Consider the following 57671-nt stretch of genomic DNA (forward strand, 5'->3'; position numbering starts at 1 on the left):
GTATAGGATGCGTAATATGGACAAGCGGGAGAAATTTGAATACTGGCAGGACATTGCTCGCTATGATCTTGAAACTGCTAATGCTATGTTTTCAACCGGGCGTTGGCTTTATGTTGTTTTTATGTGCCAACAGGCGATTGAAAAATTGTGCAAAGGTTTGTATTTGCTTTTCATTGATGACAATGTTCCATGGATTCATGATATTAATTCATTAATTACAAAATTTGCAGACAAATTGCCTGAAGCCGTAGATGACAGTAAACGGCTGTTGTTTGCAAAACTAAGCGCGTTTTATCTTAATAACCGGTATCCTGAATATAAAGAACGGTTAAGTACTTCTCTGAATAGGGAAGACAGAGCATCTTAAATCAAGCGAAGGAGGCATTCGCATGGCTAGAGACATTGAAACCGTAACCGCGATTGTTCGGCAATACATTGCCGATGTACAAAAAGCAATGCCCATTGACAAGGTGTATTTGTATGGTTCATACGCCAAGGGGGCACAGAGAGAAAACAGCGATGTTGACATTTGTTTTTTTTCACAAGCCTTTGAGAGCAGGCGCACTCTGGATATTCTTACCGAGCTTTTCTATCTTAAAATAAAGTACGACAAAGATTTACTCATTGAACCAAACGCGTTTCCGCTGTCTGAACTTGATAATGACAATCCCTTTGTAAATGAAGTGCTGCGAACAGGCACAGAAATTTATTCACGCTGACAGGAGGCACCCCTCTTCCCCCCTTCGTGATCTTCGTGAGATATTCTTGCGAGTAAACCTTCATAGACAAAACCCGCCAAAAAGCGTAAAATAACTACAATGGGCTAAAATGCCGCTTATACAACTTTAAGTGGCGGGACAGTTTTATGAATAAACTTTTTAATTTATTTTATTTGAATCCGGCAAGACGCGGTTTTGCGCGGCTTGTAATTTTATCATTGTTGATATGCTTGTCCATTCCCTGTTGGGCGCAGTCACAGTATTTTACGGGGGACGGCGGAAAGGGAAAGAGCATTACTATCCTGCCGCCAAGGGGTTCCGGCCTTGCGAAAGATCAGGCGTACCTGCCCGACCTTGTGGCGAATGAGCTTGTGAGCAACTTCCGCAGTTTTTCAGCCATGACTTTATTTGACAGGGTAAGCAACCAGAAACAATACGATGAACTTTTGTCTGGCATCTATTCTGACAATGACAAAGCGGGGCTTGACCTCGGCCATCTTGCCTCCACCGAATATATGCTGGTGGGGAACATAACCAAAACCACCACCGGCTATGTGCTCCAGTTGACGGTGAACAAGAACAGCGATAAAACGACCGCCGCCGTGTATTCGGGAACAGTTTCCATTGCGGAACTGGACAACCTTGTCGGCGTGAGGCGGGCTTCGCTTGACCTGCTCCCCAAAATGTGCGTGTCGCTTACCGCGCAGGCGCGGACGGAACTGACCAAAGCGCCGTCAACCGATCAGGGAAACGCGCTTGTCAACATGGCGCAGGGGATTATCGCCCAGCGGCAGGGAACAGAAGTGACTGCGCTCAGCTACTATATGCAAGCCGCCAGCTTTGACCCCGCCCTGCTGGAAGCGGCAAGCAGATCTTCCGTGCTGACCGCCAATATTTCAAGCGGGAACATCGGCAACGACACCCGCAACGACATTCAGTGGTGCAAGGACTGGACGGCGCGGCTCGCGGAAACTGAAACATTTTTCGCCAATTACGTTAAGGAAGGCCAGCCGTACTACCTTGCCTATTCAACTGACATCCAGTGGGGGACGATAGATTATCAGAAGGAGACCCGTGCCGCGTCTTTGAAGATGGGCCTGTACCCTGACCCCGCGTGGATGAATCCTATTAATGAAATAATCAGAGCGGTAAAAACCGGCTTGCAAGCGACCAAACGGGCTGAGGCATGGGGGCTTAACTGGCCGGCGAAAGCGGTAAGCGTTTCTTCGCCTTTTACCAATAAGACCGCAAATTACAATGTTGTAGTAGAAATCATCAACGACATGGGGGCGAGCATAGGCAGGCAGACTGTTGCCATCCCTTACGGTTTTGAGATGAGGAATGACGCAATAACGTCATTAAAGCAATGGGAGGGAACCGTATCCTTCCCGGCGATAAACGCCAATTCGATTACCGACAAGCTCACCATAAAAATAACCAGCATTGACGGGCTTTCTGCGGAAAACGCGGCAAAGCAAAAGAAGATAAGCATAATGACGCTGGCGCAGTACAACAAAATGCTCAGCGACATAGCCGCCGCTCAAAAAGCGGAAGCGGTGCGTAAAGAGGCCGCGCAAAAGTTGGAAAACTCCTTCAAGGTTACAGGGAACGCCATAACCGGCTATACAGGGGATCAAAAAGTTATTGCGATACCCGCTGTTATTAAAGGGGTAACTATTACCTCCATCGGAGAAAAGGCGTTTGAGAAAAAAGGTTTGACAGGCGTTACCATTCCTAACAGCGTTACCTCCATCGGGGATTGGGCGTTTTACAGCAACCAACTGACCAGCGTTATCATCCCCGACAGCGTTACCTCAATCGGCGCTGGTGCGTTTTCTGACAACCCACTGACTAGCGTTACCATAAGTTCAAATGTTACGATTGGGAAAAATGCTTTTTCTACATATAATAAATCAAAAAAGAAGTCTGAAAGCACGGGGTTAGCAGAATTCTACGCGAAGAACGGCAAGAAGGCGGGAGTTTACACCCGCAAGAACGAGAGTAGCACCAACTGGAGTTATAAGGCGCAATAGGGGGATTAAAAATGATGCCTAATTCCCGCTTGTTTCATTATGCCATTGGCGACATGGCGGATGCGTATTTCCAAGCTACAATCGCTTGAGCTTCCATTCTGAAAAGCAGATGGATATTTGAGTGTGGTTTTCCGTTTAATTCAAGAAGTTCAGGAGTTGCCGTTTTGACTCGTTTAATAAGAGTATCAAGTGAATCGGATTCGAGGGCGATGGGTATATCGTCATTGAGGGCATACCATTTGGCAGCTTCATCATCCCAATCTAATGAAACGGTGTATTCGTTCATATTTACATTATATCTTATATTAGCAAAGGTGACAAGGCGGGAACTTGCTCTCTTACATTGCGAACGCCTGTTCCAGCGTTATATTCAGATCAGGAAAGATACCTACCGGAACCTTATCGGCGCTTTTGTAGGTATGAAAAATCGCGCCTTCCTGAAATCGGTACACAGTAACCCCGTTGTTTTCGGGGTCTACAATCCAGTATTCCCGAATCCCCGCGTCCTGGTATAATTTGAGTTTTCGTTCCATTTCGATTGCCGTATTTGAGGGGGATAAAATTTCAATGACAAGATCGGGGGCTCCCCGGCAGCCTTCGTACCCGCGTTTCTTTTCATCGCAGATAACGGTTATGTCCGGCTGTACAACGGTATCATCGCTTCCATCTTCCTTATAGAAAAGCCGCACGTCAAAAGGAGCGGGATACACCCTGCATGGTTTTCCCCTTAAATAAGCATGGAACTGGCTCGACAACTCCATAAGAATTTCCTGATGCCGCGTGTTCGGCGCGGCCATGGCGTAGGCATCGCCGTAGATAACCTCATAACGCTCACCCTCGGCAAGCTCCCATTCCTTGTAATCCGCGTAGGTAAAACTAGCTTTTTCTTTCGGTAACGCTCCCATGATTCCTCCAGCCCGGATCATAGTACCAGTTTTCTGGTAAAAAGAAAAGACGTAAGCAGGAACATACGCCTGCGGTGGTAAGAAGTTGACCTTTGCTTTTCAGGAGATATTTTATACAGAAGGACGGTTCTTTAGCTCGTATTCCTTCTTTTCTATCTGCTCTTTGATTTGGGCTAGTTCGTCCAAAATAGTTCTGTACTCTACGGCTTCGCGGTCGATTGTTGTTTGATTTTTGTCTGTAAACGCGATGTAGGCTTCGTTTCCCAGACGGCTTAACAGTTTTTGGGCCTGGTTTTCGAGCTGTTTAATATCCCACATCAATAAACCCCTTTCGCCCAAATCCTGCGCTTTTGCGCCGGCTTTAATGGCAAATTCCTTTGACGCGCTCCAACCTTGTTCCAGCAGGTCTTTCATTCTTTCGCTAAATGTCATTTTTGTCTCCTCGTTTTCGTTTAATTCCCAGAATCGTCAGGTCATCGTACTGTTCATCTTCCCTAATATGAGTATAATACATATACGCGGGATTTTCAGGGTATTCCCGCGTGTTTGCACAATAACGTCTATATTGAAGAAAATGTTTTTTTAGGAATTCATCCACTTTTTTATCTACCAATACGCGGGAATCTTCCTCGGCATCGGCAGGTTTATAGCACCTGAACATTTTTTCTACCGAAACCATCGCCATTATTACATCTTCTACCCTGCCTTCACAAGCGGTAAAATCAAATTGCAAATCGCCCGGATCTTCGGGGTTGTGGTACTTATGCAGCGTATAAATTTGCCGCGCCATTACCGCGTTGATAATCGCCTCTACGCGCTCAGGGGACAATTCTTCATCAGCTTGACCGCAAAGATGATTCTCGTGAGGCGTATTGACAGGACCTTCCGCGCATACTATTTCCTTAAATCCGCTGTTTCGGAATTTTCTTTTTGACTCTTCAATACCGTCGGTGTATAGCAGCAGTATGTCGCCTTTTTCTATTTGAATAGTTTGAACTTTGTAACCGCCTGAAGATTCAATCATAGAGTTGGGCAATACGCCTGTGGCGGGAGATTGCGGAAGGGTAATAATTTTCATTTTACCTTCCCTCGCGCTATAAAGATGTATGATGTTGTCGCCCGCATTGCAAAAACGGACTGTCCCGGTTACTGAATCAAATAAACAGAGGGAAAAAGCGGCAAAACGCCCTTTGAAAGCAAGCGCTTCTATGAAGTCATTGATCTGGTATACTACTTCTTCAATATGCATTCCCTTTTCATTCGGTTTCCACTGTTTAAAATAGTTAAGAAACATTGTCGCCACTTGAATCATAATAAGCGCCGCCGGGATTCCCTTTCCGGCTACGTCGCACTTGATGATGGCGTAGTAACGCCCGTCAAGGTCTTGGTAATCAAAGTAGTCGCCAGATACGCCTTTTGCGCCTTCATAGTAACCGAAGAAAGTTAAATTTTGCGCGTTTTTAAATCCGCTGCTTTGCTTGTTTCCCTGACTGTCCATTTCCAGGGGAATAAATTTTTTCTGTATTTCCTTGCCTATTGAAAGATCGGACGCGGCAAGCGCAGCTTTTACAAGACCGTGAGTCATGTCATTTATTGTATTGCCAAGAATTGCAATCTCGTCATTACTGGAAATATTTATGTCTTTTCCGGCAAGTTTTGCCTTGTCTTCCGTATCGCGGATTATTTCAATATGCTTTACCAGAGTGATAATTGGTTTGATAATCAAACCGGAGAAAATAAATGCCCCGCTGATACCGGTTAACAAAACTATAAACGCGACAATTCCTATTGTAAAAAAGAGCGTCCTCTGTCCTCGGTTAATTTCATTGATAATTGAATCTAAAGAAACTTCCAGCCTGATCAGTCCACGGAAAAAATTGTTATCCGCCATTTGGCGGTACATTATCGGTTTGTAGAAAATATATTTTCTGTCCCCTGATTTGCTGATGCTATTTAAGGAAAATTCCGGATATGAGCCTATTTTCCCCGTAATACCCGTAAGTATGTCATTTAACTGTATATTTAGCGCGTTAATCGTCACTTGAATATCATCGCGCATTCTCTCTCCTTCAGCGTCAGTACGCAGCGCAAGGGAAAGGAATTGATCGGTTATTGTCGTAATGCTCTGCGAAAGATTTCCCGCCGCTTCCTGGGCGCGGCGGTTAAGTTCTTCGCTCATCTCGGCGTAGAATGGGCTAAGCGCGTCGTCGGTTAAGCGCGTAACGCCGGGACGTAATTCCGCCGTGTCAGTCTTTGAATTAATGTCAGGATCGTTTGTAGCCCAAACATGATCCGTGTATATCGAGTTGATTCCGTAACCTGTGATGGTAACGTATTTCGCTTCTGAAATTGCTACGGAGTTTGAGGGAAGGTACATTAATTCCAGCGCTCCGCGCTCGCCGTGTGATTGAATCGCCAGTGGCAGGTACGATCTTGCGCTTGAAGCAAGCCCTTCAAGCAGAACGCTGGAACGATCCCATAAACTTTTAAGCAGCGTTTCCCGCTGGGTTTTGGTCATAATGATATACATTGGCGTAGAAATCATTATGATAACAAGGAGGATAAGTCCCGTTGTAAAAGACGCGAGTTTAAACCGCAATCCCCTTCCCCTTTTTTGCAGTTGCGTCGTTTTTTGTTTCTTTTCTATTGGCATAAGATCTCCTGTAATGATCGCGAGCGCTTCCTGCCTGACCGCCGCGCTCTCTGAAATGACTCCGGCTATGCCCCGGATTGTCGCAAATAATCCAAGCGCGCAGAGAATGGCGAGTAACACTGCGAGCGCCATGATTGGGTTAAATGTTATCCATCCCCTACGCTGTATTTTCCATGAAGGTTTCCATTCTTTTGAATAATCGCCGAACTTAACCGTACCTGTTCTGGCGACGGGAATAAACGAATCCGCCGTGTACCATCCTCTTGCGGAGTGGTAGAGTTTTAACCTGTAGCGGCCTTCATCCATGTTCTCAAAAGTCAATCCGGCTATTTCCCTGTCCGATAAAATGTTAAAACTGCCCGCCGGCAAATCAGGACTATTTTCCCGCTGTAAAACCACCGACGTTATGCGCCCGTCTGAAGAAAAACCCCTGCCTATTATTCTGATTGAAAGTACTCCCTGTTCATTCTGTTGAGCGTCAATAAAGCTTACGCTTGTGTAGGGAATAAATTTATTGGTTTTAAAAACTATATTGGACGGCAGCCCTATGTTGCCCGCCTTATCAATAGCCGACACTGAAAATGCCCATATGCCATTATCCTGATTTGAATAACTTACCGATGTGTTTGTTCCCATGATTCCCGAAGGCGGCTGATTAACAGCGGCTTCTGCGTTTGCGCCTAAAAATTGAAGGTTCCACGTATAGCCCGCAATATACGGGTCTGAAGACGGTTCCCATGACAAATTAAAATTATTGGATAAAAGATAGCCATCGTCGTCTAACGGCGGGTCAATGATTTTTATCTCAGGGGGCGGAGTACTTTTTTTGTTGTAAGTTATTTTTGCGGACTGCGACCAGTTGCCGGCATAGTCATTGGAGCGGACGCTGAAATACCATTCTCCGTCATTTACCGCGTTATTTTCCATATTCAGATTTGACGTGTTGCCGGTATTATATATCATTACCTTATCGGGCGGCATTTCGTTTGGATCCTGACTCCAACTCCATGAAAATCCCAAAATACCGGATGTATCTTGCGGAATATTCCATGTAACACGGGCTTTTTCGGAGCGACTTACATTTGACGGCGTAAAGTTTACCGCAGTTATCCTTGGGCTTGCAACTGAGCGATCCGGAGCAAGAATGTAGATACGTCCAATATCCCGCGCCGTAGTCTGCCAAAAGATATACGCGCCGTCTTTACCAACCGCAGGTCTTGCAAAAGACGCTTCTGTTGAAACGTCCGACAGCGTATAATTCTGCCAGCCGAAATCTCCGCGTTGAGCCAGAATAATTCTGTTGTTTCCGTTGCGGTTGTCAAACCAGACTACGGTAGGAGCGTTATTATAAATAAAACCGATTGGATTATTGCAGTACGCTTCCGAACTGTTTACCCGTTCAACGCGGCCTGTGATATTCACGTTTGAATTAATTACCGCGCCGTATATTTGAGGCGTTCTGCCCGACAACCGACGTTCCCAAACCAAAAGCAAGTTATCCCCGTATTTTGAAAGATGAGAACGCTGGTTGTCAAAATTATCAGCGTTTGTTTGTCCCTGTATTACAGGATCGTTGAATGTGGTAAAGCGTTTTGCCTCCGTCCACGTTTTCCCCGCGTCTTCGCTGGTTTTATAATACAATTGGTATGTCGATATTGATTCTGTCCCAATGGCAAGCGATTGATAGAACACTATGTCTTTATGGCCTATGTTTGAATGTGCCGGAAGAAAATTAAGCGAAAGGGCGTTTTCCTGAGTAAAAAATTCAAAGGGTGACCAGTTAATTCCGTTGTCTGAGCGGGAATAGCAAATGGAAAGGGATTGTCCTTGCCCCCTTGTAATAAAAAGCAGATACCCGCCGTCTGCGCGGACGTACAGGCGCGGAGCTACGGAATTTTCAGCGCCCAGATTCACAATATGTTTTGAAAAACTCAAACCCCTGTCCTGTGAAATAAGTATCTCCGCCTGAGCGTTTCCCGAAGCTGCGGCGATTAAGATTCTTCCCCTGTTGTCAATTGCCATGCTTATAATCGACGGTTCCGTGCCTAAATAGGCGTAGGGGCCGCCGACTGTTCCCCTTTGTACCCAATCTTTTCCCGGTTCTTTAACAGCCAAAAAGATATTTATAAAACCGCCCGAAGTAACGCTCGCGTCTCTGTTAGGCGTCACTTCCTGCCACGCTATTACGGAAAAATCATTCGAATATGCGCTAACAGGAAACTTTCCGGGCCGGGGCGAAAAGGGTTCCTCTTCTTCCCAGAAAAATTCCTGCGCCGAAAGAGCGAATACGGCGGCTGCCGCGAGAAGCGTAAATAACAGTAATTTGCAAAACCGCGTCATAATACCGATTGTATCCTTCGCTGTAATTCTACAAGTTTTGTTATATTGCGGTTTTTGGGGTTTTGCATAAGACGCTCCACAAGCGAAAGCGCCACAAGGCTGTTGCCCAAATTCAATTCGCGTAACGCCCGCTGGTAATCGGCTTCGTCTTCACTTGAAAGAACAATGCCTCCCGGAACGCTCATCCGGCTTAACAGCCTGTCTCTTACCTGCGTCGCTTCAGTATTCTGCGGATTCAAAACTATGGCCTCGTTCAACTGCGTAAGGGCGACTTCGTACTGCGCCGCAGCGTTACTTTCAAAAATGCGTCTTGCGGACGCAGTCAGTTCCCTTGAACGCGCGATATTCGCGGGGTTTGGCGGCGGCGGACGGTATCCCATGTCTATTTCAGCCTGAGTTAAGATAGCCTTTAAATTCGGATAACGCGGATTTATTTCCGCCAGGTTTTGAATATCTGCAAACGCTTCTATGGAACGCCGCTTTGTTCCCGCAATGGCGTTTCTCATGCGCTGTTCAAAAGACGCGTTAAATGCAGTCGGGTCCAGGAATTGTTCTATCCTAAGCTCAAGAATACCCGCTTCCTGATTAACGGGGAATATCAGCCTGACCTGTCTTGTCAACTGCCGCGCTTCGTCAAATTTTGCGACTCCCAACGCGCGCTGACCGGAGTTTATATAACGCGCTCCTTCGTCAAAATTTCTTTGCGCCTGGCTTAAAAGCTGGCTCATCTCCGCATAAAGCGGCGCCGTCTGCGGGATTACGCGATCCGAGCTTGCCGACATAGCGGTTCGGATAATGCCCAGCCAGTAATTAATTTCTTCGTTGTCGTCTGGGTTCGTTATGCGCCAGCGGTTTCTTGCCCTTGTTAAAATATCTTCCGCCTGCTGGAAATTGCCGTTAAAGTAAACAGTACGCGCGTTGTTTAACAAATTACGCACTTCAGCGATTATCGCCTCATTTTCAGAAATGGCAATCTGCTGGCCAAGGTTGACTAATTGCGCATCACGCATTTGCCGCAAAGACGCCGATTCCTGTATTTCAAGAGAATCGCTGAATCTGTCGGAAGCCTTTTGAATCCTTTCGCGGGCAAGGTCATAATTTTGTCTTTGATAGGCGGTCTGCGCTTCCCTAAAAAGCCGTTCTCCCTCTTGTCTGAACGCCTCAGCCTGAGTTGATCTGCTGCGGGCAGTTCCCGCCAATGTAAGGCCTTGCGCGCGGAGACTTTCCAATTCATTTACCGCAGTCTGATATTTTTGGCGCGTGTTTGTTATTTCCGTATCGCTTGAAACACTTGACGGTTCGTTTTTAAATTGCCCTAAAATAACATTCCCGTTTTGCAAATCAGCGGATAACGCGGAAAGCATCGCGTTAAGTTCCGTCAGCGCTTCGGCAGGATAGCGTAATACCGTAACAACGCCGTTGAAACCCGTGCGGCTCTCGCCTTTAAGGAAATTATCGCCTGTTTCCAGTTCTTTTTTTCTTGCCGCCAAGCTGTCTTGCAGGCTGTTATACGCTATACTGTAATACCTTTGAGCCGACAGGCGTTCTTCTATAAGCAATTGGGAATAAAAGGCATTTACGGCAGTCAGGGTATTTGTAATGTATGAAACATTGCTATACGCGCTTATTTCCGTATTTATTTGATTGGCGCTTGTTCTAATACCGTTAATAGCGGTTTGCATTCCCATGATTGCGTTTCTTGTCTGTTGTTCGGCATTTAACGCCGCAGTCGCGTTAATTGTACCTTCACGAAAGCGGCTCAGGGAAGAACTATCGATATTCATGCGCAAACCGGTATTTGCAGTCTGCAAGAGAACATTGTTTGCTTCACCTAACGCTTTTATTTCAAGATACGGCAGAATGTCTTCACGCAGAATATTGTTTCCGTAGAGCGTGACCGTCTGCGGTCTTGCGCCGCCAAAAAGCAACCTGTGCCTGTCAAAAAACAGCGGGGAAATATTTACATAATCAGATGACTTGTCCAGAGAAGAAATGGCGGCGGCATAATTTCCGCCGTTAAATGCCGTAAGCGCAGAAGAATTTACTTTTTGAAGAAATTGCGTAATTGCCGCGTTGACAGGCTCGATTGAATTTTTCCAGTAAACGTCAAAAACGCCTAACATCCCTTCCTGTTTGTTTTCTTCAGCCCGTCCGTTAATGCTTATTCTGATAAATGAAATATGGTTGCGGTCAACAATTTCAGGCTCTCTTGCCCGTATTACGTTAAGAATTCCGGCAAAGACGGCATCGGCGGCGTACAATTCCTGTTTTAACGCGATAAACCCGTCCGCAGAAGAGGCAAGCCTGTCCGCCGTTTCGCTGATTCCCACAACGCCGCCTGAGTTTATAACGCGGATCATTTCGGCGGAAATTGCCCCCATCTGCGAGCTTGTCTGTTGAAAAGAAGCGAGTATCGAATTAACTCTTTCTGTTTGAGCTATGGCTTCATTTTCAATATCCGCCCCGTAACCTGCCGCGAAAAATTCATCGCGCATAAAATCCATGCCTTCAGCGTAAACCTGAATGGCTGCCGCACAATCGCCCTTGTCCAGTAATTCTCTGCCTCTTTCCATAATGCTTGCCAATCTGTTTCTGTTTACGTTAAACTGCGCTATTTCCTGAGTCCTTGACACAAAGTTTTCGAGGATAGGATTCTTATCGCTTTCCAGCGAATAAAGCCTGTTTGTCAATTCAAGAATTTTTTCCGCATTTTGAGGATCATTTAAAATGGTATTTATCAATTCATCCGCAGACCGGTTAAAATCATCCTGTAATTGGTAAATTTTACGCATACGTTTCTGCGCCAAATCAAGTTTGTCGGGGTTTCGTCTCGCGAAAGCGCTTAATATCGATATAGCTTCATCATATTTTTTGTTTTTTATCAGGGCATCTGCTTTGGATAAATCGGCATCCTGCATACCGCCGCCAAAAAGCGGAGTTATGGCAGCACACTGCAAAAAAATCGCGAAAATACTGATAATAACCGTTAAGCGGACAGGTTTAGTCATTGTCAATTATATACTATATTATATTATCGTATTTTTCCTAATAATCCTTCGCATATACTATTTTTTTTGATTTTTTCCGATTATATTATATAGTAATATCTTTAAAATTATAGTTTTTGATGTTCTTTAATGCGCTGTAAAACGGCACGGAACCATGGAATGACCAAATTAAAAATGACGGCTGTTTTTGCCGTTTTTCAGTTTTTTTTTCCTCATTTACCCACATGGTCTGCCGACGCTCAGGATACTTACGGTAATATAACTGATTATCTAAACGGCATCTACGGAATTGATGATAACGCGGGATTAACCGCTTTTCCTGTTTTAAATATTCCGATGGGTGGACGCTCCGAAGGCATGGCCGGCGCGTTTTCCGCAATTTCAGATGACGTTTCTTTTCTTGAGTTTAACCCCGCAGGCTCTTCAACGCTGGAAAAATCCGAGTTGGCGTTCTTTCACAATAACTGGATAGCCGATGTAAAAATCGAAGGCATTGCCTATGCCTCGCGCATTAAAAACTTTGGTTTTGCCGCAGGGGCAAAATGGCTGTACACGCCATTTACCGAGTACAATTTTTACGGTGACAGGGTTTCCAACGGTTATTATTCTGAGGGCGTGGCCGTTTTGAACGCTTCCTATAATTTTTTCTCCGGGTATTATTTTTCAGGGCTGTCTTTGGGAGTGAACGTGAAGGGCGCTTTCCGTTCAATGCCCGACTACACAGATGATGATGACAATATAATTAAAGGATCGGGACTATCTCAGTCCGCAGTGATGGTTATGGCGGATATAGGCCTGCTTACAAGATTCAATTTGTTAAAGGGATACGCTTCAAGGGATAAAAACGCGTCCATTGCCGTAGTTATCCGCAACCTTGGTCCGCCCGCTCTTGACGAGCCTCTGCCAACGGTGCTTAACGCCGCATTTTCGTATAAGCCTATCCGTCCCCTTACACTTGCTTTTGATTTTTTGCTTCCGGTTAATTTGACGGATTTTTCTCTTTCTGAATCGCCTTACGGGGCGTTAGGTGTTTCTGTCAATGTTACAAACTTTTTATCAATGCGCGCGGGCGTTATGGTAAAACCCGGAAGCAGCCGTATCACAGTAGGCAGCGCCATTAACATGAACAAAATTTCTTTTGACATAAACTATACTCTTGATTTGCTTACTCAATTACAGCCCCTTAACAGGATCAGCCTTGCGGTGCGTTTTGATTTAGGAGACGGAGGCAGAAGGCAGGTATCCGACAAAGTAGACGAACTGTATCTTTTGGGTTTGGACGCGTATTCACAGGGAAATCTTGAAGACGCAAAACTGTGCTGGGAAGAGGCTCTAAAGCTTAATCCCAAATACGAACCTGCGCGGGAAAGTCTTGATATGCTTGAAACCCGCGAAGATTTAAAGCAGAGGATAGAAGATCTTTATAAGTTGGAATTTTAGCAGGTTCGAAAAGATTTTTTTCATATTTCAAGTTCCTGCTTTTCATTAAAATTTATATTTTCTCTTGAAAATCATTCTGGTAAATCCGGAATCGCCAATACCTAGAACAAATGAAGGCTCGTAATATATCAAGAGTAATGTATCTTTATTTTTATTTATTAAAAATTTTCCTCTTGAATCTGACGCAAAATAATCAGCCGCCAATTCCGTACTTTCAACTAAAATAGAATATTGATCAAATGAAATGGAATCGTCATCTATTTCATCTTTAATCATTTTCCATAAAATTTCTTTTGTAAATCCCAATTCTTTTACACCTTTAATGTTTTCTAAATCTGTTAAAAAATCCGTAAAATCAAATTTTATAACACTTGAAACAAATGCGTCTCTCTTTCTGTAACTGAATATTATGCCAATATTTAAATTGGTTTCAAATACCGAATTAATAAAATCACTTTTTACATGGGATACCGCGCTTCCCTCCCATACGCCTTCAAGTTGATCATAAGTATCTAGGTCTGTCCAATTTTCTTCCGCCTGTGAATATAAACTACTATTTATACAAAAAAGAAAAATAAGGAATACCGCATATTTTACAATTTTTTTCATAAATACCCGCCTTTATGGTACATCATATAAGGGATGTGATCAAGGTGGTAAAATTCTTATTAGCCTAGAAGATGTATGCCAAATAAAATACTTTAGTACAGGTCAATCTGGCGTTGCCCTGTACTCAAAAAATCCTTTGGGCATACATCGTTCTAATATCACTCCACTTTAAACTTTGAAACCTCACGCAACAAATCGTTAATAGCTTCGCGGTTCTTTTGGGTCATATCATTGACGTTATTTACGGCCAGGTTAATCTGCTCCGCTCCGGTAGCCATCTCGTTCATGCCGCCTGTTATTTCCTGCGTTACCCTTTCAAGGTTTTGGCTTTCCTTCAGTACTTCCTGACTGCCGTCAAGCATTTCTTCGCTGCCGCCCTTCACCTGCACGGTTATTTCTTTCAAACCGCCCGTGCTTTGCAGAAGCTGCTTGCTCCCCTCTTCTTGTTCTTCCATCGCGTTGCGGATGTTTTCTTCCTGCTGGGAAACGGTCTTAACGCCAGTGTCAATCGCCTCGAACCTTTTAAGAACGTTATCCGTGGAGCCGGTTATCTTGTCAATGGAGTCTTTTATCTTCTTTAAAACAACGCCTATGGTCTTTGACTGCTCGCTGGAACTCTCCGCCAGTTTGCGGATTTCATCGGCGACTACGGCAAACCCCTTGCCCGCCTCGCCAGCGTGCGCGGCTTCAATCGCCGCGTTCATCGACAGCAGGTTGGTCTGGCTGGCGATGTTTTCCATTACCGCGTTAATTTCCAAAAGCCCCTCCGACTCGCGGGATATTTCCTGAATGTCCGTCGCAACTTCCTGCAATCCGGAGCGTCCTACTTCCGAGGCCTCCTTTAACGTGTTTACATTAGCCGCATTGTTGATTAGCGTGCCGGTGACGGAATTGATATTCGCCACCATTTCCTCTACGGCGGATGACGACTGGGAAATGTTTTGGCTCTGTTTTTCCACTTGGGTGTTGAGTTTGTTGATGTTGGCGATAACCTGCTCCATTGTCGCGTTTGTTTCGGTCACGCTGGCGCTCTGGTTAATCACGCGCCCTTTGATGCTCTGGATGTTGGAGGTAATCTCGTTGATTGCCGCCGCGGTCTCGGTCATGTTGCTGGACAGGGCGGTGCCTATGTCCGACAAAGCGCCGGCCTGCTTTTTAATGAGAAGCACAAGGTTTTTGATTTTTTGAATTGTCTTGTTAAAGTAGTCGGCAAGGTCGCCTACCTCGTCTTTGGAGCCGACCGGGATGGTACGCGTCAGATCGCCCTCGCCTTCGGAGATGTCCTTCAGGGTGTCGGCCACCTTTACGATTGGCGCGGTAGTGTTGCTCAGGACAAGGTAGATGATTACAACCGCCGCCACAAGGGCTATCGCCGCCAAAATAATGACAAACGTTCTAAGCGCGTTCACTTCCCTCATGATGTAAGTTTCCGTTGAACCGACCATTACAGACCATGTCGTCGGGGAAACCCCTATCGGAATATTGGCAATCGCCATTACCATGTTTGTTTTCAGTTCCGGGTCGTAAGCCATGCCTTGCCATTCTTTCGCGTTTTTAATGGCCGTTTTGACGTCGTTTAAGTATTGGTCGTACTGCGTTTCCTCGTCAATTTTCCTTCCTATAAATTCAGGCAGGTAATTCGCCAAAATAGACCCGGTGTCGTTGTAAATGACCATGGAGGTAACTTCTTCAAAATCTTTCATGGTCTGCTCTATTCTGGGCTGTATTATGGCGATGTCCAACTGGCAGCCCACTACTCCGACTACGTCGTTTATGCGCTTGTTCAAAATAGGGACTTGGATTCTGACGGCGAAAGTCTTCTTTCCGTTATTTGTAAAATCGGTTATGTCCGACATAAAGACCGTCATTTTGTTGGGCCCGTTCATGTGGTCCATCATATCTTGAACCATGGTGGCGTTAATGGCCTTTATGCTCCCGTCTTCCCTTGAAAGAACATAAGCGAACTGCCCTGTGGGAGTCGCGCCGAGCGCGCCTACATTACGCGCTCATTGCCGTCAAGGGCGTTCGGCTTCCAAACGGTGAACATTCTGACAAAATCGGGCATATCCTCAAAAACGGACTGCAGCGTGTCTTCATACGTTTTGCGCCGTGTATCTATGGCTATGTTTTCGTAGAAATTCATTATGTTCGATAACGTTTGCAGCACCTCTATATAGCCGCCTATCCTGCCGTCCCAATACTGCGCCCGCTGCCGCGCCAGATACATGGTTTTCTGCTTGGCGAGAGCCATGGTTATCTCGCTTGACTTCACCAGCTCAATTATGGCAATGCCGCCCGCTACTATCGCCACAATGGCGATCATCATTATGCTCAGTTTGACTTTAATTTTCATTTTTCCCCCCTTTCCTTTTAATATAAAATTTGTTTACTTCCCACTTTATTTAGTTTATTACTTTTTATGTTTCTGTCAAGTAGATGTTATTGCTTTTTAATTTACAAGTAAAACCTTTATTAATTTGTGAATGGAATCCGGCATTGTACCTTAATCAATTCCTATTGCTATGGATAACGCTTGCCACAATTCGATAAGCTTTTCTTCGGAAAGGTTTCCCACATAATCGGTTAATCGTGTTTTTAAAATACTGATAAGTTCATCGCATCGTATCGCGCTTGGGTGCTTTAGTCCTTCTTCAATGCCAACTCGAACCTGAGTGCTAAGACCTTCATAATTGGTGTACACCGGCGCACAAATAAGAGTAGAATAGGCGCTGTCGATAAGTTCTTGCCTTGAAACAATGACATACACCCTTTGTTTTTTAGCGTCTGTTTTTGAACCAAGAGAAACTCGATAAAGTTCTCCACGTTTCATATTACAGCCTGAAATTTTAAGTTTTCTTCAGCTTCTTTGTTAAATCGTTTTGCGTTGGCATTTATTATTTCAATATCTTGCCGTCTGCGTTCATGTTTTTTTAGTTCATTGATGTAATAGGCAAGGGCAGTTTCAATGAATTGAGAAATATTCATGTCCTTGTTGAACAAGGCAAGTTCCTTCAACAAAGAATTAGAAAGCGAAACAGATTTTTTTACCTTTGTTATCATGCTACTAAAATACTACTTTTTTACTTCAAAGTCAAATTTTTTCCCATCCATGCATTTACCGCAATCAAGACATTTTCCTGATCCCCTGGATTGAGTTTCAAACATATAAAAAAACAATTGACTATATATCAAAATAATGATATGTTTTTTTAAGCAATTTATTTGGAGGAATATCAATGCCGGCAATACGGAAAAGCGCTGATTTACGGAATAATTATAGCGAAATATCAGAATTTTGTCATAATTATAGAGAACCTATATTTATTACAAAAAACGGTCAAGGCGATCTAGCTGTAATGGGCATTGAAGCGTATGAAGAAATGAATGGCAGACTTGAATTATATCAAAAAATTCTTATAGGCTTAAGTCAAATAAAAAACGGAGAAACAATTCCAGAAGAAAAAATGATAAAAAAAATTAAAAAATATGCATGTTTATAATGTATAATTTAATATTTTCAAAAATAATAGATGAAGATATTGACTCATGCTATTTTTATATAAAAGACAAATTGGAGGCGCCAATGGCTGCTGAAAATTTAATGAAAGAATTATATGAAAAAATAAATCAAATAGAAGAAAATCCTTATTCCAGACCATTAGTACACGATAAATTATTAGCATCTTTAGGAATAAGATCGATAAAAGTAAAAAATTATCTGTTATTTTATAGTATTGAAGAAGAGAATAAAAATATTAATGTTATTACTTTTATGTATAGTAAAAGAGATTGGGTAAATATAGTAAAAGAAATACCTTTTGACGAAATTATATAAAAACCCTGTTTTATTTCAATGTCAAATTTTTTCCCACCCAGGCATTTACCGCAATCAAGACATTTTCCTGATCCCCGGAACTTAGTTTCCGGTACATAGCCACCAGTTTTCTCTCAATATCATTTAACCCTTCCGGCTCAATTCCCGTCACAAGATACTCCGCCGATGTCTCAAGAAGTTTCGCTATTTCAACTCCTTCTTTGATGTTTGGATAAGTTTTCCGTGTCATCCATTTTCTGAATGTGCTTAAAGGAACGCCTATTTTACCGGAAATCCATTCCTGAGTCGTATTTTTTGCCTTTATTTCGTTTTTAAGCCTTATCCAGAAATCCATGCCTTAATTTTAACTAAAAAAGAGAGCAAAAACGGCATATTTGCTATTGACATAATACCATAATTGGATACTATTATTTTATGGGTAAGAATATTTGGAATTTTTTGCTTGATTGGTAAGCAATTTTGGGTATTCAAGAATCATGAATTCAAATGGCGAGAAAGACCACAAAGGCAATCCCGATGGATGCTCATCTAATGGAGAATGAAAATGTTTTTGGAAAAAAATAAAAATTATATACGAATTGTTTTAATGGTGTGTTTTGTCGCAATTGCGGCCGCTCCGGTTGCATCTCAAACTCAATCATGGACAGGCAATGGTGGAAAAGGAATCAGGCTCACTGTGCTTGAACCTGTCGGAAGAGGGCTTTCCGAAAATGAAGCATGGATGCTTTCATTGGTGCAAGGATCAATGACAAGTGACTTTAATCGGTACTCGGCGATGACCATCATTGATAGGCAAAACCTCGAAAAAATTATTGCGGAGCAAAACCAATCGCGTTCCGGGAATTATTCAGAAGCCGATTATGTAAAAATAGGGCATCTTACCAATGCCAGTTTAATTCTTACCGGTTCTATAACCAAAACCACTAATGCCTTTATGCTTGAATTTGCGGTAACGGATGTTGAATCCGGTGAAAGGCGTGCCTCATATTCGCCAAAGTCGGTAACACCGGCATCTCTTGAAAATTTATCAGCAGTTAAAGAAGCAACGGCAGATTTGCTTGCCCAATTGGGGGTGACTTTAACTGATCGTGGACTTACAGAACTCAAGAAACCTCTTGCTGTACAACAAGTACAAGCGGAAACTGCGCTTGCGCAAGGTGTTGTCGCCCAACGGCAGGGAACTGAATTAGAAGCGCTTTCTTTTTTCATTCAGGCTGCCAGCAGCAATCCCAATCTCGCGGAAGCGGCAAGCCGCTTAAATACGCTTACTACCAGTATTGCAAGCGGAAACATCGGCGTGAACGTGCGCAGTGATATTCAATTGAGGAATCTGTGGATTGAACGGCTGGAAGAGACCGAAACTTTTTATGCAAACTCTCTCAAAGAAAGACCGTATTTTCTTGTTTATTCCACGAATATCAGTCCGCTTGAATACAGCGGAAAAAATGTCTCCCTCTCGCTTGAATCAATAGCGGTATATCCCGATCTTTCATGGACTAGTTCGGCAGATCAAGTTGTACAAACTGTACGAAAGGGGCTTCAGGCTACCGAAAGAGCCACCGCTTGGGGGTTAGCGAACTGGCCTGTTCAAAGCGTCACCTCGCCCAGCCCTTTTGCAACAAGTTTCCCCGGCTTCTGGATAGAAGTGGAAGTGCTCAACTCTAAAGGAAGCAGCATTGATGCAAAAGAATCAGTCTGGTTGCCGGCAGGTATGGAAGTTACACTCCAACAAAACGGGACTACCACAGCCAAACCTATAGGCGGCATTAGAGGAGTAGTTTTTCCTACAGTTGATAGTAATGCTGTTACCGAGCATTTAGGCATCAGGATTAATAGCATTGACGGCGTTCCCGCAGATACAGTTATGAGACAGGGACGCATACGCATTATGAATAACACAGAATTTTCCCGTTCTCCTTATGCGAGTATGGTTAGAGGCTTGCGGCCTGGTACTGCCACCGAAGAATGGATTTATTTTAGCTGGCAAAGTTTAACAGGCGCTTCTTCCTGGCGCGCTGGAAATCATCACATAGCTGTTATAAATCGTGGTGTTACTAATATTGACAATGCGGCATATCAAGGGCAGGGAATCTCCCATGTGATTATTCCGAATACTGTAACGTCCATTGGAGATAGGGCATTTCAAAATAACCGATTAACCAGTTTAATACTACCTAATAGCGTTAAAACCATTGGAAATAGCGCATTTAGTAACAATCAATTGACCAGTGTAATTATCCCAAATAGCGTAACTTCTATTAGAGATTATGCATTTAGTAACAATCAATTGATTAACTTAACTATCCCAAATGGAGTTACTTTTATTGGGGATTATGCATTTAGTAACAACCGAATAACTAGTGTAATTATACCGAATAGTGTTACTACACTTAATGTGTATATTAATTATAATAATTATTGTACACAATTTAATGATAATCCTTTGGAAAGCGTAACAATTGGTCCAAATGTCGATGTTTATAATGGGGATGGGAGGAGTAATGGTAGATGGCTGGATTTTCGAAATAGATATAAAAGCAATAATCGCATGGCTGGGACTTATACACTTGAAGGAAATACATGGGCGTATAAGCCATAACGATTAAGAAGGAATGTGCTGTAAAAAATATCGTATGTGGCAAACGGCGTTTAACAAGAATTAATATTCCCCATTACTCAAACAACAACACGCCAATTTTACTAATAACTTCATCAATTTTTTCAGATGTAATTTTTGTAATAAATTCTATCTCTCTTGTTTTCCAATCAAGGCTTTTAATTTGGTCTGACAAAACAGCACCGTCAATTTTTTCATTATCAACTTTTACTTCAAATGGATAATTTTTTATTTTGCTTGTTATAGGGCAAAAAAGTCCTAATCCTACTTTTTCATTATATTCCTTTGGAGAAATAACTAACGCTGGCCTTTTCCCTTTTTGTTCATGGCCGGATTGAGGATCGAAATTTAACCAAACAATATCCCCGCGTTCAGGGGAATATTTTTTCTTTACCATATCTCTTTTCCAACAGGACCGCCTGTCTCAATTTCTCTATGAATATTTTGTTCATTAATGTTACTTAACATTTCAGATAGTTTGTTTTTTTGAATAGGTTTAATAATTATCACTTTTCCTTTGTCATTAATATCAACATAAGAGCCGTCTTTTAACGCTAATTCCCGGACAATATGACTGGGTATCCTGATTCCCAAACTGTTTCCCCATTTTTTTACTACAGCTTCCATAAATTACTCCAATAAGTAAAGTATATACCATGTTTATACATTTATCAAAGCTTTTTTGACGCTTTTTTCAATTAATATGCTATACTCCTAATAGGAGAAAACAATGGCAGAAATACTAAATATCGAAACAAAGAAAAAATTGATAGAAGCGAACTGGCGCATGGAAGATTTGAACGAGACACCTTTTATCATCGAAGTTGGTCCTATGCACATGGGAACAAAAAAATACTACAATAACCCTGATGCGGAAATTGAATGGGCGGAAGATCTCGCCAAAAAGCGGGAAGGCGTTTACGATTACGGTTTCCCCAACATTAAGCCCAATCAGGGAATCAACATTGTGGCGGGCGCGTTTGGCTGCAAATGCAAAGTCAACGACGAAGCCGACCCCTGGGTTGACTGCATTATCCGTGAGGAAAATGTCGATGACGTTTTTAAACTGAAAATTCCCGACCCCGTAAACAATCCCTACTTTGAACAGGCTTGGAAACACGTTGAGGCGTTGCAAAGCAAATCGAAAATTCCGCTGAGGGTCGTCAATGTTCCCTCCCCGCTTGTTACGGCGTCTCTTATTTGGGAATATACCTCGTTCATAGAAGCAACGCTTGTCTACCCTGACGAAGTTCACGCGCTTATGGATAAAATCACGGAAGCGACTATCGGCTATATTAAAGAAATGTTTAAACGGATAACAAATCTCTACGGAGTGAGCCACGAGTTTTGGTATGTGCCAAAAGAGATGGGTATCCGCGTGAGCGATGATACCGCCGCGCTTCTTTCACCTAACCTGTATCGCGAATTTGGAGTAAAGTACAACGCGATGATAGCGAAAGAATTTAACGGTATCGTAGTACATTCCTGCGGCGACGTGTCCAATGTCGCGGAAGCGATGATGGAAATCCCCGGACTGCGCGGCCTTGATTTCACTATCCCGCAAGTGCAGAATTGGGAAAAAGTCCGAGACGCAGTATCGGGAAAAACTCCCCTCTGTCTGCGTCATTTTTACTGGGATCATCTTGATGACGGGCTTTCAAGCGTAGAAGATTTAGCAGCCTACTCAAAAAAACTGATTGACTTTTTCGGACGCAAGGGCGTATTCATTCAAACATCAACAAAAACCCCCGAAGAAGCCGTTGCTCTAGGCGAAAAAATGCACAAATTGATGTCGGTGTAAATACTATTTTTTTTCTGCCTCTAAAATTTTTAATCTACACTCCGCGCGGCGCAGTTCTTCTTTTGCTTTGCCAATATTAAATTTTAATTTTACGTTTTTTAGCGCTTCTTCTGCCTGCTGTTTGGATTCGAGGGCGCGCTCTTTGTCAATTTCTTCCGGCCATTCGGCGTTATCTGCCATCAGAACGTTTTTGTGTTCTTTCACTTCCAAAACGCCGCTGCTGACAAACGCGGCGCGCCAATTGCCATTGTCGTCTTTAATGCGGAGTATGCCTGTAACGGAGAGCGCGGTAAAGGGGGAATGGTTTGCGTATATTCCAATTTCGCCGTCTTCAAGAACGAGGGTGATTGCCTCCACTTTGCCGGAATAAAAAAGCCGCCGAGGAGTGTGAACCTCAAAGTTAAAAAGAGCGGGCATTATTTTGGCCTTCCCATAACGTCATCTATGTTGCCTGCCATGTAAAAGGACTGCTCGGGGATTGAATCACATTCGCCGTCAAGTATCATTTTGAAGCCACGGACGGTTTCCTTGACCGGCACATAACGCCCTGGAATACCGGTAAATTTTTCCCCGACAAAAAACGGCTGGCTGAAAAAACGCTGAATCTTTCTGGCTCTGGAGACGGTGAGTTTGTCTTCCTCGGAAAGTTCGTCCATGCCCAAAATGGCGATTATGTCCTGCAATTCTTTGTAACGCTGCAAAATTTGCTGGGTGCGACGGGCGGTGTTGTAGTGCTCATCGCCTACAATTGCCGCATCAAGAATGCGCGAACTTGAAGCGAGCGGATCGACAGAGGGATAAATTCCCAACTCTACGATTTTGCGCGACAGCGTGGTGGTCGCGTCTAAGTGGGCGAAGGTTGTCGCCGGCGCGGGATCGGTAAGATCGTCGGCAGGGACATAAACCGCTTGAATACTGGTGATCGATCCTTTTGAAGTGCTTGCAATTCTCTCTTGAAGACTGCCCATTTCGTTGGCGAGAGTCGGCTGATAACCGACCGCGCTTGGGATGCGTCCAAGAAGGGCGGAAACTTCCGCGCCCGCCTGAATGAAGCGGAAAATGTTATCGACAAAGAGAAGCACGTCCTGCTTGTCCTGATCGCGGAAATGTTCCGCCATGGTAAGACCGGCAAGCGCGACTCTCATTCTCGCTCCGGGAGGCTCGTTCATCTGTCCGAAAACAAGCGCTGTTTTTTCAATAACGCCGCTCTCAGTCATTTCTTTCCAAAGGTCGGCTCCTTCGCGAGAGCGCTCACCAACCCCGGCAAAAACCGAATAGCCTGAGTGTTCTGTCGCTATGTTACGGATTAATTCCATAATAACGACTGTTTTCCCAACTCCCGCGCCGCCGAACAGGCCAATCTTGCCGCCCTTCGCGTAAGGCGCGATTAAATCGATTACTTTTATTCCCGTCTCAAGCAGCGCGGTCGCCGGACGCAGTTCGTTAAAATCAGGGGCGTTACGGTGAATTGAATCATACTGCGCCGCGCTGAACGCGCCCTTATCGTCAATGGGTTCGCCTGTCACGCTAAACATCCGCCCCAACACTTCTTTGCCGACCGGCACGCTGATTGGCCGTCCTGTGTCCTCAACCTCAAGCATACGGGACAATCCTTCGGCGGCGGACATCGCGACACAGCGCACGCGGTTGTCGCCGATATGCTGAAGAACTTCAAGAGTAACAACGCGGTTAAACCCCTCGCCGCCGGTCTTTACTTTAAGCGCGTTCAAAATAAGCGGAGCCTGCCCCTGCTCAAAACGCACATCCACAACAGGACCGATAATCTGCGTAATATAACCCTTATTCATATCTTCCCTCCTTTATGGCATCTGACCGCTTTTAAGCGATTAGATGCAAGTTAAATACCGTTTACCTCTCACCATAATTTATTGTTTAATCATACACATTTTATTTATTTTTTACCATGCTTTTATCGTAATATCTTGTGCAGGGGATAGGGTTTGAATACTTTTGTTCAGTTAATGCTTTCATATCTATACTCCTTTATAAATCCCCGTATCCGGCTATTGTGTCACGCAGAAAATACGCGCTGTCTTTGGGAGTGCGTTTTAACGTCTTAAAATTAACATAAATTATGCCAAAACGTTTAGTGTAACCATAGGACCATTCAAAATTATCCAACAGCGACCAGACATAATACCCTTTCAGGGGAACTCCCCTCTTTATTACATCCGCGCAAACTGCAAGATGATCTTTAAGGTACTTAATCCTTTCCCTGTCATGTATTCTTTCATCAGCGGTTACAGTATCCTCGTAGGCGCAGCCGTTCTCAGTAATATAAATCGGTATCTCCGCCTTGCCAAATGCGCCTTTTGAAATTTCCGCTATCCATAAAAGCTGCCTCTCAAGGCCGGCGGGGGTATACGGCCAATTCATGCCTGTCATATCCTGCCAAAACGGTTTATTTGTAAACTTAAACGGGGACTTTTCATCTGCCGCCGCCGGAGACTCTGAATAAAAATTTACGCCGATAAAATCAATGGGCTGGGCTATTAATTCAAGGTCGCCGTCTTTTACGGGGAGGATGTAATTTATTTCTTTGATACGCTCAGGATAGCCCTTGCCAAGACAGGGGAAAATAAAAACTTCCGTATTAACCGCCCTTGACAATTCGGCGGCTTTTTTATCGGCTTCGCTTGCCGTAGCCGGGCGCGGCGTAACGGGGTTCCAAGTGATCCCTATAGGCGCTTTCAGTCCTGTTTTGCGGTATTCCTTGACGGCGATGCCGTGCGCCATATTTATATGATGAGTAGCGGAGGCGGCTTTTCGCGGATCAGCGTGTCCGGGCGCGTGTACGCCGTGTAAATGCCCAAGGTGGGCGACGCAAAGAGGCTCGTTAATCGTTATCCACATATCAACAAGATCGCCTAACTCTTTAAAACATACTTTTGCGTATTCGGCAAATAAATCGACTATTGCGCGGTTAGTCCAGCCGCCTTCGTCCTCCAATGCTTGAGGCAGATCCCAATGGTAAATAGTGACGCAGGTGTGAATGTTGCGTTTATGCAGTTCTTCGCAGAGGTTACGGTAATAGGCAACCCCCTCAGGGTTTACCATTCCCCTTCCTTCCGGCATGATTCTTGACCATGCAATGGAAAAACGGTAACTTTTAAAGCCTAATTCCGCCATAAGCGAAACATCTTCCTTATAACGATGATACTGGTCGCAGGCGACATTTCCGTTCTCTCCGGCATAAGTAGCGCCCGGTTTGCGGGAAAAAGTATCCCAAATACATTCCCCCCTGCCGCCTTCATACGCCGCGCCTTCAACCTGATAAGCGGCAGTCGCCGTACCCCATATAAAATCTTTCGGGAAAACGAGTTTTTCCATATTTGCCTCCTAGTATAATAAAATACTAAAATTTTCATCTTGACAATAATTGATATTTAAAATAACATAAAATAATAAGGAAAAGTATAATGAAAGAAAAAGTTAATAAGGTTAAAAGTACAACATCCAGCTTGATTGGAAATAATTTTTATACTTATACAAGGCGTTCATGGATGCTTTATCTGATGTTAACGCTCCCAATAGCGTTTTTCATCATTTTCAGGTACATACCTATGTTAAACATTGTAATTGCTTTTAAGGATTACAATATGTTTAAGGGCGTATGGTCTGAAGGTTCACCATGGGTAGGCTTCCAGTGGTTTAGCCAGGCTTTTAATAGAAAGGATTTTTGGCTTGCCATGCGGAATACCTTGACGCTCAATTTCTTGGACTTAATAGTAGGGTTTCCTGCCCCGATTATTCTCGCCCTTCTCTTAAACGAATTAATATTTAAAATTTTTAAAAAAATAACTCAAACTATGATTTATCTTCCTCACTTTTTATCATGGATCATTGTTTCCAGCATTGCGACCAGGCTTTTAGCGCCGACAAACGGCGTAATTAATATATTCATTACGGAAAACTTAGGCGTTAAACCTATCGACTTCCTGATGAACAGCAATAACTGGGTTATGACTTACATAGTCTTCGGAGTATGGAAGGAAATGGGCTGGGGAACAATTATTTACCTTGCGGCAATTACTGGAATTAACCCGGAATTGTACGAGGCCGCAGAAGTTGACGGAGCGGGACGGTTGCGAAAACTTTGGCACATTACACTGCCGGGAATCAAGCCAACCATTGTAGTTCTGTTAATTATGAATGTTGGACGTATTTTAGGAATTGAATTTGACCGTCCCTATACTATGGCAAACCGCGTAGTAAGAGACGTATCCGACGTTCTTTCCACTCTTGTTTACCGTGTAGGTATCTTGTCAAATCAATTTTCATTAACTGCGGCAATCGGATTATTCCAATCTATTATTTGCGTAATTTTCCTTATAACGGCGAACTCTCTTGCAAAGAGATTCGGCGAACGGGGAATATGGTAGGAGGACAGCATGGACGCTAAAAGAAAAGAAGCCAGTACAGGCGATTTAATAGTTTTAATAATTTGTGTGGCTGTAATATTGCTTTGCATTTTACCCATGATTAACCTTCTTGCGCAATCCCTTAGCAGTTCCGACGCGGTTATCAACGGAAGAGTGTCCTTTTTGCCTGTTGTTAACAGGGAAAACATCGAAGCAGAAGAAACATCCGAAATTGAACCGAATAATAGTTACGCCGATTTTGACAGTGGCAATGACGATCCATACGACGCATATAACAACCTTACTTACGATGATAACTCTTATGGATACGATGATGATTACTCTTATGCCTATGATGACGATTACTCTTATGCCTACGATGATGATTACGGCTATTCATACGATGATGATTACTCTTATGCCTTTGACGATGATGATTACGGCTATTCAGATGATAATTCCATGGACGAAGATTACAGTGAATGGGCTGCCAAAAGAGAAGCCGTAAAAGATAAATTCAGAGTTGGAATAACCATGGAATCATACAAATATGTATTTATGGATCCGGCATTTACAAGATCAATGTGGTGGACGGCAATTCTTACAGTTATGTGCACTTTATTTTCTCTTGCAATGACCATACTGTGCGCATATCCGCTTACTTATGATTGGATTAAAGGCAAGACATTCATAAATATGTTAATAATATTTACCATGTATTTCAGCGCAGGAACCATACCCAATTACATATTGATGAAAGATATGGGGCTTCTTGATAACCCGTTAGTCCTGATTATCCCTAACTGTCTTTCGGTCTTTAACATGATAATCCTTCGCAGTTTCTTCTTTGGAATTCCAGAGAGTTTGCGCGAGTCGGCGGAATTGGACGGCGCAAATCCGTTTACCGTATTGGTGCGAATATACCTTCCGCTGTCCGCGTCTGTTTTGGCTACTCTTACGCTTTTCTACGCCGTAGGCCGCTGGAACGGATTTTCCGACGCCCTGTTATACATAAAGTCAGCGCCGCAATGGGTTCCTATTCAGCTAAAGCTTTGGCAGTTAATTCAAAATACGTCGTCTATTGACGTAACTACCGTAGAATTGGTCGCAGGTAATATACCAAAAGCGTCTGACGCGATTAAGGCGGCCGCAATTATGTTTGCGACTGTTCCTATTCTTGTAATCTATCCCTGGCTCCAGAACTACTTTATTGAGGGCGTTACCATAGGAGCGGTAAAGGGGTAAATGAAATATTTTTTGGAGGAGAAAGTATGAAAAAAAATGTAGTGGTTTTAATCGTTGTTCTTTTAATAGAAACGGTTTTTGGTTGCACTAAAAAGGATACCACCGGGCAGACTTCAACTGAAAATCTTCCCGTAACGGGAAAACTTACTGTGGAAATTTTTGACCGCGGTTCGGACGGAGGAAGAACGCCGGCGAATAATAACGCGTGGACAAACTGGATTAAGGAAAAGGTAAAGAAAGACCTTAATATTGACGTAACTTTTATTCCGATAGGCCGCTGGTCGGAAACTACCGATATTGTCAACTTAATGGCTTCCAGCAGCGCTCCTGATATTTGTTTTACCTACAACTTGGACATGATAAGCGATTTCAGGGATAAGGGCGGTATTTTAGATTTAGCGCCTTATATTGATTCTTACCTGCCCGATTTAAAAAAATTACTTGGTGATGACCCGTCATTTCCCGGCAAGGAATTAATTTACCGCGATCAGGACCCTAAGACAGCAAAAATTTATTCGATTCGTAATTATCGCACAACTACTCCTCAAAGGAATATATTTATCCGCAAAGACTGGCTTGATAAGCTTGGATTGCCTATTCCAAAAGATATAGGTCAATTTTATCAGGCGTTAAAAGCGTTCCGTGACCGCGATCCGGGTAATGTCGGCAAAAACAAAGTTGTACCCCTTGGCGTAAATCATGATATCCGCTGGGGGCTTGCAGACTTTATTAATAATTTCATGGATCCCAAATTATCCGACAGGGATCGCTGGGTTTATTTCATTGCGGATCGTTTTCTCTTGATGCCGGGTTACAAAAGGGGCGTACAGGAAATGAATAGATGGTACAACGAAGGTCTCATTTTTAAGGATTTCCCGTTAATGACAACCACTGACGATTTTACCAATCAACAAAAGAGCGGCGTTGTAGGCGCTATGTGCCAAAACTGGGATGCCATTTACAGAACAGATACGAATGTTCTGGTTGAACTGCGCAAGAATGTGCCGGGCGCGGATTTTGTTCCGATTGTCATTACCAACAATAAAGAATTAACTGATAAAGCCGGATTTAGGATTTTCATTCCTTCTTTCTCCCCAAATAAAGACTCAGCCCTTAAATATCTTAACTGGATTTCGATACCTGAAAATTTTAATTTCTTGCAGATTGGCAATGAAGGCGTAAATCATAAAATGGTAAACGGCCTTCCCCAGACTATCGCTACCCCTCCTCAGCACCCATGGTTTATGAATTCACCAAACAATATTGATATGACAATACCCATAAACGGCATTGAATTGGGCAGTGAGGAGAAAAACGCAAGAGTAGTAGGTTTAAGTTACGGCACCATATCACCTGATGTTATTTTAAACGCTTACATTGCCGCTACCACTAACGCTCGCGGACCGGCAATTTGGCAAGCGGTTACAAAAATTAATCAATATTCAGGCGACTTGCGTGAAAAAGCCGATGACCTCCTCGCGCTGGCAATAACGGCAAAGCCTGCGGAATTTAACCGCATCTGGGATAATGGAATTAAAGAGTGGCTTAAAGCCGGAGGGCAGGAAGTTTTAGATGAAAGAAGTTCTCTGTATCCAAAAACTAAATAAAACTAATAAATAAAAGCAAAAAGCCTGACGAAAGTCAGGCTTTTTTATACATATGTAGTTAAAAAACCCGTTCCAACACATAAAATACGCTTTTATCAGTGCCAAAAATGACTCTTTTACCCGCAATAACCGGCGCGGACAGGATTGAACCTTCGGTTTCCATTTGCCAAAGAAGTCTGCCGTCTCTTGCGGAAATACAGATCAACTTAGGCGGAGAATAATTATCTCCCATAAGCCCGAAGTAAACCCGCCCCGACGCGATGGTTGGCGCGGAACTTACAGGCGAATCAAATATTTTCTCCCAGCGTAAATCTCCTGTTTTTGCGTCAAATGCGCGGGCCGTATTGTCGCCGCCTGTAAAAATAACAAAGTCTTTCCATACGGCGGGAGACATAAAATCTAAAATATCTAAATTTCTTAAAAAATATTCCCAAACATCATTATAACCTCTAAGGAATAATTTACCCTCCTGATATTTCCGCCAGACCAATTCCCCCGTATGGCGGTTAAACGCATGGTATCCGAGGTATGTAGTATCCATAGCGACAGACGCCGTTCCCAAGTACAATAGGTCACCCCGAATTGCGGTAAATGAATACCAGATAGCGTCCATCTCATGATAATCCAAAAACCACAGGAACTTCCTTTCTTTTATATTATACGGACCGACCAACTCCACTACAGGGCCTGTGCCCATATACATTATGTCATCAGTCACAAGGAATGAATAATTATACCAGCCCGGATTTTTGATCCTGAATTTTTCCTCGCCCTGCGGGGAAAGAAAATAAACGGCATCCGCGTCTCCTACAAAAATGATATAGTCCCCATATCTTTGCACCTGCGAATTGATTTGGCTTTCCGCCTGAAAAGTCCAAATCACCTGCCCTGTTTCACACGACAGCGCGTAGAGTTTTCCGTCCTTACTGCCAAAATAAATATTATCTTTATCCGAAGACGGTATTGAATTAATTTCCGCGCCGCTTTTAAAAACCCAACGCATATAACCGCTTTCCACATCCAACGCGTAAAAATTACCGTCATCGGAGCCGAAATAAATCGTATCACCCATGACGATGGGCGGGTTTAACGCGCGTATTTTTTCATTGCCAGATTGAAGTTTTATTTTCCAGCGGATACCCAACGGAGGAGTGATGCGGGAATTGCTCACCCCCCTGCCCTCTTCGCCGCGAAATTGCACCCAATCATTTGTGCGCGAACAAGAGTTTAGTGTTAAAAAAGTAAAAACAATTATGAACATTAATACGCTAAGCAACTGCTGTGTGTGGCGGGGAATGCCTTCTCTGCCTCGGAGGAAACTCGGCATATAAGGCATTCCCCGCCACACACAGCAGTTGAATACTGAGTTATTGTACATAATATTTTTTCTTTTCATAAATAGTCTTGTCCTCTGCTGATAGGGAATTATTAGATTTTTCATAAATAGGCTAAGCCTCTCAAACTGATTATTCTAATAATCCAGCGGTGTAGTCCTTTTCTGCGGGTGGCGTTTAGGATTTCTTGGTACTCATTTTTGAGTTTCTCAAAACGGGTTTCCATTTCCGCGGGGTTGTCGAATTGCCGCCAACGGAGTTCGGAGTAGATGTTAGCAAACGGTTTGAAACAGGAGGCGTCTTCTTTACCGCGGAATAACTGCGAATACTCGGCGGCGGTTTTTGACGCGGGTTTAATTGGCTGTCCGTCCGCTGCAAGGCGGGCAAGGAGAAGCAGGTATAAGGAGCGCGTTCTGCTTCGAATGTCGCGGCTTTCGCGGCGGGAATTAATGTAAAGTATTAGCTCGCGTCCGTAACGGAGAGCGTAGGCGCAGATTAGGGCAAAGATTGCCAGATTGATAATCGCCTTGCCTACCGCCCGCCACGGGAATTTTTTTACATTAGAAAAAGTTTGCTGGTCGTCAAAGAGGGGGATAACTACGTCCCAATTGTTAAAATCGCCCATGCCCATAGGAGGCATGGAGAAGGCGGTGGATTCAAAATCCAGCCAGCCGTAATCGGGAATGAAAAATTGCGTCCATGAATGAGAGTGGAGATTTGTAACCATGAATAAATTATCAAAAGGGAATTGTTGCAGAACGGGAAGTTTGTTGCGTAAAACGGCAAGTCCGCGAATATGAGCTTCTGTTTGCAGATTTTCAGCTACAAGATAACCGGTAACGACGCGGGAAGGAATACCCGCTAATCTTCCAAGAAGGGCGAGAGTATTGGAAAACTCCACGCAATCCCCTTCATTGGAATTTGTAATAAAATCTTTTAACACGGCAATGGAATGATCATCGTCAGGATTAAGATTGTACTGGTACTTTGAAAAACTGACAAGTAAAGCGATAATATTTTCCAGTTGTTCATTGCCGCCTTCGCCCTTTACCGATTGATCATTTTCAGTCTGATTTGAAAATATTGAACTTAAATAAGGATCGCCGTTAATAATATTATTCCTGTTAGACTGCCACAATAAAAACGCGTTATGCAAATATTCTTCAAATAGCTTTTTCTCGTCTTCATCAAGCGGAATTTCAAGATATGGGGCAAGCGCGGATTTTTCAAATGCGGTAAAAGGACGCGATTTTTCGTGAACAAGCAGAAGAGGATCGCCAAGGTGCGTATTTGACACCACCTGATGAATGTAACGAAGAGGGCCTGTATCATCGCTTAAAATTACAGGATCGATAGATATGGGGCGGTACGGTAAATATTTTTGATGCAGAGTTGAAAGCGAAAAAACTTCCTGCTTTGCCCTGCCAATGTCATGCTCCTGATCTTTACTGAACCATGTAACAAAAAAACGCTGGTTCGCCAAATCATTTAACGGTTCATTTTGATTAGCAAGAAACCCTTTAACCGGATCAAGCTGCCCTCTGAATACGTTTCCCATGTAAACCGGTTCTCTGTCAGTAGCGACAACCATCACCATATATTGGCGTCTTTGTCCGGAACCATCGTCTCCCCTGCCCGGCCAATCATGTTCTGACATTCCGCGTAATTCGCCTTTGCCTTCGCCTTTTGGCCGGGTTCTTCTGCCCTTGCCTCTTTGCGGAAGACCGCGATCAGAATCGGACTGAGGAATTTTTTGCGGTATTCGTTCCGAGGTTAAATTTGTAATTACGGCATTACGGACAAAATCGGCGGGCAGAACAAACAGCGTAACAATCAATACTGCTAACGCCGACAGAGAAAAAACAAGCCCCTCTTTCCACGCCTTGATTCTGCTTTCAGGATACAGGCACAAATAAATAACCACATTGTGAAAAAGAAAAACTGCCGCCGTCCAGACCAGCATGAATTGCGTAAGAGCGATACTCTGCCCGGCAATATCCTCACCGGAGCGCGAAAGTGACAGAAGACGCAATCCCACCCACGCCAAAAAAAACGGTTCAATCGCGGCAATTTTTGCCAGCCTTGAAAAAATAGGCCCCCGGTTAAACAATAAATAAGTAAGCGTAAAACTTACAACTCCCGCCGCGAGCGGCGCAAGCGCGTTGAAATTTAATCCTCCCGCAGTTACTGAAAGCAACAATAATAGCGAAGTAGAAAGAATCGCCCTTGTACGGCGTTTAATTTTTTTATCGGGAATAAAAGCAAGCACTGCCATTAGCGGAATAATTAAAAACCACTGTACAATGCCGATACGATCGAAAGAAACAGTAACTCCCGGATGAATCAATATCAACGCGATTACGCTAAAGTAGAAAAATAACCTTAAGCAAAATAAAATGATTAAAGATTTTTTCATATCTTTATCTCCGCGTAAAACATTTCAATTTTTTCCGCTTGAATATTTAACGGCTTTAATTTCTGTTTTGTAAACCAGCGTGAAGGAGGATAAAAGCCTTTTGAAACAAAATCATGAATATGTAGCACTTCAAAATTTTCTTTATTGGTTTTTGCTTTTTTATTCCGTGAACCAGATGAATCCTTTGAACTTGTTTGCGTTTTTTCAGCATAATTGGCGGTTGAATCTCCCGGTTGAGTCAAGAAAAGAGTTACAGGCCTTGGGTTACAGGAAAGGAGAAAAGAAGGCAGCATAAGATCGCAGGCGGTGGAAAAAACGTACATGTCTCCCGCGCCGGATTGAAGCGCGGTTTCATTTTGCGGAGGCACAAAGGATAGACAGGCAAGCTCTTCAAAAAAAGCGTCAAGATCATCCTGATCCTCTATTTCCCAATTTTTACCCGCGCTGTGAACATCAAATATAAAAGAAGAATTCTGCTCTAAAAGACTGCGGAGAAAATACGAAAGCCTCGCTTTTGCGCGGTCTAAAAGCCACAGTGCTTGAAGATTACCGTCCTCGTAACCAAAATTGCGAAAATGCACTTCTATACGGCTTACCTTTTCCTGATTATCCGTAGAGATTCGCGTTATAAGCGCGTCAATTTTATCCGAACTTTTCCAGTTAATGTCGCGCAAACGGTCTCCGGGAGTATATTCCCTCTGGTAATAGCGCTCGACATCGGCGGAAGGTTTGTTGCGCTGGTCCTCCGCTCCAGACTGCGCGTTAATGGCTATTTTTTTTCCAAAGCAAGGAGCGCACCTGACATTCACTGTTGAATGTCTTATCTGCCCGCAAGGAAAAGCAAAAAAGCCGAAAATGTCGCGCAACTTACAAAAACCGTCCCCCTGAAAAATTCCCGACATGGGAAAATCAAACGGTATTTGCATCGTCGTCTCTCCGCGCGGGATTGCAGTCTCAAGCGACAAAGTGCAGCCTTTTTTCGCTCCAGTAGCCCCGCCGGGAAAAAATTTACCGCTGATATAAAAGTGCAGGCGGAAAAAAAGAGGGATAGCAGCGTCAAGACCCGTCACAACCGTATGACTTTCAGTCATACGCTGACGCTCATCGTCCGCCACGTTAGCTGTCATCGGGACAGGCGGCTTCCAGCCCGGTTCCATCAATTTTAATTTGCGCGATTTCCACGCGCCGAAAATGCCAAGAATTAGCAGAAAGAGCAGCGCAAAAGACGCAAGGACTATTTCATAAGAATTGCGGTTAAGAAGCGAGCGGATCAATCCGGCAAGGGCGATAATAAGAACAGCGCCGCTGACAGGCGTAAATGGCCGGATAAGTGAAACCACGGCTAACCCCGTTTCGGCTCGACAGGGACTGTGTTTAGGATATTTTCCAACGGCGCTTCCGGCGGTATGGAAGGATCGCGGGTAATTATTCGGTGCGCCATTGAATGTATAAATATTTCCTTAATTATATCGACTGGAACATAGTCCATACCGCGGCAAAGAGCGAGAGAACGCGCCAGCCGCGAGATGCGCACGCCCGCCCTCGGACTTGCGGGGCTTTCAATGTCGGGATGAACCCTTGTTTGACGGACGCAATTTACAAGATAGGAAGTAACATCGGGGTGCATCTGCACGGTGTCCACCATTTTTTTCCAGCGTATTAAATCTGCGCTGTCTATGACGCTTGTAAAACTGTCCCACGCGTCAATTTTGCCGTGCCTGTTAATAATTTCAGTTTCATCTTCTTCGCTTGGGTAGCCCAGGGATAGGCGAATCATAAAACGGTCAAGCTGGGGCGCGGGCAGGGGGAATAAATGAACACCTTTTAAATTCATCGTAGCGATGATAAAAAACGGGTCGGTCAATCGGTACAATTTCCCCTCGATAGTTACGCTCTGTTCTTCCATCACCTGAAAAAAACTTCCCTGCGTTTTCGGCGTAAGCAGGTTAATCTCGTCACATAACACAAAGTGCGCGAACACAGGCCCTTTGTTAAAAATCATTTCTCCCGAGTGCCCGATGAAACGGTTAAACCCAAGTATGTCCTGAGGAAGAAGATCAACGGTACACTGGATACGGCTAAACCCTTCCATTTTAACATCGTCATTATTCGCGCTGTTTTTTTTCGCGCTGCTTTTCGCCGCTAAATCCTCCGGTCGCCATTTGATAGACTGCGCCAATGCCCGCGCGAGGGAAGTTTTCCCCACCCCGTGCGAATCCGCCAGAATTACATGGCCGCCCGCTATTTGAGCGGCAATAATATACTCCAATTTTTTGGCATCTACAGATATTAACTGCTTGATGTGGTTTATCAATAATTCGATTGATTCTTGTATTTTTGATTCCATGATTAATGGTAGCGTATATTGAGGGAAGTGAAAAGGTATTGACAAATTAGCCAAAAAGTATTATATTATGAGTGTTCCTGAAAAGGAACCTGCCACTGGATAAGGCGGCAGCGGATTAGTCCGAAAAGCCTTGTTCGCCAGCCACATGAGGAGGCGGCATAGTAGCCCCCTCTGCCGAACCCGGCTCCGTTTATACGAGGCCGGGTGATTTTTTATTAATCATTGCCCTTAATTCACTATATTTCCATTGGTACAGTTCCGCGCTGATCTCAAAGAAGCAAATAAAATTCCCCTCGTCATATCGCATCTTGAGTTCTCCAGCTATTTTCGCTTTAACGCTTTCTACCGATAAATCAGAAAATAAACGGATAAAAACAGAATGACTCTGTATATTAGCATGGTTTTTTATTAATGATGCTCCCTGTTTGTACCCTTTCTTAAAGTCTTTACTTAATGTTGCCCTAGTTCCTGTAACAGTTTTCAATTCTACAATTTCGCCGTCAATCACAGTATCTGCACATCTCAATCCCGCTTCCCCTTCGGTAAATTTTTCAGGCAAAAAGACCGCGACACTCCCCTTATCGGTCAAAATTCGCACTTGAGACATCTCCCTTTCCCACTTCATAGGCTCTTTGTATTCTTCAATTAAGCGGCTTTTCGCAACCCAAATATTATTTTCTTTAGGTATCCATTCTTCACTGGGGAAAAGAGCAGAGGCAATGGTAAAAGACTTTTCTGCGTTCAGACGGCGTTGCTCAGAAGTCATTAATTTATCATATCTGAAAAAATGATAATGGGCAATGATAAAATATTTTAAGTAACAAATATTTAGTCAATATACTGTTTACGAAGTTCATCAATAGAACGGACAACTGCATCGGAAGCGGCAGAGACAGTTTTTTCGGTGTAGAATTTGATGAACTCTGACAGCTCATCTTCTGGGACATGCGGAGGTTATGTATAAAAATGTAGACATAGGCCTTTTGGCATATATGAATTTAGGGCTTTTTTTGCAAAATAGGCCTTTTGGCATATATACAAATAAGTTTTCTGCATTAGAATTTTGATTATGTTACCGCATTGCGGAAGGACATAAAATACGCCGTCGGCGTTGTAAATAGGCTTTTTATCAAGGAGTTTTTTATGAAAAAAATAGCTGGAAAAATTGCGATGATTTTGGTTTTGGTAATGCTCGCAAATAGTTTTAGCAGTTGTGCTGAGTTTTGGAGGGGTACGAGTCTTGAGGATTTCGGCAGAATTGTGGATAATACTTTATTAATCCTTTGTGGTATAGCGGTAATAGTCATCTTTCTATGGGGGGGATTTGCTGAAGCCGAACCTCCCAATGAAACGGGAATCTACTTAGCTAGTGCGGAACATAATAATTTAACTGATTATAATTCGGTAATGGAAATAATAAACTCTCTGCCTGAAACGGAAAGGAATTCTTTAACTGAAAAAATAAATTCTCTGCCTAAAGAAAAACGCGCTTTTTTGGTTAAGACTATTAAAGCTCTACCTCAAACTGAAGTCGCCTCTTCAATAAAAAAATTAAACGCCTTGTCTAAAAAAGAACTTATTTCTGCGGTGAGGTCTTTTAATAATTTATCCGAAGTTGAATTTGATTCATTGGCAAATAAATTAAATGATAGAGCAAAATCTTCACAAAAAACAGAATATGCTGATGTTGTGGCTTTTTCTAATCAGAAAGCGTCTATGGCGCTTTGCTTTCAGTATTAAATAGAAATATACCGGCAAAAGCGCAAATCTGCCCATAACAGGCCGGTAAAAATACGCAAAACCTTGTTCGGGCTTCGCCCCCTGCAAGGTTTTGCGTAGCCACATTTTACGCCTAACTACTATATACTACCCACTAATAACTTCTCATTCTACCAAACCCTCGGTTCCCCCTCCGGCTTAAAAACCCTGACATCTTCGCCGCTTGGTTCAATTACAAAAAGCCCTTTTTTTAAAGCATAGTTTCTGTTGGAATCGTCTGTAATAGTAGAAGCCATCGCTCCCATGAATTGGCGTTTGTCGCCGTGTTCATCGGCGAATTTTTTTATTTTTTCCATGCGTACAAGGTGGTTGTCTATATCCGCATTACGAAGGGTGGCTTTTACTTCTACCGCTATTGCAAGTTCGCCGTTTTCAAGCATACCATCAATTTGCGCCCATACGCCTTCAGAAAATTTATACATGGATATGCGATTAAAGGAATAGCCGAGCTTTTTAAATTTTTGAGGAAGAGCGGGGGTTAAAATATGTTCGACAATAGAGCCTAATGTTCTGTTAAGACCTCCGATGTTTATTTGGGTTTCCTTTATGGCTTTTTCCGTTTCTTTGTGGGCTTGTTGGGTTTCTTGTATGGCTTTTTCTGTTTCTTTATGGGCTTGTTGGGTTTCTTGTATGGCTTTTTCTGTTTCTTTATGGGCTTGTTGGGTTTCCCGTATTGCCGCCCATGCTTCTTTTTGGACTTTTTCAATTTCTTTAAAACCTTCCTGTATATCGTCCCATGTTACCTTTTTAGACGATTTTTTGACTGGCCTTTTGACAATTTTCGAGTTTTTAGTCTTAGGACTTTTTGTCCGCATAGTCTTTTTTACTGTTGTTTTAACCGGCATTTTTTCCTCCTACTATTAATACGTTACACGCAATTACGCATAACACACAAAATACTTTTGTTACATCGCCATTAATAATGCTTCGTCTCCATGAACGCCGATCAGTTCACGATTGACAGGATCAACCATTAAGTCCATGAATTCTAGCGGTATTACGCCAAGAAGCGTTTTGCCTTCAGGCATTACTACCGCATTAACCGAAGCAAATCGATCTTTACAGTAAATATACACGGGATCGGTAACTTTACATAATACCTTTCCGCCTCCCGCTACATTGATGTTGCGCGTTTTTATTTCGGACAAGCCTAATTGTTTGAATATTTCCTCATTAATTACCAGTGTCGTAGCTCCGGTATCGACTATGGCTTTTAATGTTACGGAACGGACATTGTTTTCGGCAATATGCCCCGCGTGAGCAAGAGCAATGTCACCCGCGTTTTTAACGGTTATTTCCGCAAATACTTCTCCCATGTTTTTCTCCTCATATTAATATTATACCTTAATCGGCATATAATTGACTATCTCCCAATAACTTTATCGTAAGTATTAATGGCAGATGATCGCTCATACCCAACCCGGTCTTTGCGTTATATGAAACCGGAACCCCGCTGGAATTGGTAAACGGTTCAAAATTACCGATTATTACCTTTTCATATTCCCAACCCGTATTGTTAAAAAAATGCCCCGAAATCAAAAAATGATCGATGGTTTCCCAGTTGTGTTTATAGAAATAAGAGCCGTTCTCCAAATCGCTCAACCATGGGTCGAATAATGTAATTGACCCCTGCGGGAAATGAACCGGTTCAGGGGGTTTGTTCCCGGTGATAACTAAAAAGTCTTTTTGCCCCTTAACATTCACATTGGACAATTTAACGCAATACGAGTCATCGGGGATAAGGGCGCAGATTGAGCTTGCCGACTGCCTGTAAAACTCATCATAATTTTCATTTAAATCCCCGGCGATAATAAAGCCTGTTTCCGGCTCAGTCTCGCTAATTTCCCGAATACGGCGCAAAATTACCCTGACCGAAGATCTGCGGACATTTTCCGTAGCGTCATCACCGCCGAGTTTGGACTTCCAGTGGCAGACAAATAAGATAAAATCGCCTTGTTCCGTTTGAACCCTAACCTCAAGAACGGGGCGGGGCGTAGTTTCACCGTCAATGGTAATGGAATGGGTTTTTGTCTCAGTCAGCGGCAGACGGCTTATTATTCCCAACCCTATCGCCGATCCGTGATTATTGGCAAAATGACACCATGAATACGCATTTGGCAGTGAATGAGCAAGGTCTTCAAGGATTACAAGTGACTCGATTTCCTGAAACATCAGGATATCCGGCTGGGGATTTAATCTGCCAATCGCGTCAGAGATGGTATTAATCCTGCCCTTGTACTTTTCTGACGACCAGCCCGCCGATTGCAGGAATTCATCGTATTCAAAGCCATTATCCGCGCCATCAAATAAATTATTGATATTCCACGTCATAATGGTAATGATACCCGTATCTTTTGTTACCGCCGTCCCCGGCTCGGAAACCGAGCAGGCGGACAAAGCCAAAACAAAAGCCAACAAAAAGTGATGTTTTTTCATAACAACCTCCAAGAAAGATTTACCCTATATGGGTGCGAAGTACTCATTTTGCTTGACCGAAATTGAAAAAATTTTAAAAAAAGCCTGAAGTTTTGCGCCTCTTAGTACTGCGCCAATCTTGTACCCTAGCGGGAGGGCGCAAAACTTCTAAAGTAAAAACCGCAGGTTTTTACTCATTTTGCTTGACCGAAAAAGCAAAAAAAATCGATTTTTTTTGCTAAAAAGTCCGAACATCAGGCCGGAACGTCAAATTATACTTGACACAATTTTGTTTTTTTTATACGCTTAAATTCCCGTTACAAATAAGATTTTAAAGGTGATAGAAGGTTATTGATTATGAAGACAGTATTTGCAAAACCCGCGTCGGTAGAACGAAAATGGTATATTATCGACGCAAATGGGAAAGTTCTGGGCAGGGTGGCGGCTAAGGTCGCGTCCATTGTCCGGGGAAAAAACAAGCCGAATTTCGTACCCCATCAGGAAATTGGGGATTTTGTCGTAGTTATTAACGCGGATAAAATCGTTGTAACCGGAAGAAAAGCCGATCAAAAGATGTATTACCGCCACTCTGGTTTCCCGGGCGGACTTAAAGCCAACACCTTTGAGAAGGTAATAGAACGGCATCCGACAAAGCCGCTTGAACTGGCTATTAAAGGAATGTTGCCAAAAGGTCCGTTAGGCAGAAAAATGGCGAAAAATGCGAAGATTTACGCCGGAACGGATCATCCGCACAGCAGCCAAAAACCTGAGCCGATTGAGGCGTAAAAAGGAAAAAATATGATTAAGAATCTTGGAATAGGTACCGGAAGAAGAAAAACATCCGTAGCGCGTGTTTATGTTCGGGATGGAAGCGGAAAAGTCACCATTAACGGCAAGGATTTATCCCAATATTTCTCCCTGGGAGAACATGTTCAGATGGTTCGCCAGCCCCTTATGGTAACCGCCAGTGAAAACAAGTACGACGTTTTAATCAACGTTTACGGTGGCGGCAACAATGGGCAGGCGGGCGCATGCAGACATGGTCTTGCGCGGGCTTTATGCCAGGTGGATCACACCAATTACGCAAGCCTCCGCAGCAACGGCTACCTTACCCGTGACCCGCGAATGGTTGAGCGCAAGAAATACGGTCGCCCGGGCGCCCGCAGACGCTTCCAGTTCTCCAAACGCTAATTTTGGAAGAAAGCGAAAACAACGAAGTTACTCCCTATCTGCGCGCGGAAAAAGCCGCTCTGCGTTTAATCGCAAGGGCGGAACAATGCACAGGCGGGCTTACCCGCAAACTGGAAAAACGCGGTTTCGACTCAGCCTGCATCGGCGAAGTAATTTCAAAACTTACAGAATTAAAACTTCTAGACGACAACCGTTTTTCCCGCCTGTGGCTTGAATCCCGCCTTCGCCTGCCCCGCAGTCCCCGCCGCCTTCTGTCTTCCCTGTGCGCGCGTGGCATAGACCACGATGACGCTCAAGCCGCTATAAAAAACGTGTTGGACGAAGATACGGAATTTGCCCTGCTCGCGCGGTTTGCGAAAAAATACTCACGAAAAGCAAAAGGAGAGCCGCGCTTACTGAAGCATTTGCTAAAGAACGAAGGGTTTTCGAGGGCGGCGATTAATCGGTTTTTAGGAGAGGAATAGTATCGCAAGACTTCACACTAATAAATTATTTTTCGCAATATTCCCTGATAAGTTCCGTAAAAGCCTCTCCGTACTTTTCCAGTTTTCTTTGCCCCACGCCGTTAACACCGGAAAATTGAACAAGGGAGATAGGTTTTTTGCGGCACATATCTCTAAGATTCGCATCGTGAAAAACTACATAAGCGGGAACCGATTCCTTTGCGGCGATTTCCTTCCGTAATTTTTTCAATTTATCAAACAGGACATCGTCAATATCAGCAGACAGGTTTTGCTTTTGTAAAAGTTTCGCATCACCTTGCTTTGACGTTTTTTCATCAGACACGCTTTGCGCTTCTAAAAGTTTCGCTCCGCTTTGCATTGGCATTTTCTCATCAGAAACGTTTTGCGCATCAATGATTTTTGCGCCTTTGTGTTGATGCGATTTCTTATCAGAAACTTTTTCACGCTCTTGCGGCAGTTTCATTAATACGCGCCCTTCTTCATTGAAAATTTTTTCTACGCTACCAAGCGTAACAATAGGATACTCTCCTTCTTCCACCAGCAAAAAACCTTTATCTATCAGGTGATCAATGATGAGGCGAATCCTGTGCGCGCTTACGCCAGACATGATCGCGTAAGTGCTGAGAGTTTCAAAACCGAAGCGTAGGAGCTTTTCGTTCTTACTGCCGCGCAGAATGTCAATTATCATGGTCTTCCCGAAACTTCTGCCTCGCTGTTTAAGACGGTATACGCAGGAAACAATTTTTTGCGCTTCCACGGTAACGTCGGTTTCTGAAAACTCCGTCAGGCAGGTTGAACAGTTGCCGCAGTTTACAGGAGCTTTTTCTCCGAAGTAGGCAAGCAGGCGTCTGCGAAGGCAATCGTGTCCCGCTGCGTAAAAAGTCATCTGTTTTAACAGTTCCAAATTGTGCGCCTGCAATTCTTCGTCTGCGGGTTCTCCGTTTTCGTCATGGGTTATAAGGTACTTGTTTATTTGCACATCTTGACCGTTGTACAAAAGTATGCAATCCGCAGGAGAGCCGTCCCTTCCGGCGCGTCCGGCTTCCTGATAATAGCTTTCAATGTTTTTAGGCATGTTGTAATGAATGACATAAGACACGTTTGATTTGTCAATCCCCATGCCAAAAGCGTTAGTTGCAACCATCACCGTTTTTCTATCGTAAATAAAATCATCCTGATTTGTCCTGCGCTCATTATCAATAAGGCCGGCGTGATAACGAGTAGCGTTAAAACCTCGGCTAAGAAGAAAATCGCAGGTTTCTTCCACGGTTTTTCTGGTAGCGCAATAAATAATGCCGCTTGATTCTTTTCGCTTATCAAGACATTCCAGAAGCGCGGTTTTTTTGTCTTTTGGTTTTTGCACTTCAAAATAAAGATTAGGCCTGTCAAAACCGGTGTTTACAGAGAGGGGGTTTCGCAGAGCCAGCAATTTGCGGATGTCTTCCCTCACGTTGACAGTCGCTGTCGCGGTAAAGGCCGCGACTACAGGGCGCGGTTTTATGCTTTTGATAAAATCCGCTATTTGCAGATAACTCGTTCTGAAATCATGCCCCCACTGTGATACGCAATGCGCCTCGTCAACTACGACAAGCGGTATACTGTTAGCTGCAAATTCAGACGTGTCAGTCCTTTGCAGGCGCTCAGGAGCGATGTAGAGCAGTTTGATTTCACCGCTTGTTATATCGTCCATCGTCTCCATGTATTCCCTGCCGCTTAAAGAACTGTTTAAAAAAGCCGCGCCGCATCCCGCTTCGTGTAACGCGCTTACTTGATCTTTCATCAAGGAAATAAGCGGAGAAATTACGATGGTCATTCCGTTGAGCATAAGGGCGGGTATCTGGTAGCAGAGAGATTTTCCCGCTCCGGTTGGCATTACCGCAAGCGCGTCAGTCCCCGTAAGAATGGCGTCTATAACTTCTTCCTGCCCGGGGCGAAAAGAAGAATAGCCGAATTTTTCCCTGAGTATTGTCAGTTTGTCCACAATTTCTCCGATGCTAAAATTTCGGTATCATACATTAAACTTAAAGAAGATCACATCGCCGTCTTGAACAACATAGTCCCTGCCTTCAAGACGGTATCTTCCCGCTTCTTTAATTTTCGCTTCCGTTCCGTAAGTAAAAATATCTTCGCAAGTGTATACTTCGGCTTTTATAAAGCCCTTTTCAAAATCCGTGTGAATAACGCCCGCCGCTTTTGGAGCAGTGTCTCCGGCACGGATTGTCCACGCTCTGCACTCGTCTTTTCCTGAAGTGAAAAAAGTTCTTAACCCAAGTAATTTGTACGCGCTGTGAATTAAGGCGGAAAGTCCCGTTTCTTCCAAACCTAAGTCTTCAAGAAACGCTTTTTTTTCTTCGGGGTTTTCTATTCCGCAAAGGTCAGATTCAAATTTTCCGCAGATGCAGACGGCTTCGGTTCCCTCACTTTGAGCGCGTTTTTTCACGGCCTCGGTGTAGGCGTTACCTGATTTAACTCCGGCTTCATCGACATTGCACACATAAAGCTGAGGTTTGGCGGTGATAAAATGGCAGTCGTAAATCGCGGCTTTTTCCTCATCGTTTAAACCAAGCGAGCGGATTGGCTGAGCGTTTTCAAGGGCGGGTCCGATTTTATCGAGTATGGCAATAACAAACTCGGAGTTTTTCTTTTCGGCTTGATTTTTTAAAGTTTTTTCCGCCCGCTCGCGCCGTTTGGCAAGCGTCTGCAAATCGGCAAGCGCCAACTCAATGTCAATTGTTTCGATGTCAGACGCGGGATCGAGCTTGTCGCTTACATGGATAACATCGGCGTTTTCAAAACAGCGGACGACATGGGCATAGACGGACGCGTCGCGTATATGTGAAAGAAACTGATTGCCAAGCCCCTCTCCCCTTGACGCGCCTTTTACAAGTCCCGCAATATCGACAAATTCCACAGTCGCCGGTATTGTCCTATCAGGCGTAAAAATAGCGGATAATTTATCAAGGCGAATATCAGGGACATTGATGGTTCCGACATTAGCCTTGACGGTGCTGAACGGATAATTTGCCGCCTCAGCTGGAGTGGAACATAACGCCGAAAAAATAGTGGACTTCCCCACATTGGGCAGTCCTAGAATACCGCAGTTTAACGCCATGCATAATTGTAGCATAAGGGTAGAATATGTACAATATATATAACGTTGATTATAATAAAGCTGGCTGCAGTTCCGCCATTTTGGTTTTATGATTTATTTTTGTATTAAAATTATTATCATCGATAATTTCTCCATTTAAAAGGACATAAAAATGTTTGTTTTGTTTTTTCATTTCATTGATATTACCCAGCGTTCCCTTGCTTTTGCCGTCCCAAATCATTAAACCATAATCGGCATCATTTGCCATCGCTTTGTCTTTGATTGTATAGAGTTCTCTGCCTTTTTTATTTTCAGTTCCAGAAATTATTTTATTAGTTTCCCAGTTGCCTACATTATTACGGATATTTTCTCCCGTGAAATAAACAATGACATTATTATATTTTTTCTTTAATAAATATTCTTGTACCAGCAAATCTACGCCTTTGGCATCACCTATTAATATCCTGTAATTTTTATCAATAATAGCATTGATTTTTTCCAGAGCGAGCGAAGGTAATTTATTAATACTTATTGAGCCGGAAATAAAAATATTCATTTAATCCGGAACCCTCGTTTTAGTCAAGGTAAATACAAATATATTGTTATATCCATTCTCAATCATAATATTTGTCATCGCCATTAGCGTAGAACCGCTGTCAAATACATCGTCAAAAAGATGATAAAATATTGATAATATTAGCAATCTCAGGAAAATTTTGACCAAATTTTAAATTGTACAAACATTGTCCTATAGGGCTTCTTTCAGAATGAAAACGAGGATGCCCATATTGGTCATCGCCAATATGTTTACTCTTCAAAGTATGGATGTCAAAAGCATACCCTGTTTTCCAAGGACCTAAAATATTGATCATATACTGTTTTTCCCAATTATAAAAACATACCATAAAAAAGGTATAAAATCCAGCCAAAAATCAGTTTTCTGCCGCTTGACATATTTTTTAACTTTTGTTATGGTAGAAAAAGCGCGGGAATAGCTCAGTGGTAGAGCGCGACCTTGCCAAGGTCGATGTCGCGGGTCCGACTCCCGTTTCCCGCTATTTACATTATGTTGAACAAAGGCGTTTGTCAGATGATGCTGGGGTCAGCTGGATTCCGCTAATATCCTCTGATAAGCGCCTTTTTTTGGAGGTTACTCTATGCAGAATGAAGGGCAAGTAAGGATACCGTCCGGCTGCGCCATATCCGGTGTTATTGACAAAACTGGACGGCGCATGAGCGGCGAAGCGATGATTAAGTCCATTTCCGTCATGCACGACCGTTCTAACGGGCTGGGCGGCGGTTTTGCCGCGTATGGCATCTATCCTGAATACAAAGATTACTACGCCTTGCACCTATTTTACGATTCCGTGTCAGCGAAAAAAGAGTGCGAAGAATTTTTAGAAGAGCATTTTGACATCATCAACCTTTCAAAAATCCCAACGCGAAAAATAAAGGAGATTACCGATGAGCCGCTGATCTGGCGTTACTTTGTAATTCCACTGCCAACAAAACTTGCGGACAGCCAGCTTGACGAGCGGGAATTTACCGCTAAATGCGTGTTCAGCGTCAATACAAAAATTAACGGCGCTTATGTCTTTTCAAGCGGGAAAAACATGGGCGTGTTCAAAGCGGTCGGATTTCCAGAAGACGTAGGGCGATTTTACAAGCTTGAGGAATATGAGGGCTGGTGCTTTACAGCTCACGGGCGTTACCCGACAAATACTCCCGGCTGGTGGGGCGGCGCCCATCCCTTCTCTCTGCTTGATTATTCCGTTGTGCATAACGGCGAAATATCTTCCTACGATACCAACCGCAGAGCAATTGAAATGTACGGCTACAAATGCACTCTTCAGACCGACACCGAAGTTATTACCTATATTATAGATTATCTGCACAGAAAACAAAAACTTTCTTTTAGCGAAATAGCTTCGGTTATCGCCGCTTCGTTCTGGCAAACAATTGAAAAGCAGCCTCCGGAAGAAAGGGAGACGCATGAATTTTTGCGCGTAATGTTCAGTGCACAGCTTATAACAGGCCCGTTCTCAATACTTGTAGGCTTTGACGGCGGATTAATGGCGTTAAACGACAGACTTAAACTGCGGAGCATGGTGGTCGGGGAAAAAGGCGATCTTGTTTACATGGCGAGCGAGGAAGCGGCTATCCGCATCATTGAACCTAACCTTGACAATATTTGGGCGCCAAAAGGCGGTCAACCTGTTATCGTTTGTATAAATGGAGGGCAGGCATAATGGCAATTAATTTTTTATATCCCGAATATGAAATGATAAGGAATTACGACAGATGCATCTGTTGCCGCGCCTGCGAACGCCAATGCGCCAACGAAGCGCACGAATATATCGCCGATTTGGAAAAAATGTTATGCGATGATACAAAGTGCGTAAACTGCCACCGCTGCGTTTCCCTCTGCCCTACCCGCGCCCTCAAGGTGATAAAATGCGGCAACACCTACAAACTTAACGCAAACTGGAACAGCAAAACTATTGATGAAATTTACAAGCAGGCGGACTCAGGAGGCGTACTATTGTCAAGTATGGGTAATCCTGAAAATTATCCCGTGTACTTTGATAAGATACTTTTAAATGCCTCGCAGGTTACTAACCCGTCCATAGATCCATTGCGCGAGCCGATGGAGACAAGGGTATCTCTCGGCGCGAAACCTGTAAATATAGAACGGAACAAAAAAGGCAGGATTATAAACAATCTGCCGCCGCAATTGCATCTGTCTATGCCGGTAATGTTCTCAGCGATGAGCTACGGTTCCATAAGTTACAACGCGCATGAAAGTTTAGCGCGCGCCGCCGAGGAGATCGGCATTCTTTACAACACCGGCGAAGGCGGTCTTCATGAGGATTTTTATAAATACGGAAAAAACACTATCGTACAAGTCGCGTCGGGACGTTTCGGCGTTCATCCGCAATACTTAAACTCAGGCGCGGCAGTTGAGATAAAAATGGGTCAGGGCGCAAAACCCGGCATCGGGGGGCATCTGCCGGGAGCGAAAATTGTAGGCGACATTTCCCGCACCAGAATGATTCCCGAAGGTACTGACGCGATTTCTCCAGCGCCGCACCACGACATATACTCTATTGAAGATTTGCGCCAGCTTGTCTTTTCTTTGAAAGAAGCCACGAATTATCAAAAGCCTGTAATTGTTAAAATTGCCGCAGTCCACAATGTAACAGCGATTGCAAGCGGAATAGCCAGAAGCGGCGCGGACATAATAGCCATTGACGGCTTCCGTGGCGGAACTGGAGCCGCGCCTACCCGCATACGCGATCATGTCGGCATTCCCATAGAACTTGCCCTTGCCGGCGTTGACAAGCGGTTACGCGACGAGGGCATACGCGACAATGTGTCCATCGTCGTAGGCGGCAGTATCCGCTCAAGCGCCGACATTATAAAAGCAATCGCTCTCGGCGCGGACTGCGTGTATATAGCGACATCGGCTTTGGTCGCGCTTGGCTGTCATCTGTGCAGAAGCTGTCACGCCGGAAAATGCAACTGGGGTATCGCCACTCAAGTTCCCGAATTGGTCAAACGTTTGAACCCCGACATCGGGTACAAACGCCTTATCAACCTTTTAACAGCGTGGCAGCATGAAATAAAAGAGATGATGGGCGGCATGGGCATCAATTCAATTGACGGATTAAAAGGAAACAGGCTCATGTTACGCGGCGTCGGATTAAATGAAAAAGAGTTAGAAATTTTAGGCATCAAACACGCGGGAGAATAAGGAGAGAAAATGAAAAAATTAATCAGCGGAAAAGTAAGGGAAATATACGAAATATCAGACGACAGGCTTGTCATTGTTACATCGGACAGAATTTCCGCATTTGATGTTGTCATGCCAAAACCCGTACTCAATAAGGGAAAAGTTTTAACCGCCCTTTCATTATTTTGGTTTGATTATACAAAGGACATTGTACCCAATCATTTTATTTCAAGCGATTTAAAAGATATGCCTGAACATTTTCATAAGAGCGAATATGAGGGAAGAACGATTTTAGTTAAAAAACTGAAAATACTGCCGTTTGAATTTGTCGTTAGGGGATATATGTTCGGCAATATGTGGGAAGCGTATTCTAAGGGAAAAGAATTCTGCGGTCAAAAAATAGAAGGCGATTATAAACTGGCTGAAAAACTTGACATCCCCCTTTTTACCCCTTCAACAAAAGCGCACATAGGACACGATGAGTATATTTCGATTCAATATCTCGCGGATAAGATTGGCGCACATCTGACAAAAAGAATAGAAAAAATTTCCTTTGAACTTTATAACACCTGTTACAATTACGCTCATAGCAAAGATATTATCATCGCCGACACCAAATTTGAATTTGGGCTTGATGAAAACAACGATATTTTTCTTGCGGACGAAATATTTACTCCCGATTCGAGCAGGTTCTGGAGTCTTTCAGATTATCAAATTGGAACTTCGCCAAAAAGTTATGACAAACAATTTGTACGCGACTGGCTTCTTAACAACAAAAAAGACGGAGAGATGCAATTTGACAATGTGCCTGACGATGTGTTAAACAAAACATCGGAAATTTACGCTGAATGCTTACGGAGGCTGGTTGATGCCTGATAGGTATGAAAACCCCCTCTGTAAAAGATATGCAAGCGCGCAAATGCAATATATATTCTCTGACGATAATAAATTTTCCACTTGGCGCAAATTGTGGATTGCGCTTGCGGAAAGCCAGAAGGAACTGGGACTTGATATAAGCGCCGATCAGATTGACGAAATGAAGGCGCACATAACGGACATCAATTACGAAACAGCGGCAAAAATTGAAGCGGAGACAAGGCACGACGTGATGGCGCATATTCGCGCCTTCGGCGAGCAATGCCCTAAAGCAAAGCCAATTATCCACCTGGGGGCAACTTCCTGTTATGTAGGCGATAATACCGACATCATTCAACAGCGTTACGCGCTTTTACAAATAAAAAAACTTCTTGTAAACGCAATAGCGAAACTTTACGATTTTGCCGCCCAATACAAATCACTGCCCTGCCTTGCCTTCACTCATTTTCAGTCCGCTCAGCCAACTACGGTGGGGAAACGCGCAACGCTCTGGATACAAGATTTATTGTTCGACCTTGAACAGCTAGAGTTTGCGCTTAACGGCTTAAAACTTTTAGGCTGCAAAGGCACAACGGGAACAGGCGCGAGTTTTCTTTCCCTTTTTGAAGGCAATCATGAAAAAGTAAAGGCTCTTGATAAAAAAATAGCCGAAAAAATGGGCTTTGACAAAGTATATCCGGTAAGCGGACAAACCTATTCAAGAAAAGTCGATTATTACACCTTGTCCGTCCTTTCCGGAATAGCCCAAAGCGCGTATAAATTTTCAAATGACATCCGCCTGCTGTCCCACCTTAAAGAAGTTGACGAGCCGTTTGAAGACGCTCAAGTAGGCTCTTCCGCCATGGCGTATAAAAGAAACCCGATGAGAAGCGAGCGCATAGCTTCCCTCGCCCGTTATGTGACGGTTGACGCATTGAATCCCGCGCTTACCGCAAGCGCTCAGTGGCTTGAGCGTACCCTTGATGATTCAGCTAACAGGCGCATATCAATTCCAGAAGCGTTCCTCGCCGCAGACGCCATACTTTCGCTTTACATCAATGTCGCGGGCGGCCTTAACGTCTATCCCAAAGTAATAGAAAAACATTTAAACGAAGAATTGCCCTTTATGGCTACTGAAAATATTTTAATGTACTGCGTAAAAAAAGGCGGCGACAGGCAGGTTCTACATGAGAGAATAAGGCTTCACTCCGTGGAAGCGGCAAAAAAAATAAAACTGCACGGCGGAGATAATGATTTAATCGTCCGCATTTTAGCGGACGAAGTTTTTGGAATAACCGAGAAAGAAATGAATAATCTGCTTTCAGCGGAGCAATTTACAGGCAGGGCAAAAGAACAAACGGAAGAATTTTTATCCGAGATTAAAATTGTTCTGGATAAAAATAAAGAATTTTTAGGCGTGGATGTTAAGATAACGGTCTAAGGGGGAATATATGCTTACAGCGGTAGTTGGAATAAATTGGGGCGATGAAGGCAAAGGCCGCATGGTCGATTTGCTTTCTGAAGGTTACGAGGTTATCTGCCGTTATCAGGGCGGCAATAACGCAGGTCATACCGTCATCAACGACAGGGGAAAATTTGTTTTAAACCTTCTGCCGTCAGGCATTCTGCGCGAAGGAACTGTAAATGTTATGGGAAACGGCATGGTGGTCGATTTGGAACATCTGTGCGGTGAAATTAAAGCGTTAAAGGAAAAAGGCATTAATGTTACTCCTGATAATTTAAAAGTCAGCGACAAGGCTTTTATTTGCCTGCCGTATCACAAAACGCAAGACATACTTGAAGAAGAACGGTTAGGCGATAAAAAATACGGTTCTACCCGCCGAGGCATTGCGCCCGTGTATGGCGATAAGTACATGAAAAAGGGGATAAGGATAGGCGATCTGTCTGACAGCAGAACCTTAAAACAAAGGCTTTCTGATATTCTCGAATGGAAAAATATGACGTTTAAAGGCTACGGTTCAGGCGTAAAGTTAGATGATATGATGAGCTGGCTGTCTGAATATGGGGCGCAGATAAATTCTTATATCACGGATATTACTGATTATTTGTCAAAGGCTATAAAGGCAGGAAAGAACATTTTGTTTGAGGCGCAGTTGGGCGCGTTACGTGACATTGATTATGGCATTTATCCTTACACTACGTCGTCTCAGGCGCTTGCCGCTTACGCGCCCATTGGAGCCGGAATCCCCGGCATTAAACTTGACCGCGTTGTCGGCATTATGAAAGCTTTTTCAAGCTGTGTGGGCGAAGGCCCGTTTACCGTGGAAATGTCAGGAGATGAAGCCGTCGCCCTTCGCGAAGCGGGAGCCGAATACGGCGCCGCGACAGGAAGACCGCGCAGAGTTGGCGCATTTGACGTGCCGGCAAGCCATTACGGAGTGCAAGTACAGGGAGCGGACGAACTAGCACTGACAAAGCTCGACGTGCTTTCATACCTTGAAAAAATTCCCGTCTGCACGGAGTATGAAATTGACGGAGCGCGAACCGCCCGTTTCCCCTCAGGCAGCGCTCTTGCAAGGGCAAGGCCTGTATATCAGTACATGGAAGGTTTTAAAACAGACGTATCCAAATGCCGAAAAGCGGAAGATTTACCGGACGCGGCAATCAAATATATCCGGTTTATTGAAAACGCCGTAGGCTGTCCGATAAAATATGTGTCAGTCGGCGCGGGACGCGATGACTATTTAGTACTAAGGTAAGATTTACCCAACCTTAAACCGTGAAACTTCCTTTATCAAATTAGCAATGCTTTCGCGGTTCTTGGCGCTTATCTCATTGACGTGGTTTACAGCTACGTTTATCTGATCCGCGCCGGTCGCCATCTCGTTCATTCCGCCGGTTATTTCCTGCGTTACCTTTTCAAGATTCTGGCTTTCATGCATGACTTCCTTACTGCCCTCAAGCATCTCTGCGGAACCGCTCTTTACCTGTTGTGTAAGCCCGTTCAAATCACCTACGCTTTTCAGGACCTGCTTGCTTCCCTGTCCCTGCTCCTCCATCGCGTTACGGATATTCTCTTCCTGCTGCGCCACCGTCTTAACGCTTGAGTCAATAGCCTCGAATCTTTTTAGTACGGTTTCAGTGGATTTGGTTATCTTGTCAATTGATTCTTTTATTTTTTTCAAAACATTACCGATTGTTTTGGACTGTTCGCTGGAACTTTCCGCCAGTTTGCGAATTTCATCGGCGACTACGGCAAAGCCTTTTCCCGCTTCACCGGCGTGTGCGGCTTCAATAGCCGCGTTCATCGAAAGCAGGTTTGTCTGGCTGGCGATGTTTTCCATGACCGCGTTAATTTCCAAAAGTCCTTCGGACTCGCGGGCTATCTCCTGAATGTCAGTGGCTACTTCCTGCAATCCGCCACGGCCAACTTCGGAGGCTTCTTGTAATGTCTTTACATTAGCGGCGTTGCTGACCAGCGTATTGGTGACAGAACTGATATTGGCTACCATTTCCTCAATGGCAGATGACGCCTGTGAAACATTACGGCTCTGGTTTTCTACATGGCCGTTTAGTTTGTTAATATTCGTGATAACCTGTTCCATTGTGGCGTTTGTTTCGGTTACGCTGGCTGACTGGTTGATTACACGCCCCTTGATGCTTTGAATATTAGCGGTAATTTCGTTCACTGCGGCGGCAGTCTCCGTCATATTACTGGCAAGATCATTGCCGATGCTGTTCAGTCCTTGCGCCTCATTCTTGATGATAATAATCAGTTTTTTAATTTTATCAAGAGTATTGTTGAAGTACAGGGCAAGGTCGCCGATTTCATCTTTGGAATTGACGGTAATGCTCCGCGTTAAATCGCCTTCACCTTCGGAAATATCTTTAAGAGTGTCAGCTACCTTGACGATTGGCTTGGTAGTGCTATCAAGAGCAAGGTAAATAATTACCACTGCCACTACAAGGGCTATCGACGCAAGGATAATTGTAAATCTGGTAATAGCGTGGACCTCTTTTAAAATGTAATTCTCCGTTGACGCGATCATTATGCTCCATGTAGTGTCTGAGTTGCCTATCTGGAAAGGCATTACTTCAATTCTTACCTTTGATCCCAAAACAGACGAATAACTTGCGCAGCTAAATGGCTTGCCTTCAAGAACAGCCTTATTAGCGTCCTGTATATAATCACCGTATAACGTATCTACATCGAGCAGGTTCTTGCCTACGCGCTCAGGCACATAACTTCCCATAATAAATCCGTTGTTTGAGTAAATATTCATCGCGGCTATTGCGTCGTTATCTTTAATGGTTTTTTCTATCACGGGCTGTATGGGTGCGATGTCTATAAGAACACATAAGTGCCCGACTACTTCGTCGGTAGTAGTTCTGGTTATGGGACCCCCTATTCTTACAATAAAAGTGTCTTTTCCGTTATTTTTAAAAGATGTGGGATTTTCAACCCTGTCTTTAAGCGCGTTAGGACCGTTCATCCATGTATTAATTTCATTAATGACGAGGTTTGGCTTTACTTCGATTACACCTGTATCCCTGCCATAAGTCATCGCGTACTGCCCTGTCGGGGTTGAACCCGGGCGGCCTATATAGCGGCTGTCCATGCCGTCCATTGCGTTTGGTTTCCAGATGGAAAATATACGGGCGAAGTTGTCATTATTATTCAGAGTAGCCAGCAGCATATTGTCATATTCGTCCCGACGTTCTTGCACGGGTATGTGTTCATATTCGCCCATTATGTCCGCAATTCCGTCTAATTTGCTTAAAAAATCATTTTCCCTGCCTTGCCAGTACATAGCTTGTGCATTGGCTGTATTTTTTAAATTGCGGACACTTAAATTTAAGCTAATATCAGAGGCTTGTATAAGTTCAATTACGGCAATTCCGCCCGCCACAACCAATACTATAGCGATCATCATGAGGCTCAATTTGATTTTAATCTTCATTTTATTACTCCTATATATTACGGTACAAAATTTGTTATATTTTACATTTTCTACAAATAAACGGATTTTGTCAATAAGATCTCACACACAGATCACCGAGCACAAAGTTCCAAGTAACGCGACCAAGTCCTATAAAATATGTCTCCACAGACTCACTTCTACAGGCCTGCGGCTTATAACTTTTTGCCGTTGTAAAAAGAGTTTTCATGCTTTTTAAAACAGCGTCTGTTCCGCCGCCCTGAAAAACTTTAACAACAAGATTGCCGCCGGGGGCAAGCGCGTTTTGCGCGTACTCAATAACCGTTTGTGCAAGTTCCAAAGAACGCGCTGAGTCTACTATGTGATTGCCTGTGGTGCTAGGCGCGGCATCGCTGATAATTACGTTATAGGGGCTTTTTGATAAAAGCGCCTCGCGTACCTGCGCAGCGGTAACATCGCCCTGAATAAAGAAAAAATTACCGCCGTCAAATAAGCCCTTGTCAAATTCGCGGGAAAGAGGGGAAAGGTCGGCGGCGGCAAGAAAGCCATTTCCGGCAAATTTACGCAGCACATAAAGACTCCAACTTCCGGGAGCGGCGCCAATGTCCAATACGCGCGGAATATTCGCGCCGCCTGGCTTACAAACCTTAAAAAGACCGAATTTTTCATCGATTTCCATTAATTTATAAACTGAACGGGCGGGATACCCTTCTTTTCGCGCTTTTTGCTGCCAGTAATCGGGTTTCTTGTAATCTGCCATTAAAATCTATTATAATAGTTTTATGGATCAAGAGTATACACAAAGGATAGAAAAAATAGAAACTGAGCTAAAACGCTGGCTGCCGGAAACTGCGGACTCAGGCTGGGCGGAAAAAATATTTCCCGATATTGAGGGAAAAATAGGCGCGGAGTCGGTTCAGTTTTTAACTGCGCCGCTTAATGATATTCTTTTTCGCGGAGGCAAACGTTGGCGGCCTTTATTGATGACGCTTGTCTGCGAAACTCTGGGCGGCGGCGATTCGGCCATTCAGCTTTCACCCCTTGTTGAATTTTGCCATAACGCAAGCCTGATTCATGACGACATCGAAGATGAGTCTGATATGCGGCGCGGTAAACCGGCTATTCATAAAACTTACGGCGTTGATACGGCGGTAAACTCGGGCTCTTTCTTTTACTTTTTATCATCAAGTTGTATTGATTCATGTAACTTAAAAAACAAAGAACTTTTTTACAGGCTTTGGGCGGATTGCATCAGAAAACTCCATCTTGGACAGGCTATGGACATATATTGGCATCGGAATATTTCCGTAGTGCCAGATATAGATGAATATTATACAATGTGCAGAATGAAGACCGGAAGCCTTGCGCGTCTTGCCGTGGAACTTGGCGCATATTCTGCGGACGCCCCCAAGGAAGCGGTTCAGGTTCTAGGCGAGGCGGCGGAAATGATGGGAGTGGGGTTTCAAATACTGGATGATGTAAAAAATTTGACAACCGGAGTCCCGGGGAAAAAACGGGGAGACGACGTAGTTGAAGGGAAAAAAAGCCTCCCTGTTCTTTTGTTTATTCACAAATACCCGGAAAAAAAGGAGCGGATTTTCTATTATTTTCACGAAGCAAAGAGAAATGGCACAAACGCTCCGGAAGTGGAAGATTTAATAGAAATGCTTACATCATCGGGCGTTTTTGCTGAAGCGGAAGAAAAAGGGCTGTCATTATTAAAGAAAACACAGAATATTTTCAGCTCTAATGAATTTTCAGGCTGTACAATAAATAAAAACGGACTTGCCCTTCTTGACGGTTTTTTAAAATTAATCAGTTAGAGAAATAAGTTGAAAAATATGTATTTAAGCGAAATTTGGTCTATTCTCAAAACTAGTCATGGAAACGCTATTTTATTGAAGCCAAAAGACAAGGATGTCGCCGTCCCAATTTTTATCGGCACTCTGGAAATGCAGTCAATTTTAATAGGAAAAGAAGGCGTTAGCATGGCAAGGCCGCATACCCACGATCTCTTCTTAAATATGCTTGCCCATGTGAACCTTTTAGTTAAAAAAGTTGAGGTTTACGAGCTAAAAGACGATGTTTTTCACGCGCGTCTTATCATAACCGGCGGCGAGTATACAAAGGAAAACCCCCTTATTCTTGACAGCCGGCCTTCCGACGCTTTTGCCATTGCAACCCGCAAAAAATGCCCTATTTATCTGGCTTCTTCTATTATAGAAGAAACCGGCGTTCCCCTGTCTTTTTTTATAAACGATATTGAAGAAGATACCGAAGATAAATATAGATCCCTAAAAGAACAATTGGAACAAGCTGTAGCCGAAGAAGAGTACGAACAGGCTGCTGAAATACGGGATTTGCTAAAAATGCTTGAAAATGACGATGATGACTAATACTCTATTGTATAAAGGAGATAATTATAGTAGACTTAGGTATGACACAACTTCAACAAACTAATCAAACAAATACAAATATCTTTAGGCTGGCGGCGGCCTTATGCCTGGTTTTGCTGATAAATCCGGGTCAATATTTTAACCACAAAAAACCGCCTGCCGAGGGAAACGGCGTTGGCGGAGGGTATCTTGCCGAAGAATTAATCTCAGAAGGGGAATCCGATGTTTTGTTAACCGCAGCTTCCCTTGATTCCGTATCTGAGCCTGAAACTCTTGCAAAAATCCGCATCCTTTTATGCGATTCCTACATGGTTCAAAGCGGCGATAATATCAGCACTCTTGCCACTAATTTAGGCTTAAATCAAGATACGATTATTTCTGTGAATAAAATAACCTATTCCCGAGGCCTCCAAGCGGGAAAACCGCTAAAAATCCCGAATCAGGACGGCATTTTTCACACTGTTAAAAACGGAGAAAGCCTAAGCTCCATAGCGCAGAAATACAACGCGAACACTGAAACCATTAAAACCGTTAATGAACTTTTTTCTGACAAAGTAGTGACCGGAACGGAACTTTTTATTCCCGGAGCGCGGCTTGATTGGTCAAAACTTCAGGAAATTAACGGCGATTTATTTATATGGCCAGTTAACGGCGCCATTACATCATACTACGGCTGGAGAAGAGACCCCTTTAACAGAGGCCGTCGCCATTTTCACAATGGTATTGACATCAAAGGCAATACTGGCACTCCCGTCAGAGCGGCTATGGCAGGCACAGTAACCGCAACAGGGTATGACAATGTTTTCGGCAATTATGTAATAATCAACCACCATTCAGGTTACCGTACCCTTTACGGCCATATGAACCTAATCAGAACAAGAACAGGCGCCTATGTCTCTCAGGGAGAACGCATCGGTGACGTTGGCAATACCGGTCAGAGTACAGGGTCTCATCTTCACTTTACGGTTTATAAAAACGGGACTCCCATTAACCCAAGAGCATTAATGAGGTAATAATTATGGATATACAATCATTATCAATAAACATGAGCCAGATTAAAGTGCAGGAACAGGCGGCAGTGCAAGTTCAGGCAATGGGGCTTAACATGATAAAAGAACAAGCAGCCGCTTTAGATAAGCTTCTCTCTACTGTTCAATCAATAATTGAGCCAAACATGGGGAAAAATGTTGATCTTCTAGTGTAAAGTTAGAAGAGATGTATGCCTAAAGAATTTCTTCAGTATAGGCGGATAGGCTGCGCATGCTGTAAAAACTTCGGAAGAACCAGCCTATACTCAAGTATTTTATTAGGCATACATCTTCAAGCGCTCGTAAGCATTTTCCACTGTGTCCTCATCATGGTGTACAATACGAGGTAGAGTATACGGAATTTCAATAGCAGTTACCAGTACGTGTACAGTCCACATGCTAATTTGGGGTACTGCTGGTAACAGGTTCTATTTCGTCTGTTTCTGTTTGGGTGCCTAACCATACGATAAAGTCATCGACCGGGCAATCTTCACAATCTTTACATTCCTTTTCACAAATGTCACTGC

The 57671-nt window shown here is 43.7% G+C and carries 55 protein-coding genes and 1 tRNA gene (1 of these 56 running past the window's edge); 25 read left to right on the forward strand and 31 right to left on the reverse strand.

The features are described 5' to 3' along the window. The 3 genes from ACYVRH_RS07110 to ACYVRH_RS07120 form a co-directional block, all read left to right on the forward strand. Positions 1-367, forward strand: a 367-nt coding sequence (locus ACYVRH_RS07110) for a HEPN domain-containing protein (protein WP_461256236.1), incomplete at its 5' end; no start/stop codon positions are given. Between the two features lie 22 nt (positions 368-389). Further along, the gene (locus ACYVRH_RS07115) at positions 390-719 is read left to right on the forward strand and encodes a nucleotidyltransferase domain-containing protein (protein ID WP_461256237.1); all 330 of its coding nucleotides are present in this window, start codon (positions 390-392) and stop codon (positions 717-719) included. 146 nt (positions 720-865) lie between these two features. Then, the gene (locus ACYVRH_RS07120; RefSeq protein WP_461256238.1) at positions 866-2752 is read left to right on the forward strand and encodes a leucine-rich repeat domain-containing protein; all 1887 of its coding nucleotides are present in this window, start codon (positions 866-868) and stop codon (positions 2750-2752) included. Between the two features lie 37 nt (positions 2753-2789). Here ACYVRH_RS07120 and ACYVRH_RS07125 read toward each other — a convergent pair whose 3' ends face one another. The 5 genes from ACYVRH_RS07125 to ACYVRH_RS07145 all read right to left on the reverse strand — a co-directional run bounded on the left by ACYVRH_RS07125 (position 2790) and on the right by ACYVRH_RS07145 (position 11658). Then, a complete protein-coding gene (locus ACYVRH_RS07125) occupies positions 2790-3038 on the reverse strand; it encodes a DUF1902 domain-containing protein (RefSeq protein WP_461256239.1) in 249 nt (82 codons plus the stop codon). 52 nt (positions 3039-3090) lie between these two features. Continuing rightward, positions 3091-3657, reverse strand: a complete 567-nt coding sequence (locus tag ACYVRH_RS07130; RefSeq protein WP_461256240.1) for a Uma2 family endonuclease — start codon at positions 3655-3657, stop codon at positions 3091-3093. 111 nt (positions 3658-3768) lie between these two features. After that, positions 3769-4089, reverse strand: coding sequence for a hypothetical protein (locus ACYVRH_RS07135; protein WP_461256241.1), 321 nt, complete (start codon positions 4087-4089; stop codon positions 3769-3771). Continuing rightward, positions 4079-8650 carry a SpoIIE family protein phosphatase gene (locus ACYVRH_RS07140; protein ID WP_461256242.1) on the reverse strand — a complete coding sequence of 1524 codons (4572 nt, stop codon included), beginning with the start codon at positions 8648-8650 and terminating at the stop codon, positions 4079-4081. The genes ACYVRH_RS07135 and ACYVRH_RS07140 overlap by 11 nt, the downstream gene beginning before the upstream one ends. Beyond that, positions 8647-11658, reverse strand: a complete 3012-nt coding sequence (locus ACYVRH_RS07145) for a hypothetical protein (RefSeq protein ID WP_461256243.1) — start codon at positions 11656-11658, stop codon at positions 8647-8649. Before ACYVRH_RS07145 ends, ACYVRH_RS07140 begins: the two co-directional genes overlap by 4 nt. A gap of 159 nt (positions 11659-11817) precedes the next feature. Between ACYVRH_RS07145 and ACYVRH_RS07150 the strand changes: the two genes are divergently transcribed. Beyond that, on the forward strand, positions 11818-13098 hold the full coding sequence (locus tag ACYVRH_RS07150) for a UPF0164 family protein (RefSeq protein ID WP_461256244.1): 1281 nt from the start codon (positions 11818-11820) through the stop codon (positions 13096-13098). Between the two features lie 45 nt (positions 13099-13143). Here ACYVRH_RS07150 and ACYVRH_RS07155 read toward each other — a convergent pair whose 3' ends face one another. From ACYVRH_RS07155 to ACYVRH_RS07175, 5 genes are all read right to left on the reverse strand, one after another. Continuing rightward, positions 13144-13707, reverse strand: a complete 564-nt coding sequence (locus tag ACYVRH_RS07155; protein ID WP_461256245.1) for a hypothetical protein — start codon at positions 13705-13707, stop codon at positions 13144-13146. A 158-nt stretch (positions 13708-13865) separates the two neighbouring features. After that, positions 13866-15593 carry a methyl-accepting chemotaxis protein gene (locus ACYVRH_RS07160; RefSeq protein WP_461256246.1) on the reverse strand — a complete coding sequence of 576 codons (1728 nt, stop codon included), beginning with the start codon at positions 15591-15593 and terminating at the stop codon, positions 13866-13868. Between the two features lie 107 nt (positions 15594-15700). Then, positions 15701-16060, reverse strand: a complete 360-nt coding sequence (locus tag ACYVRH_RS07165; protein WP_461256247.1) for a hypothetical protein — start codon at positions 16058-16060, stop codon at positions 15701-15703. 150 nt (positions 16061-16210) lie between these two features. Then, a complete protein-coding gene (locus tag ACYVRH_RS07170; protein WP_461256248.1) occupies positions 16211-16537 on the reverse strand; it encodes a type II toxin-antitoxin system PemK/MazF family toxin in 327 nt (108 codons plus the stop codon). After that, positions 16534-16767 carry a hypothetical protein gene (locus ACYVRH_RS07175; RefSeq protein ID WP_461256249.1) on the reverse strand — a complete coding sequence of 78 codons (234 nt, stop codon included), beginning with the start codon at positions 16765-16767 and terminating at the stop codon, positions 16534-16536. Before ACYVRH_RS07175 ends, ACYVRH_RS07170 begins: the two co-directional genes overlap by 4 nt. 176 nt (positions 16768-16943) lie before the next feature. Between ACYVRH_RS07175 and ACYVRH_RS07180 the strand changes: the two genes are divergently transcribed. Together ACYVRH_RS07180 and ACYVRH_RS07185 are read left to right on the forward strand one after the other, a co-directional pair. Then, positions 16944-17207, forward strand: a complete 264-nt coding sequence (locus ACYVRH_RS07180; protein WP_461256250.1) for a type II toxin-antitoxin system prevent-host-death family antitoxin — start codon at positions 16944-16946, stop codon at positions 17205-17207. Then, positions 17207-17542, forward strand: a complete 336-nt coding sequence (locus ACYVRH_RS07185; protein ID WP_461256251.1) for a type II toxin-antitoxin system RelE/ParE family toxin — start codon at positions 17207-17209, stop codon at positions 17540-17542. Before ACYVRH_RS07180 ends, ACYVRH_RS07185 begins: the two co-directional genes overlap by 1 nt. 10 nt (positions 17543-17552) lie before the next feature. Here the strand turns inward: ACYVRH_RS07185 and ACYVRH_RS07190 are convergent, their stop codons facing one another. Further along, a complete protein-coding gene (locus ACYVRH_RS07190) occupies positions 17553-17876 on the reverse strand; it encodes a helix-turn-helix domain-containing protein (RefSeq protein WP_461256252.1) in 324 nt (107 codons plus the stop codon). A 210-nt stretch (positions 17877-18086) separates the two neighbouring features. Here ACYVRH_RS07190 and ACYVRH_RS07195 point away from each other — a divergent pair, with 210 nt between their 5' ends. Beyond that, positions 18087-20141 carry a leucine-rich repeat domain-containing protein gene (locus ACYVRH_RS07195; protein WP_461256253.1) on the forward strand — a complete coding sequence of 685 codons (2055 nt, stop codon included), beginning with the start codon at positions 18087-18089 and terminating at the stop codon, positions 20139-20141. Positions 20142-20214: 73 nt separating this feature from the next. On the opposite strand, the gene mazF is transcribed toward ACYVRH_RS07195, so the two are convergent. Both mazF and ACYVRH_RS07205 read right to left on the reverse strand, forming a co-directional pair. Continuing rightward, on the reverse strand, positions 20215-20556 hold the full coding sequence (mazF, locus tag ACYVRH_RS07200; protein ID WP_461256254.1) for an endoribonuclease MazF: 342 nt from the start codon (positions 20554-20556) through the stop codon (positions 20215-20217). Further along, positions 20550-20786, reverse strand: a complete 237-nt coding sequence (locus ACYVRH_RS07205; protein ID WP_461256255.1) for an AbrB/MazE/SpoVT family DNA-binding domain-containing protein — start codon at positions 20784-20786, stop codon at positions 20550-20552. Before ACYVRH_RS07205 ends, mazF begins: the two co-directional genes overlap by 7 nt. Before the next feature lie 103 nt (positions 20787-20889). On the opposite strand from ACYVRH_RS07205, the gene ACYVRH_RS07210 reads away from it, so the two are divergent. After that, the gene (locus ACYVRH_RS07210) at positions 20890-21960 is read left to right on the forward strand and encodes a uroporphyrinogen decarboxylase family protein (protein ID WP_461256256.1); all 1071 of its coding nucleotides are present in this window, start codon (positions 20890-20892) and stop codon (positions 21958-21960) included. A gap of 3 nt (positions 21961-21963) precedes the next feature. Here the strand turns inward: ACYVRH_RS07210 and atpC are convergent, their stop codons facing one another. The 3 genes from atpC to ACYVRH_RS07225 form a co-directional block, all read right to left on the reverse strand. Next, the gene (atpC, locus tag ACYVRH_RS07215; protein ID WP_461256257.1) at positions 21964-22377 is read right to left on the reverse strand and encodes an ATP synthase F1 subunit epsilon; all 414 of its coding nucleotides are present in this window, start codon (positions 22375-22377) and stop codon (positions 21964-21966) included. Beyond that, the gene (gene atpD, locus ACYVRH_RS07220; RefSeq protein ID WP_461256258.1) at positions 22377-23768 is read right to left on the reverse strand and encodes a F0F1 ATP synthase subunit beta; all 1392 of its coding nucleotides are present in this window, start codon (positions 23766-23768) and stop codon (positions 22377-22379) included. Before atpD ends, atpC begins: the two co-directional genes overlap by 1 nt. Before the next feature lie 196 nt (positions 23769-23964). After that, positions 23965-25311 (reverse strand): GH1 family beta-glucosidase, encoded by a 1347-nt coding sequence (locus tag ACYVRH_RS07225; RefSeq protein WP_461256259.1) that lies wholly within the window; start codon positions 25309-25311, stop codon positions 23965-23967. 89 nt (positions 25312-25400) lie between these two features. On the opposite strand from ACYVRH_RS07225, the gene ACYVRH_RS07230 reads away from it, so the two are divergent. Genes ACYVRH_RS07230 through ACYVRH_RS07240 form a run of 3 tightly spaced genes read left to right on the forward strand, consistent with a single transcriptional unit; the run spans position 25401 to position 29194 of the window. Beyond that, on the forward strand, positions 25401-26363 hold the full coding sequence (locus tag ACYVRH_RS07230) for an ABC transporter permease (protein WP_461256260.1): 963 nt from the start codon (positions 25401-25403) through the stop codon (positions 26361-26363). A 9-nt stretch (positions 26364-26372) separates the two neighbouring features. Then, positions 26373-27587, forward strand: coding sequence for a carbohydrate ABC transporter permease (locus ACYVRH_RS07235; protein ID WP_461256261.1), 1215 nt, complete (start codon positions 26373-26375; stop codon positions 27585-27587). A gap of 26 nt (positions 27588-27613) precedes the next feature. Beyond that, positions 27614-29194: an extracellular solute-binding protein gene (locus tag ACYVRH_RS07240; RefSeq protein ID WP_461256262.1), complete on the forward strand. Its 1581-nt coding sequence runs from the start codon at positions 27614-27616 to the stop codon at positions 29192-29194. Between the two features lie 58 nt (positions 29195-29252). Here the strand turns inward: ACYVRH_RS07240 and ACYVRH_RS07245 are convergent, their stop codons facing one another. From ACYVRH_RS07245 to ACYVRH_RS07265, 5 genes are all read right to left on the reverse strand, one after another. Further along, entirely contained in the window at positions 29253-30590 is a 1338-nt protein-coding gene (locus ACYVRH_RS07245) for an outer membrane protein assembly factor BamB family protein (protein WP_461256263.1), read from the reverse strand. A gap of 41 nt (positions 30591-30631) precedes the next feature. Further along, the gene (locus ACYVRH_RS07250) at positions 30632-32944 is read right to left on the reverse strand and encodes a transglutaminase-like domain-containing protein (RefSeq protein WP_461256264.1); all 2313 of its coding nucleotides are present in this window, start codon (positions 32942-32944) and stop codon (positions 30632-30634) included. After that, the gene (locus tag ACYVRH_RS07255) at positions 32941-34284 is read right to left on the reverse strand and encodes a DUF58 domain-containing protein (RefSeq protein WP_461256265.1); all 1344 of its coding nucleotides are present in this window, start codon (positions 34282-34284) and stop codon (positions 32941-32943) included. Before ACYVRH_RS07255 ends, ACYVRH_RS07250 begins: the two co-directional genes overlap by 4 nt. A gap of 2 nt (positions 34285-34286) precedes the next feature. Continuing rightward, positions 34287-35291, reverse strand: a complete 1005-nt coding sequence (locus ACYVRH_RS07260) for an AAA family ATPase (protein WP_461256266.1) — start codon at positions 35289-35291, stop codon at positions 34287-34289. Between the two features lie 190 nt (positions 35292-35481). After that, positions 35482-36057, reverse strand: a complete 576-nt coding sequence (locus ACYVRH_RS07265) for a hypothetical protein (protein WP_461256267.1) — start codon at positions 36055-36057, stop codon at positions 35482-35484. A gap of 377 nt (positions 36058-36434) precedes the next feature. Between ACYVRH_RS07265 and ACYVRH_RS07270 the strand changes: the two genes are divergently transcribed. Beyond that, on the forward strand, positions 36435-37031 hold the full coding sequence (locus ACYVRH_RS07270; protein WP_461256268.1) for a hypothetical protein: 597 nt from the start codon (positions 36435-36437) through the stop codon (positions 37029-37031). Positions 37032-37180: 149 nt separating this feature from the next. Here the strand turns inward: ACYVRH_RS07270 and ACYVRH_RS07275 are convergent, their stop codons facing one another. The 3 genes from ACYVRH_RS07275 to ACYVRH_RS07285 are packed head-to-tail and all read right to left on the reverse strand — an operon-like array spanning position 37181 to position 39506. Then, positions 37181-37915 carry a hypothetical protein gene (locus tag ACYVRH_RS07275; protein ID WP_461256269.1) on the reverse strand — a complete coding sequence of 245 codons (735 nt, stop codon included), beginning with the start codon at positions 37913-37915 and terminating at the stop codon, positions 37181-37183. Positions 37916-37975: 60 nt separating this feature from the next. Next, complete coding sequence (locus tag ACYVRH_RS07280; protein WP_461256270.1) at positions 37976-38386, reverse strand: aspartyl protease family protein; 411 nt, start codon at positions 38384-38386, stop codon at positions 37976-37978. Positions 38387-38414: 28 nt separating this feature from the next. Beyond that, positions 38415-39506 (reverse strand): endonuclease/exonuclease/phosphatase family protein, encoded by a 1092-nt coding sequence (locus tag ACYVRH_RS07285; protein ID WP_461256271.1) that lies wholly within the window; start codon positions 39504-39506, stop codon positions 38415-38417. Positions 39507-39842: 336 nt separating this feature from the next. On the opposite strand from ACYVRH_RS07285, the gene rplM reads away from it, so the two are divergent. Genes rplM through ACYVRH_RS07300 form a run of 3 tightly spaced genes read left to right on the forward strand, consistent with a single transcriptional unit; the run spans position 39843 to position 41140 of the window. Further along, entirely contained in the window at positions 39843-40271 is a 429-nt protein-coding gene (gene rplM / locus ACYVRH_RS07290; RefSeq protein ID WP_461256272.1) for a 50S ribosomal protein L13, read from the forward strand. A gap of 12 nt (positions 40272-40283) precedes the next feature. Continuing rightward, positions 40284-40676 carry a 30S ribosomal protein S9 gene (gene rpsI / locus ACYVRH_RS07295; RefSeq protein ID WP_461256273.1) on the forward strand — a complete coding sequence of 131 codons (393 nt, stop codon included), beginning with the start codon at positions 40284-40286 and terminating at the stop codon, positions 40674-40676. 2 nt (positions 40677-40678) lie between these two features. Beyond that, entirely contained in the window at positions 40679-41140 is a 462-nt protein-coding gene (locus tag ACYVRH_RS07300) for a regulatory protein RecX (RefSeq protein WP_461256274.1), read from the forward strand. Between the two features lie 25 nt (positions 41141-41165). Here the strand turns inward: ACYVRH_RS07300 and recQ are convergent, their stop codons facing one another. From recQ to ACYVRH_RS07320, 4 genes are all read right to left on the reverse strand, one after another. Continuing rightward, positions 41166-43121 (reverse strand): DNA helicase RecQ, encoded by a 1956-nt coding sequence (gene recQ, locus ACYVRH_RS07305; RefSeq protein ID WP_461256275.1) that lies wholly within the window; start codon positions 43119-43121, stop codon positions 41166-41168. A gap of 27 nt (positions 43122-43148) precedes the next feature. Further along, positions 43149-44252 (reverse strand): redox-regulated ATPase YchF, encoded by a 1104-nt coding sequence (gene ychF, locus ACYVRH_RS07310; protein WP_461256325.1) that lies wholly within the window; start codon positions 44250-44252, stop codon positions 43149-43151. Positions 44253-44301: 49 nt separating this feature from the next. Beyond that, positions 44302-44787 carry a hypothetical protein gene (locus ACYVRH_RS07315; protein ID WP_461256276.1) on the reverse strand — a complete coding sequence of 162 codons (486 nt, stop codon included), beginning with the start codon at positions 44785-44787 and terminating at the stop codon, positions 44302-44304. Positions 44788-44899: 112 nt separating this feature from the next. Beyond that, positions 44900-45160, reverse strand: a complete 261-nt coding sequence (locus ACYVRH_RS07320) for a hypothetical protein (RefSeq protein WP_461256277.1) — start codon at positions 45158-45160, stop codon at positions 44900-44902. Positions 45161-45216: 56 nt separating this feature from the next. Here ACYVRH_RS07320 and ACYVRH_RS07325 point away from each other — a divergent pair. From ACYVRH_RS07325 to ACYVRH_RS07350, 6 genes are all read left to right on the forward strand, one after another. Beyond that, positions 45217-45288: transfer RNA gene (locus tag ACYVRH_RS07325), tRNA-Gly, on the forward strand. A 100-nt stretch (positions 45289-45388) separates the two neighbouring features. Continuing rightward, positions 45389-46480 carry a class II glutamine amidotransferase gene (locus tag ACYVRH_RS07330; protein WP_461256278.1) on the forward strand — a complete coding sequence of 364 codons (1092 nt, stop codon included), beginning with the start codon at positions 45389-45391 and terminating at the stop codon, positions 46478-46480. Then, positions 46480-47985, forward strand: a complete 1506-nt coding sequence (locus ACYVRH_RS07335; protein ID WP_461256279.1) for a glutamate synthase-related protein — start codon at positions 46480-46482, stop codon at positions 47983-47985. The genes ACYVRH_RS07330 and ACYVRH_RS07335 overlap by 1 nt, the downstream gene beginning before the upstream one ends. 9 nt (positions 47986-47994) lie before the next feature. Beyond that, positions 47995-48840: a phosphoribosylaminoimidazolesuccinocarboxamide synthase gene (locus tag ACYVRH_RS07340; RefSeq protein WP_461256280.1), complete on the forward strand. Its 846-nt coding sequence runs from the start codon at positions 47995-47997 to the stop codon at positions 48838-48840. Beyond that, positions 48833-50260, forward strand: a complete 1428-nt coding sequence (gene purB, locus ACYVRH_RS07345; RefSeq protein WP_461256281.1) for an adenylosuccinate lyase — start codon at positions 48833-48835, stop codon at positions 50258-50260. Before ACYVRH_RS07340 ends, purB begins: the two co-directional genes overlap by 8 nt. Before the next feature lie 10 nt (positions 50261-50270). Further along, a complete protein-coding gene (locus tag ACYVRH_RS07350; protein ID WP_461256282.1) occupies positions 50271-51539 on the forward strand; it encodes an adenylosuccinate synthase in 1269 nt (422 codons plus the stop codon). A 3-nt stretch (positions 51540-51542) separates the two neighbouring features. On the opposite strand, the gene ACYVRH_RS07355 is transcribed toward ACYVRH_RS07350, so the two are convergent. Further along, complete coding sequence (locus ACYVRH_RS07355) at positions 51543-53741, reverse strand: methyl-accepting chemotaxis protein (protein ID WP_461256283.1); 2199 nt, start codon at positions 53739-53741, stop codon at positions 51543-51545. Positions 53742-53811: 70 nt separating this feature from the next. Beyond that, the gene (locus ACYVRH_RS07360; protein WP_461256284.1) at positions 53812-54480 is read right to left on the reverse strand and encodes an SAM-dependent methyltransferase; all 669 of its coding nucleotides are present in this window, start codon (positions 54478-54480) and stop codon (positions 53812-53814) included. 22 nt (positions 54481-54502) lie between these two features. Here ACYVRH_RS07360 and ACYVRH_RS07365 point away from each other — a divergent pair, with 22 nt between their 5' ends. Genes ACYVRH_RS07365 through ACYVRH_RS07380 form a run of 4 tightly spaced genes read left to right on the forward strand, consistent with a single transcriptional unit; the run spans position 54503 to position 57320 of the window. Beyond that, entirely contained in the window at positions 54503-55543 is a 1041-nt protein-coding gene (locus tag ACYVRH_RS07365) for a polyprenyl synthetase family protein (RefSeq protein ID WP_461256285.1), read from the forward strand. A gap of 18 nt (positions 55544-55561) precedes the next feature. Beyond that, positions 55562-56116, forward strand: a complete 555-nt coding sequence (locus tag ACYVRH_RS07370; RefSeq protein WP_461256326.1) for a bifunctional nuclease family protein — start codon at positions 55562-55564, stop codon at positions 56114-56116. Positions 56117-56157: 41 nt separating this feature from the next. Beyond that, on the forward strand, positions 56158-57129 hold the full coding sequence (locus tag ACYVRH_RS07375) for a peptidoglycan DD-metalloendopeptidase family protein (protein ID WP_461256286.1): 972 nt from the start codon (positions 56158-56160) through the stop codon (positions 57127-57129). A 5-nt stretch (positions 57130-57134) separates the two neighbouring features. Beyond that, the gene (locus ACYVRH_RS07380) at positions 57135-57320 is read left to right on the forward strand and encodes a putative motility protein (protein ID WP_461256287.1); all 186 of its coding nucleotides are present in this window, start codon (positions 57135-57137) and stop codon (positions 57318-57320) included. 223 nt (positions 57321-57543) lie between these two features. On the opposite strand, the gene ACYVRH_RS07385 is transcribed toward ACYVRH_RS07380, so the two are convergent. Continuing rightward, positions 57544-57671: the 3' portion of a hypothetical protein gene (locus ACYVRH_RS07385; RefSeq protein WP_461256288.1), read on the reverse strand. It continues 52 nt past the right edge of the window; the window shows 128 of its 180 coding nt (coding positions 53-180); the start codon falls outside the window, past its right edge — the gene reads right to left on this strand; it ends in the stop codon at positions 57544-57546.

Source organism: Treponema sp. R80B11-R83G3, from assembly GCF_054786115.1.

Bases quoted from the DNA above. Each gene is read 5' to 3' on its own strand.
- ACYVRH_RS07315 (WP_461256276.1), bottom strand. From the start codon at position 44,787: ATGAATATTTTTATTTCCGGCTCAATAAGTATTAATAAATTACCTTCG.
- ACYVRH_RS07205 (WP_461256255.1), bottom strand. From the start codon at position 20,786: ATGGAAGCTGTAGTAAAAAAATGGGGAAACAGTTTGGGAATCAGGATA.
- rplM (WP_461256272.1), top strand. From the start codon at position 39,843: ATGAAGACAGTATTTGCAAAACCCGCGTCGGTAGAACGAAAATGGTAT.
- ACYVRH_RS07210 (WP_461256256.1), top strand. From the start codon at position 20,890: ATGGCAGAAATACTAAATATCGAAACAAAGAAAAAATTGATAGAAGCG.
- mazF (WP_461256254.1), bottom strand. From the start codon at position 20,556: ATGGTAAAGAAAAAATATTCCCCTGAACGCGGGGATATTGTTTGGTTA.
- ACYVRH_RS07190 (WP_461256252.1), bottom strand. From the start codon at position 17,876: ATGGATTTCTGGATAAGGCTTAAAAACGAAATAAAGGCAAAAAATACG.
- ACYVRH_RS07160 (WP_461256246.1), bottom strand. From the start codon at position 15,593: ATGAACGGGCCCAACAAAATGACGGTCTTTATGTCGGACATAACCGAT.
- ACYVRH_RS07340 (WP_461256280.1), top strand. From the start codon at position 47,995: ATGAAAAAATTAATCAGCGGAAAAGTAAGGGAAATATACGAAATATCA.
- ACYVRH_RS07275 (WP_461256269.1), bottom strand. From the start codon at position 37,915: ATGCCGGTTAAAACAACAGTAAAAAAGACTATGCGGACAAAAAGTCCT.
- purB (WP_461256281.1), top strand. From the start codon at position 48,833: ATGCCTGATAGGTATGAAAACCCCCTCTGTAAAAGATATGCAAGCGCG.
- ACYVRH_RS07350 (WP_461256282.1), top strand. From the start codon at position 50,271: ATGCTTACAGCGGTAGTTGGAATAAATTGGGGCGATGAAGGCAAAGGC.
- ACYVRH_RS07335 (WP_461256279.1), top strand. From the start codon at position 46,480: ATGGCAATTAATTTTTTATATCCCGAATATGAAATGATAAGGAATTAC.
- ACYVRH_RS07265 (WP_461256267.1), bottom strand. From the start codon at position 36,057: ATGACTTCTGAGCAACGCCGTCTGAACGCAGAAAAGTCTTTTACCATT.
- ACYVRH_RS07115 (WP_461256237.1), top strand. From the start codon at position 390: ATGGCTAGAGACATTGAAACCGTAACCGCGATTGTTCGGCAATACATT.
- atpC (WP_461256257.1), bottom strand. From the start codon at position 22,377: ATGCCCGCTCTTTTTAACTTTGAGGTTCACACTCCTCGGCGGCTTTTT.
- ACYVRH_RS07155 (WP_461256245.1), bottom strand. From the start codon at position 13,707: ATGAAAAAAATTGTAAAATATGCGGTATTCCTTATTTTTCTTTTTTGT.
- ACYVRH_RS07130 (WP_461256240.1), bottom strand. From the start codon at position 3,657: ATGGGAGCGTTACCGAAAGAAAAAGCTAGTTTTACCTACGCGGATTAC.
- ACYVRH_RS07135 (WP_461256241.1), bottom strand. From the start codon at position 4,089: ATGACATTTAGCGAAAGAATGAAAGACCTGCTGGAACAAGGTTGGAGC.
- ACYVRH_RS07270 (WP_461256268.1), top strand. From the start codon at position 36,435: ATGAAAAAAATAGCTGGAAAAATTGCGATGATTTTGGTTTTGGTAATG.
- ACYVRH_RS07230 (WP_461256260.1), top strand. From the start codon at position 25,401: ATGAAAGAAAAAGTTAATAAGGTTAAAAGTACAACATCCAGCTTGATT.
- ACYVRH_RS07180 (WP_461256250.1), top strand. From the start codon at position 16,944: ATGCCGGCAATACGGAAAAGCGCTGATTTACGGAATAATTATAGCGAA.
- ACYVRH_RS07260 (WP_461256266.1), bottom strand. From the start codon at position 35,291: ATGGAATCAAAAATACAAGAATCAATCGAATTATTGATAAACCACATC.
- ACYVRH_RS07150 (WP_461256244.1), top strand. From the start codon at position 11,818: ATGACCAAATTAAAAATGACGGCTGTTTTTGCCGTTTTTCAGTTTTTT.
- ACYVRH_RS07240 (WP_461256262.1), top strand. From the start codon at position 27,614: ATGAAAAAAAATGTAGTGGTTTTAATCGTTGTTCTTTTAATAGAAACG.
- ACYVRH_RS07250 (WP_461256264.1), bottom strand. From the start codon at position 32,944: ATGAAAAAATCTTTAATCATTTTATTTTGCTTAAGGTTATTTTTCTAC.
- ACYVRH_RS07370 (WP_461256326.1), top strand. From the start codon at position 55,562: ATGTATTTAAGCGAAATTTGGTCTATTCTCAAAACTAGTCATGGAAAC.
- ACYVRH_RS07375 (WP_461256286.1), top strand. From the start codon at position 56,158: ATGACACAACTTCAACAAACTAATCAAACAAATACAAATATCTTTAGG.
- ACYVRH_RS07365 (WP_461256285.1), top strand. From the start codon at position 54,503: ATGGATCAAGAGTATACACAAAGGATAGAAAAAATAGAAACTGAGCTA.
- rpsI (WP_461256273.1), top strand. From the start codon at position 40,284: ATGATTAAGAATCTTGGAATAGGTACCGGAAGAAGAAAAACATCCGTA.
- ACYVRH_RS07225 (WP_461256259.1), bottom strand. From the start codon at position 25,311: ATGGAAAAACTCGTTTTCCCGAAAGATTTTATATGGGGTACGGCGACT.
- ACYVRH_RS07280 (WP_461256270.1), bottom strand. From the start codon at position 38,386: ATGGGAGAAGTATTTGCGGAAATAACCGTTAAAAACGCGGGTGACATT.
- ACYVRH_RS07170 (WP_461256248.1), bottom strand. From the start codon at position 16,537: ATGAAACGTGGAGAACTTTATCGAGTTTCTCTTGGTTCAAAAACAGAC.
- atpD (WP_461256258.1), bottom strand. From the start codon at position 23,768: ATGAATAAGGGTTATATTACGCAGATTATCGGTCCTGTTGTGGATGTG.
- ACYVRH_RS07285 (WP_461256271.1), bottom strand. From the start codon at position 39,506: ATGAAAAAACATCACTTTTTGTTGGCTTTTGTTTTGGCTTTGTCCGCC.
- ACYVRH_RS07330 (WP_461256278.1), top strand. From the start codon at position 45,389: ATGCAGAATGAAGGGCAAGTAAGGATACCGTCCGGCTGCGCCATATCC.
- ACYVRH_RS07235 (WP_461256261.1), top strand. From the start codon at position 26,373: ATGGACGCTAAAAGAAAAGAAGCCAGTACAGGCGATTTAATAGTTTTA.
- ACYVRH_RS07120 (WP_461256238.1), top strand. From the start codon at position 866: ATGAATAAACTTTTTAATTTATTTTATTTGAATCCGGCAAGACGCGGT.
- ACYVRH_RS07245 (WP_461256263.1), bottom strand. From the start codon at position 30,590: ATGAAAAGAAAAAATATTATGTACAATAACTCAGTATTCAACTGCTGT.
- ACYVRH_RS07175 (WP_461256249.1), bottom strand. From the start codon at position 16,767: ATGATAACAAAGGTAAAAAAATCTGTTTCGCTTTCTAATTCTTTGTTG.
- ACYVRH_RS07380 (WP_461256287.1), top strand. From the start codon at position 57,135: ATGGATATACAATCATTATCAATAAACATGAGCCAGATTAAAGTGCAG.
- ACYVRH_RS07195 (WP_461256253.1), top strand. From the start codon at position 18,087: ATGTTTTTGGAAAAAAATAAAAATTATATACGAATTGTTTTAATGGTG.
- ACYVRH_RS07355 (WP_461256283.1), bottom strand. From the start codon at position 53,741: ATGAAGATTAAAATCAAATTGAGCCTCATGATGATCGCTATAGTATTG.
- ACYVRH_RS07145 (WP_461256243.1), bottom strand. From the start codon at position 11,658: ATGACTAAACCTGTCCGCTTAACGGTTATTATCAGTATTTTCGCGATT.
- ACYVRH_RS07185 (WP_461256251.1), top strand. From the start codon at position 17,207: ATGTATAATTTAATATTTTCAAAAATAATAGATGAAGATATTGACTCA.
- ychF (WP_461256325.1), bottom strand. From the start codon at position 44,252: ATGGCGTTAAACTGCGGTATTCTAGGACTGCCCAATGTGGGGAAGTCC.
- ACYVRH_RS07140 (WP_461256242.1), bottom strand. From the start codon at position 8,650: ATGACGCGGTTTTGCAAATTACTGTTATTTACGCTTCTCGCGGCAGCC.
- ACYVRH_RS07125 (WP_461256239.1), bottom strand. From the start codon at position 3,038: ATGAACGAATACACCGTTTCATTAGATTGGGATGATGAAGCTGCCAAA.
- ACYVRH_RS07360 (WP_461256284.1), bottom strand. From the start codon at position 54,480: ATGGCAGATTACAAGAAACCCGATTACTGGCAGCAAAAAGCGCGAAAA.
- ACYVRH_RS07165 (WP_461256247.1), bottom strand. From the start codon at position 16,060: ATGAAAATTAAAGTCAAACTGAGCATAATGATGATCGCCATTGTGGCG.